Source organism: Arthrobacter sp. NQ4 (assembly GCF_029077345.1).
GTDB lineage: Bacteria > Actinomycetota > Actinomycetes > Actinomycetales > Micrococcaceae > Arthrobacter.
The window spans coordinates 1-46,375 of record NZ_JARETC010000017.1; the positions used below are offsets into that span (position 1 = coordinate 1).

Annotated in this window: 46 protein-coding genes; 20 read left to right on the forward strand and 26 right to left on the reverse strand. The window is 66.5% G+C overall.

Annotated elements, in window-relative coordinates; translation table 11 throughout:
• Window positions 1-537 precede the first annotated feature (537 nt).
• Window positions 538-1,278 carry a PASTA domain-containing protein gene (locus PUN51_RS19385; protein WP_275182201.1) on the reverse strand — a complete coding sequence of 247 codons (741 nt, stop codon included), beginning with the start codon at window positions 1,276-1,278 and terminating at the stop codon, window positions 538-540.
• A gap of 22 nt (window positions 1,279-1,300) precedes the next feature.
• On the reverse strand, window positions 1,301-2,677 hold the full coding sequence (locus PUN51_RS19390; RefSeq protein WP_441296774.1) for a GmrSD restriction endonuclease domain-containing protein: 1,377 nt from the start codon (window positions 2,675-2,677) through the stop codon (window positions 1,301-1,303).
• A gap of 280 nt (window positions 2,678-2,957) precedes the next feature.
• Between PUN51_RS19390 and PUN51_RS19395 the strand changes: the two genes are divergently transcribed.
• Entirely contained in the window at window positions 2,958-3,350 is a 393-nt protein-coding gene (locus tag PUN51_RS19395) for a VOC family protein (RefSeq protein WP_275182203.1), read from the forward strand.
• 61 nt (window positions 3,351-3,411) lie between these two features.
• On the opposite strand, the gene PUN51_RS19400 is transcribed toward PUN51_RS19395, so the two are convergent.
• Window positions 3,412-4,011, reverse strand: a complete 600-nt coding sequence (locus PUN51_RS19400; protein WP_275182204.1) for an SOUL family heme-binding protein — start codon at window positions 4,009-4,011, stop codon at window positions 3,412-3,414.
• A gap of 74 nt (window positions 4,012-4,085) precedes the next feature.
• Complete coding sequence (locus PUN51_RS19405) at window positions 4,086-4,592, reverse strand: DUF3592 domain-containing protein (RefSeq protein ID WP_275182205.1); 507 nt, start codon at window positions 4,590-4,592, stop codon at window positions 4,086-4,088.
• Window positions 4,593-4,724: 132 nt separating this feature from the next.
• Between PUN51_RS19405 and PUN51_RS19410 the strand changes: the two genes are divergently transcribed.
• A complete protein-coding gene (locus PUN51_RS19410; RefSeq protein ID WP_159632756.1) occupies window positions 4,725-5,186 on the forward strand; it encodes a MarR family winged helix-turn-helix transcriptional regulator in 462 nt (153 codons plus the stop codon).
• Window positions 5,183-6,439, forward strand: a complete 1,257-nt coding sequence (locus PUN51_RS19415) for an MFS transporter (protein WP_224025229.1) — start codon at window positions 5,183-5,185, stop codon at window positions 6,437-6,439. The genes PUN51_RS19410 and PUN51_RS19415 overlap by 4 nt, the downstream gene beginning before the upstream one ends.
• A 24-nt stretch (window positions 6,440-6,463) precedes the next feature.
• Here PUN51_RS19415 and PUN51_RS19420 read toward each other — a convergent pair whose 3' ends face one another.
• The 6 genes from PUN51_RS19420 to PUN51_RS19445 form a co-directional block, all read right to left on the reverse strand.
• Complete coding sequence (locus PUN51_RS19420) at window positions 6,464-6,820, reverse strand: cupin domain-containing protein (protein WP_224025228.1); 357 nt, start codon at window positions 6,818-6,820, stop codon at window positions 6,464-6,466.
• Between the two features lie 132 nt (window positions 6,821-6,952).
• Window positions 6,953-7,339 (reverse strand): VOC family protein, encoded by a 387-nt coding sequence (locus tag PUN51_RS19425; protein ID WP_159632758.1) that lies wholly within the window; start codon window positions 7,337-7,339, stop codon window positions 6,953-6,955.
• 237 nt (window positions 7,340-7,576) lie between these two features.
• On the reverse strand, window positions 7,577-7,900 hold the full coding sequence (locus PUN51_RS19430) for a hypothetical protein (protein ID WP_159632759.1): 324 nt from the start codon (window positions 7,898-7,900) through the stop codon (window positions 7,577-7,579).
• 115 nt (window positions 7,901-8,015) lie between these two features.
• Window positions 8,016-8,360, reverse strand: coding sequence for an iron chaperone (locus tag PUN51_RS19435; RefSeq protein ID WP_159632760.1), 345 nt, complete (start codon window positions 8,358-8,360; stop codon window positions 8,016-8,018).
• Between the two features lie 8 nt (window positions 8,361-8,368).
• Window positions 8,369-8,836 (reverse strand): SRPBCC family protein, encoded by a 468-nt coding sequence (locus tag PUN51_RS19440; RefSeq protein ID WP_275182206.1) that lies wholly within the window; start codon window positions 8,834-8,836, stop codon window positions 8,369-8,371.
• Between the two features lie 31 nt (window positions 8,837-8,867).
• On the reverse strand, window positions 8,868-9,785 hold the full coding sequence (locus PUN51_RS19445; protein ID WP_275182207.1) for a 2-hydroxyacid dehydrogenase: 918 nt from the start codon (window positions 9,783-9,785) through the stop codon (window positions 8,868-8,870).
• A gap of 271 nt (window positions 9,786-10,056) precedes the next feature.
• On the opposite strand from PUN51_RS19445, the gene PUN51_RS19450 reads away from it, so the two are divergent.
• The gene (locus tag PUN51_RS19450) at window positions 10,057-11,298 is read left to right on the forward strand and encodes an MFS transporter (RefSeq protein ID WP_275182208.1); all 1,242 of its coding nucleotides are present in this window, start codon (window positions 10,057-10,059) and stop codon (window positions 11,296-11,298) included.
• A 197-nt stretch (window positions 11,299-11,495) separates the two neighbouring features.
• A complete protein-coding gene (locus PUN51_RS19455) occupies window positions 11,496-12,572 on the forward strand; it encodes a glycerophosphodiester phosphodiesterase family protein (RefSeq protein ID WP_275182209.1) in 1,077 nt (358 codons plus the stop codon).
• A 99-nt stretch (window positions 12,573-12,671) separates the two neighbouring features.
• Here PUN51_RS19455 and PUN51_RS19460 read toward each other — a convergent pair whose 3' ends face one another.
• Window positions 12,672-13,007, reverse strand: a complete 336-nt coding sequence (locus PUN51_RS19460) for a cupin domain-containing protein (RefSeq protein WP_275182210.1) — start codon at window positions 13,005-13,007, stop codon at window positions 12,672-12,674.
• 118 nt (window positions 13,008-13,125) lie between these two features.
• Here PUN51_RS19460 and PUN51_RS19465 point away from each other — a divergent pair, with 118 nt between their 5' ends.
• The 5 genes from PUN51_RS19465 to PUN51_RS19485 all read left to right on the forward strand — a co-directional run bounded on the left by PUN51_RS19465 (window position 13,126) and on the right by PUN51_RS19485 (window position 17,379).
• On the forward strand, window positions 13,126-13,533 hold the full coding sequence (locus PUN51_RS19465; RefSeq protein WP_275182211.1) for a DUF1304 family protein: 408 nt from the start codon (window positions 13,126-13,128) through the stop codon (window positions 13,531-13,533).
• Window positions 13,534-13,636: 103 nt separating this feature from the next.
• Entirely contained in the window at window positions 13,637-14,872 is a 1,236-nt protein-coding gene (locus tag PUN51_RS19470; RefSeq protein WP_275182212.1) for a mechanosensitive ion channel family protein, read from the forward strand.
• Window positions 14,873-14,914: 42 nt separating this feature from the next.
• Entirely contained in the window at window positions 14,915-15,667 is a 753-nt protein-coding gene (locus PUN51_RS19475; RefSeq protein WP_275182213.1) for an ArsR/SmtB family transcription factor, read from the forward strand.
• Window positions 15,668-15,707: 40 nt separating this feature from the next.
• Window positions 15,708-17,003, forward strand: coding sequence for a hemolysin family protein (locus PUN51_RS19480; RefSeq protein ID WP_275182214.1), 1,296 nt, complete (start codon window positions 15,708-15,710; stop codon window positions 17,001-17,003).
• 37 nt (window positions 17,004-17,040) lie between these two features.
• On the forward strand, window positions 17,041-17,379 hold the full coding sequence (locus PUN51_RS19485) for a hypothetical protein (RefSeq protein ID WP_275182215.1): 339 nt from the start codon (window positions 17,041-17,043) through the stop codon (window positions 17,377-17,379).
• Window positions 17,380-17,394: 15 nt separating this feature from the next.
• Here the strand turns inward: PUN51_RS19485 and PUN51_RS19490 are convergent, their stop codons facing one another.
• The 5 genes from PUN51_RS19490 to fdhA form a co-directional block, all read right to left on the reverse strand.
• Window positions 17,395-18,144, reverse strand: a complete 750-nt coding sequence (locus PUN51_RS19490; RefSeq protein WP_275182216.1) for a dienelactone hydrolase family protein — start codon at window positions 18,142-18,144, stop codon at window positions 17,395-17,397.
• A 44-nt stretch (window positions 18,145-18,188) separates the two neighbouring features.
• Complete coding sequence (locus PUN51_RS19495; protein ID WP_275182217.1) at window positions 18,189-19,550, reverse strand: MFS transporter; 1,362 nt, start codon at window positions 19,548-19,550, stop codon at window positions 18,189-18,191.
• Between the two features lie 68 nt (window positions 19,551-19,618).
• Window positions 19,619-20,554, reverse strand: coding sequence for a serine hydrolase (locus PUN51_RS19500; RefSeq protein ID WP_275182218.1), 936 nt, complete (start codon window positions 20,552-20,554; stop codon window positions 19,619-19,621).
• 276 nt (window positions 20,555-20,830) lie between these two features.
• Window positions 20,831-21,184, reverse strand: a complete 354-nt coding sequence (locus tag PUN51_RS19505) for a GNAT family N-acetyltransferase (protein WP_224025170.1) — start codon at window positions 21,182-21,184, stop codon at window positions 20,831-20,833.
• A gap of 111 nt (window positions 21,185-21,295) precedes the next feature.
• The gene (gene fdhA / locus PUN51_RS19510) at window positions 21,296-22,507 is read right to left on the reverse strand and encodes a formaldehyde dehydrogenase, glutathione-independent (RefSeq protein WP_159632774.1); all 1,212 of its coding nucleotides are present in this window, start codon (window positions 22,505-22,507) and stop codon (window positions 21,296-21,298) included.
• A gap of 305 nt (window positions 22,508-22,812) precedes the next feature.
• On the opposite strand from fdhA, the gene PUN51_RS19515 reads away from it, so the two are divergent.
• The 3 genes from PUN51_RS19515 to PUN51_RS19525 all read left to right on the forward strand — a co-directional run bounded on the left by PUN51_RS19515 (window position 22,813) and on the right by PUN51_RS19525 (window position 26,885).
• Window positions 22,813-23,787, forward strand: a complete 975-nt coding sequence (locus PUN51_RS19515) for an aldo/keto reductase (protein WP_275182219.1) — start codon at window positions 22,813-22,815, stop codon at window positions 23,785-23,787.
• 190 nt (window positions 23,788-23,977) lie between these two features.
• Window positions 23,978-25,645, forward strand: a complete 1,668-nt coding sequence (locus PUN51_RS19520) for a RecQ family ATP-dependent DNA helicase (protein WP_275182220.1) — start codon at window positions 23,978-23,980, stop codon at window positions 25,643-25,645.
• A gap of 37 nt (window positions 25,646-25,682) precedes the next feature.
• Window positions 25,683-26,885, forward strand: coding sequence for a TerC family protein (locus tag PUN51_RS19525; RefSeq protein WP_275182221.1), 1,203 nt, complete (start codon window positions 25,683-25,685; stop codon window positions 26,883-26,885).
• Between the two features lie 2 nt (window positions 26,886-26,887).
• On the opposite strand, the gene eda is transcribed toward PUN51_RS19525, so the two are convergent.
• From eda to PUN51_RS19555, 6 genes are read right to left on the reverse strand one after another with little or no spacing between them, the layout of a single operon-like run.
• Complete coding sequence (gene eda, locus PUN51_RS19530; protein WP_275182222.1) at window positions 26,888-27,514, reverse strand: bifunctional 4-hydroxy-2-oxoglutarate aldolase/2-dehydro-3-deoxy-phosphogluconate aldolase; 627 nt, start codon at window positions 27,512-27,514, stop codon at window positions 26,888-26,890.
• Window positions 27,507-28,970 (reverse strand): mannitol dehydrogenase family protein, encoded by a 1,464-nt coding sequence (locus PUN51_RS19535; RefSeq protein WP_275182229.1) that lies wholly within the window; start codon window positions 28,968-28,970, stop codon window positions 27,507-27,509. Before PUN51_RS19535 ends, eda begins: the two co-directional genes overlap by 8 nt.
• On the reverse strand, window positions 28,958-29,887 hold the full coding sequence (locus PUN51_RS19540; protein ID WP_275182230.1) for a PfkB family carbohydrate kinase: 930 nt from the start codon (window positions 29,885-29,887) through the stop codon (window positions 28,958-28,960). The genes PUN51_RS19535 and PUN51_RS19540 overlap by 13 nt, the downstream gene beginning before the upstream one ends.
• 32 nt (window positions 29,888-29,919) lie before the next feature.
• Window positions 29,920-31,131 carry a D-mannonate dehydratase ManD gene (gene manD, locus PUN51_RS19545; RefSeq protein ID WP_224025161.1) on the reverse strand — a complete coding sequence of 404 codons (1,212 nt, stop codon included), beginning with the start codon at window positions 31,129-31,131 and terminating at the stop codon, window positions 29,920-29,922.
• Window positions 31,132-31,180: 49 nt separating this feature from the next.
• Window positions 31,181-32,209: an L-idonate 5-dehydrogenase gene (locus PUN51_RS19550; RefSeq protein ID WP_275182223.1), complete on the reverse strand. Its 1,029-nt coding sequence runs from the start codon at window positions 32,207-32,209 to the stop codon at window positions 31,181-31,183.
• Entirely contained in the window at window positions 32,206-33,600 is a 1,395-nt protein-coding gene (locus PUN51_RS19555; RefSeq protein WP_224025158.1) for an MFS transporter, read from the reverse strand. Before PUN51_RS19555 ends, PUN51_RS19550 begins: the two co-directional genes overlap by 4 nt.
• A gap of 158 nt (window positions 33,601-33,758) precedes the next feature.
• On the opposite strand from PUN51_RS19555, the gene PUN51_RS19560 reads away from it, so the two are divergent.
• Window positions 33,759-34,484, forward strand: coding sequence for a GntR family transcriptional regulator (locus tag PUN51_RS19560; protein WP_224025157.1), 726 nt, complete (start codon window positions 33,759-33,761; stop codon window positions 34,482-34,484).
• Between the two features lie 142 nt (window positions 34,485-34,626).
• Entirely contained in the window at window positions 34,627-38,304 is a 3,678-nt protein-coding gene (locus PUN51_RS19565) for a TM0106 family RecB-like putative nuclease (protein WP_275182224.1), read from the forward strand.
• 19 nt (window positions 38,305-38,323) lie between these two features.
• On the opposite strand, the gene PUN51_RS19570 is transcribed toward PUN51_RS19565, so the two are convergent.
• The 3 genes from PUN51_RS19570 to PUN51_RS19580 form a co-directional block, all read right to left on the reverse strand.
• The gene (locus PUN51_RS19570) at window positions 38,324-38,650 is read right to left on the reverse strand and encodes an acylphosphatase (RefSeq protein ID WP_275182225.1); all 327 of its coding nucleotides are present in this window, start codon (window positions 38,648-38,650) and stop codon (window positions 38,324-38,326) included.
• 101 nt (window positions 38,651-38,751) lie between these two features.
• Entirely contained in the window at window positions 38,752-39,687 is a 936-nt protein-coding gene (locus tag PUN51_RS19575) for a pullulanase X25 domain-containing protein (RefSeq protein ID WP_159632780.1), read from the reverse strand.
• 262 nt (window positions 39,688-39,949) lie between these two features.
• On the reverse strand, window positions 39,950-41,011 hold the full coding sequence (locus PUN51_RS19580; protein WP_374114989.1) for an adenosine deaminase: 1,062 nt from the start codon (window positions 41,009-41,011) through the stop codon (window positions 39,950-39,952).
• Between the two features lie 311 nt (window positions 41,012-41,322).
• On the opposite strand from PUN51_RS19580, the gene PUN51_RS19585 reads away from it, so the two are divergent.
• Complete coding sequence (locus tag PUN51_RS19585) at window positions 41,323-41,964, forward strand: transglycosylase family protein (RefSeq protein ID WP_275182226.1); 642 nt, start codon at window positions 41,323-41,325, stop codon at window positions 41,962-41,964.
• 182 nt (window positions 41,965-42,146) lie between these two features.
• On the opposite strand, the gene PUN51_RS19590 is transcribed toward PUN51_RS19585, so the two are convergent.
• Entirely contained in the window at window positions 42,147-42,734 is a 588-nt protein-coding gene (locus PUN51_RS19590) for a hypothetical protein (protein ID WP_159632782.1), read from the reverse strand.
• 156 nt (window positions 42,735-42,890) lie between these two features.
• Here PUN51_RS19590 and PUN51_RS19595 point away from each other — a divergent pair, with 156 nt between their 5' ends.
• The 4 genes from PUN51_RS19595 (at window position 42,891) to PUN51_RS19610 (ending at window position 46,266) form a co-directional block, all read left to right on the forward strand.
• Window positions 42,891-43,808, forward strand: a complete 918-nt coding sequence (locus PUN51_RS19595; protein WP_224025151.1) for an MSMEG_6728 family protein — start codon at window positions 42,891-42,893, stop codon at window positions 43,806-43,808.
• A 3-nt stretch (window positions 43,809-43,811) separates the two neighbouring features.
• Window positions 43,812-44,672 carry an SDR family oxidoreductase gene (locus tag PUN51_RS19600; RefSeq protein ID WP_224025150.1) on the forward strand — a complete coding sequence of 287 codons (861 nt, stop codon included), beginning with the start codon at window positions 43,812-43,814 and terminating at the stop codon, window positions 44,670-44,672.
• A gap of 88 nt (window positions 44,673-44,760) precedes the next feature.
• Entirely contained in the window at window positions 44,761-45,156 is a 396-nt protein-coding gene (locus PUN51_RS19605; protein WP_275182227.1) for a DUF1622 domain-containing protein, read from the forward strand.
• A gap of 75 nt (window positions 45,157-45,231) precedes the next feature.
• On the forward strand, window positions 45,232-46,266 hold the full coding sequence (locus PUN51_RS19610) for a hypothetical protein (protein ID WP_275182228.1): 1,035 nt from the start codon (window positions 45,232-45,234) through the stop codon (window positions 46,264-46,266).
• The last annotated feature ends 109 nt before the right edge of the window (window positions 46,267-46,375 follow it).

A 46,375-nucleotide genomic window follows, 5' to 3' on the forward strand; every position in this document is an offset into this window, starting at 1 on the left:
CAACCAATTACATACATAATCGGTATCAACAAACTTGGCACACTATTGAGTTCTCAAACAACAGACACACCCGGCACCACCCAAACCAACGTTCAGGATCGCTCCGGAGCAACTTTTCAAACTTACCCGATCCCCGCCTCCGAAGCAAATCCATCTTTCAGGATTCCCATCGAATTGAAGACCGCCCCATACCGATTTCCAGCGCCCTAAAGAGCAACCAGATTCTGGCTTTGATTTGGGGGTTTTGGCCACCCGGTGAACAGTTCTTCACTGTCTCCCCCGCGGCGACTCAGAAAACAATACACGCACACAACCCCCACCGCAAATCGGGCGGAAGGAGGTGGTGAATCCGCGGAATTCCGGGGCAGGACGGCCGTTCCGGGCACCCAAGCAGCCTGCCGGCGCCGTAATTGCGCTGTGTGTGCTGCCGCACACTGCGCCGCCGCGGCCATGACTGTCGCCGAACCCACTAACCGAACGAGCTGTGGACGCCTCCCCAAACGGGAAGCGTCCACAGCTCTACCTGGTGACTACCTGCTACTTGGCAATACCGCCGTGTTTGCTGCAGGCGCCCTGCCTCGTCGTGGACGGCCACACGTAGCCGTCACTGCAGATGATCGCACCCCCGACATTGGGCACAGTGACTGCCGGAGCCTTTGCCGCTTGCTGCGCTGCCTGGTCGGCTGCTGCCTTGGCAGCTGCGTCCCGGGCCGCCTGATCGGCTGCAGCTTTTGCAGCGGCAGCCTGGTCGGCGGCGGCTTTGTCAGCTGCCGCCTTTTCAGCAGACGCCTTCGCGGCTGCAGCCTGTTCGGCTGCAACCTTCGCAGCTGCTGCCTTTTCAGCGGCGGCCTTCTCCGCCGCCACGTCGTCGAGGTTCTTGACGCCGAGGTGCACTGTGGAGCCCTTGGCAGCCTGCGCCCCGTTGGCAGGATCCTGGGAGATCACCTGCCAGTTGCTCTTGAGAATGATCGATTTGCCCTTGGCACTATCCACAGCCTCAACAGTGAAGCCCAGCTTTTCCAACTGCTCTTTCGCCTTGTCCAACGTCAGATTCACCACGGCCGGCACGACGACGGTCTCGGTTGTCTGCGAGACAGCCGTAGCGGTGGGCGTCCCGGTCGGCTGCGTCGCCGCCTGCTTGCCGCCGCACCCTGTCAGCATGAGGCCGGTCAGCAGAACCAAAGCCAGTGAAGCCTTCATCCTGCCCATCGCTGGAACGGTGTTTTCTTTCATGTTTCCCCCTGGGAATGCTTGTGATGGTGGTAAAAATCGGGGCACGGAATGACCGGACGTGACAGGCCTACTCGCAGGCGACGCCGTCGGAGTCGCGGTCCAATGCAGGGCGGTAGCCGGCCTGCCCTGCGTATAGCGGCGCGACGCCTGCAGCCCTCGCCGCCGCGCAGTTGGCGTAGTAGGCAGCAGCGGGTGCCGGCGCTGCAGGAACCGGGGCCACGGGCGCTGGTGCAACAGGGGCAGGCGCCACTGCAGCAGGTGCGGGTGCCGGAGCGGGCGCGGGTGCCGGCGCAGGTGCGGGCGCAACCGCAGCAGGTGCCGGGGCAGGCGCAACAGGAGCCGGCGCCTGCTGGTTGGTCGGTGCCAGCTGCCCGGCGCAGTCGCCCAGGATCCGGGCAATTGCATCGTGCTCCGCCTGGGTGACCCACAGCCCGTAGGTCGCCTTCACGGAAACCTGCCGGGCAACGTACTCACAGCGGAGGCCCTTGTTCGGCGGCAACCAGGTGGCCGCATCGCCGTCGCCCTTTTGCTGGTTGGTGGGCCCGTCCGTGGCCTGCAGGTTCAGCGGATCGTTGGCAAAAGCCGTCCGCTGCTCCGCGGTCAGCTGCTGCGCGCCCTTCTGCCAGGCGTCGCTCAAGGCCACCACGTGGTCGATCTGGACGGCGCTGCTGGTCGCGGAACCCCGCACAAAGCTGATGGTCTTACCCGTGTAAGGATCGGCCAGCGTTCCCGACTGCACCTTGCACGGCACACTGTTCGTGTACGAAATGCCGGTGAGGTCGCGTTTGAGGATGTCATTTCGGGTGTCGCAGCCATTCCGGTCCACATCCGCCCACGCCTGGCCGAACTGCGCCCGGTCGTATCCGGTCTTCGGCGCGCGCCCCTTGATGGGGAGGTCAGCCAGCAGATCCAGCGCCTTGGTGGCGTAGGCAGGCTGCGCGTTGGGCGCGGTTGCTGTGACGCCGGCGGCAAGAGCGTATGGGTTCTCCGGGTCCAGTGGTTCGCCCGTGGCGTCGGCAGTGGGACTTGGCGTGGACGACGGCGACGCCTTGGCTGTCGCCGTCGGGCTCGCTGTCGCTTGGGTGGCCTTGGCGGTGCTCTCCGATGAGGCGGCCTGCAGGTCAGCGCCGGCAACCCGTGGCATTGCGACGGCACCGCCGACGAAGAGCGCCAAAGACGCTGCCATCGCGACGGCCCCGGCTTTCCGTTGTGCGGGCAGCCATGCCCAGGAGCGGCGTCCCGTGATGAGGACGTAGAGGCCGGTGAGGGCCAGCGAGATGGCCAGGACAACCAGGGCCCCCGCAAACCCGCTGCCCACTGCTGCCAAAAGCATGAACAGCGCGGTAATCGCCCCAACAATATACGTTGAATAGCGTGGTTTCCGCGGCGGCTTCGGTGCCGGAGCGGACGGAACAAACCCCATAAGGGTTTCGTAGTCGGACATTCTTTCCCCATTTACAGGAGGCCCGGAAAACGGCGCCCCCGCATTTGCCGGGCCTGCTGCTTAGCCCGGGAAACTTATCGTCGATGAGCCTATGCCGCATGGAGTAAGGCATAAGGGGCATTTCAGGATCCTCAGTGAACATTCAGGCAGTCTTGATGCGAACTTGAGGAAAGGCTGTCGCAATACGGCGTCGCTGCTTAATAATTTGCGGATGACAAGTCCGCCGGCGGCCTTTCAGCCGCCATTCCCTTGTAACAAACCCGAAGATAGAGTGGCCTGCATGCAGATGCGCCTTGAGGTTGTACAGGTCCCGGTTTCAGACGTCGACAAATCAAAAGCGTTCTACACGGAAAAACTGGGATTCATTCTGGACCACGATGTGGAGCACATCCCGGGCATGCGCGTGGTCCAACTGACTCCCCCGGGTTCTGCCACATCAGTGGTGATCGGCACTGGCATGACCACCATGACGCCGGGCAGCCTGGAGGGCCTCCAACTGGTCGTTCCCGATCTCACCGAAGTCCGCAGCGAGCTGGTCCGGCGCGGCGCGGATATCAGCGAGATCCAGGACCTTGGCGGCGTCCTGTTCGCCTACTTCAGCGATCCTGACGGCAACCGCTGGGTCATTCAGGGCCAGACGCAGGAGCACGTCCGGGACGCACACAGAGCGTAGTAAGAGCGGGCGCCACCCACAACACCACCAAAGCGGCGCGGGCGTCACCAGCGGCGCCCCGTTACGACGACGGCGCCGCTGCCTCCCGGGGCTCCTCTACGTCCTGGACCACCTCGTTGTGGCGCAGGAACCAGGGTTTGAACGGCGGGTCAAAGCGGGCGAACCTGGGCGCGCCCACCGGAGTCAGGCCGGCCAAGGTGAGGGCTGCCTGCAATCCGTTGTTGCGCCGCTCAAAGGCCGATGCCGAACCGCTGCCGGAGAAGCCCAGCACTGCGGCCAAAGAACCGCGCACCGCCCGCACCCTGACCTTGGGATCGTCGGGCACCGGAGCGGTGTCCGCGCTCACGCCGGCGGGCAGGACAAAGGCGACCGAAAATTCGGCGGCCTGCCCGGCGCCGGGCAGCGGACCGCTTTGGAGTACGGGCGTCGTCATTGCGAGCTTCTGCGGTCCCGCTTCCTGGAGCACCGGGGCGGTCATGGCAAGTTTCTGCCGGGCAGTGTTGCTGCCGCTGATGTAGTTGAAGAGATACCGGAAGGCCGCGTTGCCGGCGCGGTCAAAATCCGCTTTCACGGTTACCTCGGCCACTACGTAGTCCGGATACCGGCGCAGCTCGAAGTGAGGATAGCGCCGGACCACATCATAGGGCTGCTGTTCAGTCATGGTGCGCACAGCCTACGCCGGTCCGGAAGCAGCGGACAGACCCGGGACAGGCACCGGACCGCCACAAGGCCCGGCTACACCACCTGCTGCGTCCGGCGCGCCCGGAATTTAGCCCGCAGGACAGCGCTGCCGACCAGGACGGCGAACAGGAGCCCAATGAGACCGAAGATGACCGTCAGGACCAGCCCGGCACCGCGCAGCCACACCCCGTCGCTCTCGTAACCGGGCACAATCGCCCGGCCAGGATCATTTTCGGCATAGGTGACGGTGACGCTGCTGCCCACCACGGGATGCTGGTCGTGGTCCACGGCCGCGAACGTCTTGCGGGGCACCCCATCCGCGGCCGTGTAGTCGACCCTGATCCTGCGCTCCGAAGCCTTGGTGACGTCGTCGAAGTGGACGATCGTTCCGGTGGCCTGCGCCCCGGTCCGTGCAAGCTCTTGATCAGAGTTGATCATGAAGCTGCCCACGCCGATCATCACCGGCCCCAAGCAAAGGACCAGGACGGTCACGGCCAGGTTCAGTTTCCCCTTCCACGACAGCCACGGCTTACGGTTTCCGTCAGTTCTGCGCCCAGTCACGGCTCCCATTGTGCCGGAGCTGTCACCAAGACCACATCCGCATCCATTGCCTCCGGCAACCAGCCGGAGCATAATAGTTAGCAGAACTAATTAGCATTGCTAATAAACACCGCAGGAGGCGCATCCACCTACATGTCCCCGACTCAGACGCAGAACCAGGCAACCGCAGACCCCACCGCCCCGGATACCCTCGCCATCGATCTCCGCACCGCCGTGATGCGCACCTCGCGCCGGCTCCGCGTTGAGGCAACAGGCGAAATCATCACCCCCGGCCAGTACACGGTACTGGCACTGCTCAACGGCAGCGGTCCCAGCACCCTGCGCGCGCTGGCCGAAAGTGAACACGTCCAGGCACCGTCCATGACCAGGATCGTCAATGCCCTCGCCGACCAGGGCTTCGTTACCCGGTCGGCCAATCCCGACGACGGCCGGCAGGTCCGCGTGGAGATCACCGGTGCCGGCAGGAAAGTCCTGGCAGAGGCCCGAAGCCAGCGCACCGCGTGGCTGGCCCAGCGCGTGGCCGGACTCAGCGAGGAAGACCGGCTCACCCTCAGCCGCGCGGCCCGCATCATGCAGGAAATGAGCGGCAAATGAGCGCGATGTTCCGGGCCCTGGAGAACCCCAACTACCGCATCTGGGCCAGCGGCGCGATCGTCTCCAACATCGGCACCTGGATGCAGCGCGTGGCCCAGGACTGGCTGGTCCTGACCGTCCTCACCGACCACTCAGGTGCCGCCGTCGGCCTCACCACGGGCCTGCAGTTCCTGCCTATGCTGCTGTTCGGGCCCTACGGCGGGGTACTGGCGGACCGCTACCGCAAGCGCATCATCCTCATGTGGACGCAGCTGGCCATGGGCTTCACGGCCCTCGCCATCGGCCTCCTGGTGGTCACCGGCACCGCCCAGCTGTGGCACGCCTACGTTGCCGCCTTCTGCCTGGGCGTGGCCAGCGCCGTGGATGCACCCGCACGCCAGGCCTTTGTTTCCGAACTGGTGGGCCAGGACAACATCTCCAACGCAGTGGCGCTTAACTCGGCGTCCTTCAACACCGCCCGGCTCACCGGTCCTGCGATCGCCGGCGTGCTCATCGCCTGGGTGGGTACCGGCCCGGTGTTCCTCCTGAACGCCGCGAGCTTCGCCGCCGTCCTGGTCTCGCTGTTCCGGATCCGCACCACGCAGCCTGCCCCCGTTGCCAAGGGAGACCGGAACAAACACCAGGTGGCCGAGGGCATCCGTTACGTGCGGCGCCGTCCGGACCTGATGCTGATCATGGTCCTGGTGGGCATCCTCGGCGCGTTCGGCATGAACTTCCCGGTGATCAACTCGCTGATGGCCACCACGGAATTCAGCATGGGCCCCAGCGAATTCGGGCTCCTCGGCTCCATCATGGCGGTGGGCACGCTGGCCGGCGCCCTCCTGGCGGCGCGCCGTTCCGGACCGCGGCTGCGGTTTCTGCTGGGCGGGGCACTGGGACTGGGGGTCTTCACCATACTGGGCAGCATCGCGCCGAACTTTTGGGTGTACGCGGCCATCCTGATTCCCGTGGGCCTGGCGTCCATCACTTTCCTTAACAGCTGCAACACCAGCATCCAGCTCTCCGTGGAGCCACAGTTCCGGGGCCGCGTACTGGCCCTCTACCTGGCCATCCTCCAGGGCGGCACCGCCATCGGTTCGCCGCTGGTGGGTTGGATCGGCAGCGAGTTCGGCGCCCGCTGGTCCGTCGCGGTAGGCGGCATCGTGGTGCTGCTCGCTGGCATCGCCGCCGTCATCGCGGTCACCAGGCGCAACCGGCTCACCCTTCGCGGCGCACTCCGGATGGCCCTCGGCAGGCGCGAGCCCGCAGTCTGAGCCCACTGCTGCGGTGGCGAGGCTTCACTGTTGCGGGGCGGCCACGATGTCCACCGAGATTTCGACGACCGGCACCGTTCCCTTGTTCTCGAGCCAATGGGTGGTGTGGCGGTCCTCCTGCCAGCCCACCCCCGGCCCGTACTCGGTGACCCGGCCGTCCCGGTGCTCCGTGATGGTCCCCTGCAGGACATAAACCGTCCCGGGCCGGCCCACGTGGTCATGGAGGGGCCCGAAGACTCCGCCAGGTTCGATGGTCACCATCCGCATGCGGAGTTGGCGCCCTTCCATGCCCTCGATCTCCCCGGCAAGATCCACCGTGGCCAGAAGCTCCATGGAGACGCCCTTCGTCTCCGGCACCGCCTCTTCCGCACCCAATGCCATCCCTTCCTTCCGTACCGCTGACGACGGCGGCGCCGGCCTGCCGCTGCCACGCGCCCGGGTGCGGGTGCTTTAGGCGGCAAGTGCCGGCGTCGACCGTTTTATTGCTGAACCTCCTGCTGCAAGCCTTGGCCGTCAGGACGGAATGGAGGAGATGTTCAGGATGTTGCCCTCGCTGTCCAGGAACCACGCTGCCTGGCCGTACCCCTCCATCGTTGCGATGCCGTTCTCGGTCTTCAGCCCTGGCATGTCGTAATCCTCGAAAACGACGCCGCGGGCCCGGAGTTCGTCCACGTCCCGCTGAACGTCGTCCGTGGCCCAGCCAATTTGCGTGTTCTTGGCCGAACCGGCGTTGTCCGTCTGGTAGATCAGGAACGAGGTTCCCTTTCCGCACCGGTAGACAAGGCCGCCGTCCGCCATTGTCCGCTCGGGCTCAAACCCCAGCTTGTCCCGATAAAAATCCCGCGCCCGGTCGATGTCCTTGGCCGGCAGCACAGCCATGACTTCCATATCTTTGAGCATGACGAATCTCCTTGTGCTCTGATGGCGTTGCTCTCCCCCTGAAATGGTCCGGCCGTCCCCCGCCGGGCGTCGTGGCCGTCCTTCCCGCCGATTGCCGGGGCGGCCGCCTGGAACCCCTGGGTCCGCCGCGGCGCAGAACAGCAGCGGGAGGTTCCCGAAGTCTACGAGGCCATTATGGGACCGAAAATCCCACGACGGAATAGGGGATTTAAACGGCTCGGAAACGGCCTCCCCCTGCTACTTACGTGCCACCCAGATTGCTTTACGCAGGGCAGCGCCGGCTACGGATACGAGGGGCACCAGGCATACCAGCGCGGCGATGGTGTTGGGGCGGAAGGCCGGACGCCCATTAACCGTCCGGTAAATTCCCAGGGGCACAACGAACCCGCCGCCGCCCCCGCCGGAGGCGCCATCCTCCGCTTCGGTGCCACCACCGAAACCGAAGGACACCAGCGCCACGGGCACGATCTCCTCCCCGCCCAGGTTGACGGGGGTGCCGTAGGCGCGCGTCACGCCCATGTTCTTGAAGGATTCCGCAAGGGACGCAAGAGTGTCAGCCATGGCCTCACGTTAGATGGCCAGGCGTGGCTGCAGGTAGGACCATAAGTCCTGAGGAGCGTCCTGATGCACCGGGAGGCAGGGGCCCCTGCCGTGCCGGCCGGCGTCGTCTGCTTCTTTACTTCCGGATCTCGGCCATCCGCAGCCGAACAATGTCTTCCAGCACGTCGTCGGGCACGGGATGGTCCGCGGTGAAGCGGATGGTCCCCTTGGACAGCGAGTACCCTTCCAGGCGTCCGGCCACCGCTTCCACCACCGCGCCGGAAAAGGGAAAGATCGAAAGGTGTCTTGCCGCCGCGACGGCTGCCAGCAGCGGTTTGCCGTCGAGTTTCAGGGCGGGCATGCCGTAGCTCATCCCTTCCGTGGCCTCGGGAGCCAGAGAGCGTACCGTCTCCACCACATGCTGCAGGCAACTCCGGTCGGGTTCATCCAGCGCAGCCAGCGCCTCGTCCACGGCGCCCAACGGGAACCTCAGCTCTTCCTGGCCGCAACCGTGGAGGCCAGTGCGGCGAGGCCTCGCTCGAAGTCGGCGCCCACCATCTTGTCCATGTCCATGAACAGTGCGAACACCCTGCCCAGGCCCTTGTTCTCGCCCGTCATCCGCCAGGTCACCTCGGTACCGGTGTCCACCGGGGTGAAGCTGAACGTGGTGGGGTTCAGTGCCTTGAACGGCCTGGTGAACTGCAGCCGGATCCGGATCAGGCTGGCGGGTATGGATTCTGTGATTTCCATGGTGCCGCTGCCGGCCTTGCGGTTGCCGCTCCACTCGTACCCCGCGCCGGCGCAGGCCTCGTTGCCGAAGTAACGGCGGCTCATGCCCGGGTCAATCGTTTCCCAGGGGGACCAGGCGGTCCACTCATGGAAGTTGTTCACCAGCGGGAAGATCTCTTCTGCGGAAGCGGGGATGACAGCGCTGCGGCGGACTTCAAAAGTGGACATGGGCCCAGCATAGGGGCCGGAGCCGCTGGCGTTAAGGGAGGACCACGTTCACGGGGTCCTTGCCCTCGAGCAGGAGGCCGATCTGCTTCCTGAGCAGCCGGACCATCCGGGGGAACATGGCCGAGCTGGCGCCGCCGACGTGCGGGGTGATGAGCACGCCCGGTGTGGTCCACAGCGGGTGGTCCGCCGGCAGCGGTTCCGGGTCGGTCACGTCCAGGGCGGCCCGGAGCCGGCCGCTCGACGTCTCGGCGAGGAGGGCGTCGGTGTCCGCCACAGGGCCGCGGGCCACATTGACCAAGAGGGCTCCGTCCGGCATGGCCGCGAGGAACTTGGCGTCCACCAGCTGCTGGGTCTGCTCACCGAGCGGAACACTGACCACCACGATCTCGTGCAGCGGCAGCTGCTCGTAGAGCGAATCGATTCCGTGGATGGTCCCGCGCTCGTCCTCACGGGCGCGGCTGGCCATCCGGGTGACGTCGGTTTCGAACGGCAGGAGCCGGGCCTCGATGGCCTTGCCCACTCCCCCGTATCCCACCAGCAGCACCCGCCGGTCGGCCAGGCTGGGCCGCTGGCTGTTGTCCCACGCTCCGGTTTCCTGGTTCCGGACAAAGTCCGGAATGCCCCGCTGGGAGGCCACCATCATGCCCACGGCGAGCTCCGCCGTCGACGTCTCATGGACGCCGGCCGCGTTCGCGAAGGTGATTCCGGCGGGCAGAACTGCCGCGACGCCGTCGTACCCGATGGACTGGCTCTGCACCATGCCCACGTCTACGCCCTCCAAAGCGGCGAGCGCCGACGGTTTGCCCATGTAGCCGGGCACCAACAGGTCCAGCCGGCCCTCCGGCGCGGGTCCGTCCAGGTCCCACAGGACAAACTCGACGCCGTCAATGGGGGTGAGCGCGTCCAGCAGGTTCTGGGCGGGCAGGCAGACGCGCAGCGGGGCCGTCACGCGGCGACCATCAGAATGTGCCATTGGGCAGGGCAGCAAGTACTCATGGGGGTCTCCAGGGTTCCAGGCCCGGCGCAGCTGCAGCGGGCGTTAAAGTTCCTCAACCAACCTACCCCCGGCACCGCCCACGCCGATTTTTTTCGCTACGCAACACGCCTCCGCCGGACCCTGTCACGTCCATGACAGGCCCTTCAATCCTGTAAATTTAAGGGAGGAATTGTCCGGCCAGCGAGCCGCTTTCCAACCCCACCCTTTGAATGGACGCTCCCCCATGTCTTCCGCGATTTCCGCGCCGTCCCCTGCCCGTTTTCCCTACGCCGCAATGGTGGTCCTGGCCACCATTGCGTTCACGGCCATCACCACCGAACTCCTCCCCTCCGGGCTGCTGCCGCAGATCAGCACCGGCCTTAGCGTCTCCGAGCCGGTGGCCGGTTATCTTGCCGCTGCCTACGCCGCCGTCATTGTTGTCACGGTGGTTCCGGCGGCACGGCTGCTGGGGAAGATCCCGCGGCATGCCCTGCTGGTGGGGCTGGTCCTGACCTTCGCGCTCAGCAACGCACTGGTGGGACTGGCACCGGACTTCACGTCGGCGATGATCGCGCGGCTGGTGGGCGGGCTGGCGCACGGGTTGCTCTGGACCACCATGGCGCCGTTCGTTTCCCGCGTGGTTCCGGCTGACAAAGTGGGCAAGGCGCTGGCGATCGTGTTCAGCGGCAACAGCCTGGGCTTGGCCATCGGCGCGCCGGTGGGCACCGCCCTGGGCGGATTCCTGGGCTGGCGTGCCGCGTTCCTGGTCCTCGCCGGGTTCGGCGTGGTGCTGACGGTCCTCGCGTTTTGGCTGCTTCCGCGCGTCCAGCGCATTTCCGACGCCGCCCGTCCGTCCCTGCGCAAGGCGATCGGCCAGCCAGGCGTGAAGTCGGTGGCGGTCGCCTGGCCGCTGCTGGTCCTGGCGCACTTCGCCCTGTTCACATACATTGCACCCTTCATCCGCGAGGCGAACCTCCCGGACTATGCCACGAGCCTCTCCCTCACGGTGCTGGGCGGGTCCGGCCTGCTGGGCATTTGGATTGCGGGGCTCACCGTGGATTCGCGGCCCCGCCGTTCGCTGCTAATCACGACGGCGGCCATCGCCGCATCGATGTTCCTCCTGCCGCTCGCCGTGGGTAACCTGCCCGTGGCCCTGGTGCTGATGACCATCTGGGGGGCGGGCCTGGGCGCCATCGGCATCTACAACCAGTCCGCGATCCTCCGGGCCGGCGGGGAGTACAGCGAAGCCGCCAACGGGCTCACGGTCCTGACCATCCAACTGGGCATCACCATCGGCGCGCTCTACGGCTCGGCGGCCCTGGTGGTCGGCGGCCCGCTGCTGGTTCCGGCCGCGGCGGCAATCCCGGTGGTCGCCGCATTCGTGATCACCCTCGCCGGCAAGCGGTACGCTTACCCGCCGGGCCCGCGCGAGCGCATCTGGTTGGAACCCCGGCCGGTCACCGACAAGGTCAAGGACCCCGCCTGATCCCTGCATCGATTGCTCCGTAAACGTCGTTTTGAGCCGCCAAAACGGCGTTTACGGAGCAATCGATGCGGGGGCAGGGCAGAACCTGGCGTTAATCTCCCCTCCAACTGGGTGCATCCCTGGCGCAACCTGGCCGCCCTAACGTTGGCGGGTCACCCGGCACCGCCGGAACCCGTCACCCAGGAGGAACCATCCCCATGCGCACAGTCCTGACCGCTGCGGCAACCGCCGCCCTGCTCGCCGCCGCCATCGCCTCCCCCGGCGCCGCCTTTGCCGCCGAAACCGCTGACGCCGGCACGCCGTCGTCGAACGCTGCCGGCACCGCCAGCTCAGCCATCAAGACGAACGAGCGCAACGGCTCCTTCGACCTCCAGGCGCACCGGGGCGGGCGCGGCGAGTGGACCGAGGAGTCGCTGGCGGCGTTCGGCAACTCCCTGAAGCTCGGCGTCAGCACCCTGGAACTGGACACCCACCTCACGGAGGACGGGAAGATCATCGTCTGGCATGACGACACCATCCAGGCCAACAAGTGCATCGACACCGCCCCGGCCACCGCCGGCGACCCGGAGTTCCCGTACGTCGGCCGCAGGGTGGCGGAGTTGTCCCTGGCCCAGGTCAAGACCCTCAACTGCGGCTTCACCCAGCTGCCTGGCTTCCCGGAGCAGGACGTGATCGAAGGGAACCGCATCGCCGAGCTCAAGGACGTCTACCAGCTGGCGGAGCAGTACAACGCCAAAAAGGTCCGCTTCAACGTGGAGACCAAGGTGGAGGACGGCAAGGCCGGCGGCGACGGCATGGTGGCGCTGACCAAGGCCGTGGTGGCAGAAGTGCAGGCGTCCGGCGCTGCGGACCGCACCACCATCCAGTCCTTCGACTGGTCCTCGCTGAACCTCACCAAAAAACTGGCACCGGAACTGACGCTCGTTGCGCTTTCGAGCGGGGATAAGTGGATGCAGGTGGGCCAGCCCGGTGCCGCGCCCGAGCTGGGCGGCATCGACATCGACACCTACGGGGGCTCCCTTGCCAAGGCCGCAGCCGCCCAGGGGTACAACGTCATCTCCCCCACGTTCAGCTCCGTCACCCCGCAGATGATCGCCGACGCGCACCAGCTGGGCCTCGCCGTCATCCCCTGGACGGTCAACAAGCCCGCGGACATGGAGCGGCTGATGGACCAAGGCGTGGACGGCATCATCACCGACTACCCCACCCGCCTGCGCACCCTCATGGATGAGCGCGGCCTGAAGCTGCCCAAGGCCTACGCCCCGCAGGCATAGTTCCGAGGATCAGGGCCATCCATCAAAGCACGACGGCGGCTGCCGGACTTCCGCTGGGGGAAGCCCGGCAGCCGCCGTCGTCCGCCCAGGCCACAGGGCTCAATCCCGGTTTTTGGCCACGGTAAACAGGAACGTTGAGTCCTCCTCGGCATGCAGGCTGTGCAGGCCCGGCGGGACGATCAGCAGGTCGCCGGCCTTGCCCTGCCATGACTCGCCGCCGGCCTTGAGGCTAACGCAGCCCTGGATCACGAAGACCGTGGCGTCGCCGGGGTTCTGGTGTTCACTCAACTGGGTTCCGGCCTTCATGGCCATGACCGTCTGCCGGAGGATCTTTTCGTGGCCGCCGTACACCGTGTCCGCAGCGCGCCCATTGCTGGACGTAACCGCCGCCTCGAGCTGCTGCCGGGCCAGCGCGTCGATCGATATCTTCTGCATGCGCCCAAGGCTACCCGCGTTCACGGCCCCTGGGGGCCGGTTTCTTCCAGTCGGCGCAGGCTGGAAATCCCCTTTGCAGGGGATGGAGCGCCGGTGGGGCCGGGCCTACCCTTCGAGCATGAACACCGTGTCGCAGATCTTCGCGGTGATGGCCGCGGCCATCTATATCTTCGTCTTTCCGGTGGAGAGCTTCCTCCTCCGCCGCAACAGGTGGGCGCAGAAATTCCTGAGCACGCCGCCGGAGAACGTCTCCGCCGTGATGATGTGGGCCATCCCCACCGGGTACCGGAACCTGCTGGTTGCGCTGGGGGTGATCGCGGGCGTGGTCGCCGCCAACTCCGGCCACCTGGTGGTGGGCTACACACTGGTGGTCTACTGCTGCGCCAACATGGTCCTCACTGCTCCAACCATGCTGCTGGCAGACCTCCAGGGGCACTATCCCCGGAAGTGGGACAGCGTGCCGGGGACCCTCGCAGCAACGGTCCCTGCCCTGGTGGCCTTGCTCCTGCTGCCCTTCGGTCCGTAGCTTCTGCGGGGCACGGTCCACAGCCGCCGCTGCAGCCTTACAGCGGCACGCCCCGGGGGTACCCGATTTCGGAGCCCGGCAAAGGCTTGATAGACGTTAAAGGATGCCTGACTTCCTGAATCCCGCCCTGCCCTTCATCGCCATGGCCCTGGCGGTGGTGGCCGGACTCACCCTGTCCTGGCTGCTCCGCAAGATCGTCCTGAAGCTCAACCGCAAGCGGCCCGAGCTGCAGGCCACCTCCAGGGTGGCCCGCCAGCCGCTGCGGCTGGCACTGTGCCTGGTAGGCGTCCGCGCCGCGCTGGGGCTGACGGCTGCAGGCGAAAGCTGGCATGCCGGCGTCGACCATCTCCTGCTGATCGCCATGATCGGCGCGTTCGCGTGGCTTGCCATCGCGGTCCTGCTGATCGTGGAAGCTGTGGTGCTGAACCGGCACAGCGTGGACGTGGCGGACAACCGGCGCGCCCGGCGGCTGCGGACCCAGATGATCCTGGCCCGGCGGATCGCCGTGGCACTGGTGGTGGTGCTCGCCGCCGGCACTGCCATGCTGACGTTCCCCGCGATCCAGGCGCTCGGGGCCGGGCTGCTGGCGTCCGCGGGCGTGATCTCGATCGTGGCAGGCCTCGCCGCGCAGACATCCCTGGTGAATGTCTTCGCCGGCATGCAGCTGGCGTTCACCGACGCCATCCGCGTTGACGACGTGGTGGTGGTCCAGAAGGAGTGGGGCCGGATCGAGGAGATCACCCTCACGTATGTGGTGGTCCATCTCTGGGACGACCGCCGGCTGATCCTGCCCTCCACCTACTTCACCACCACCCCGTTCGAGAACTGGACCCGCCGCCAGTCCGAGGTCATGGGCACCGTGGAGTTCGACCTCGACTGGCGCGCCCCCGTGGAGGACATGCGGACCGAACTGCGCCGGGTCCTGGCCGGCACCGAACTGTGGGATGAGCGCGTGGGCGTCCTGCAGATCACCGATGCCACCGGAGGCTTTGTCCGCGTCCGCATCCTGGTCAGCGCCGCGGACAGTGCCGCGCTGTTCGACCTGCGCTGCCTGGTCCGCGAAACCATGGTCACGTTCCTCCAGCAGAACCACCCGCAGGCGCTGCCGCACCAGCGATGGGAGCAGGCAGCGGACGACGGCGGCACGGCCGCCCGGCGCAAGGCGCCCCTGCGCGGGCTGGGTGCGTCGGGGGCGGCGGGTGCGCATGCCCCGGCGGACCCGCACGAATCGCAGCTGTTCACCGGTTCCATCGAGGCCGTGGAACGGTCGCGGGCCTTCACCGGTCCCGGCGACGAGGTGTTCGAAGAGCGCGACCGGAACCTGACCTCCCACAACTAAAACCCTTGATAGGTGACCATATGGTCACCTATCATTGAGGGCATGGACGACGTGTTCAAAGCACTCTCCGACCCCACCCGCCGGGACCTGCTCGACGAGCTGTTCCGCGAGGACGGCCAGACCCTGAGTGCGCTTGAGGCACGGTTCAGCATGAGCCGGTTCGGGATCGCCAAGCACCTCCGCATCCTGGAGGACGCAGGCCTGGTGGTGGCGCGCCGTCGCGGGCGGGAAAAGCTGCACTTCCTGAACCCGGTCCCCATCCGCCTGGTCCACGACCGCTGGGTCAGCAAATACGCAGAACCATGGGCCGCTGCCCTCAGCGACCTCAAATCCAGATTGGAAAGTCCCATGGAAAAAATCTTTGAGATCTATATCAAGACCACGCCGGAGAAGCTCTGGGAAGCCATCACGGACAGCGACATCCGCAGTAAGTACCAGTTCGGCAATACGCTGCAGGCTGACTGGACGCCGGGCGGCCGCTTCGAAATGGGCAATCCCAAGGCAGGCCAGATCCTCGGCGAGGGTGAGAACCTGGAGGTTGATCCGCCGCGCCGCCTGGTCCAGACCATGCGCGCGCTGTGGGGCGAGGACGTCAAGGCCGAGGGCACGTCCAAGGTCACCTGGGAGATCGAACCGGTAGGCGATTCCTGCCACCTCACGGTCACCCACAGCGACCTCCGCGAGGGCGCCAACGAACAGCTCTACGGCGGCTGGCCGATGATCCTCTCGGGCCTGAAGACGTGGCTGGAAACCGGTGAAAAGCTCACCACGCCCGGGTCCCTGATGTACACGTAGGGGCCGCGCCAACCGGTCCGCGGATCGGTAAGGTCATGTCATGGACAGCGGCGCCCTGGTCAATATTGGGTTGGTTCTCGGTTTCGTACTGCTGGGCGGGGTGTTCGCGGCGGCGGAGATGGCCCTGGTGTCCCTGCGCGAGAGCCAGGTGCGCGGGATCGAGAAGTCAGGTGACACCGGCGCCCGAACCGCCGCCCTGGCACGCAACCCCAACCGGTTCCTCTCCACCGTCCAGATCGGCGTGACCCTGTCCGGGTTCTTCTCGGCGGCCTATGGCGCCTCCGCGATCGCCCCCGCCGTCGTCCCTCTCCTCGAAGCGCTGGGGCTGGGCGCGGCGGCCGGGCCGGTGTCCTTCATCGGCATGACCCTGCTGGTGGCCTACCTGTCCCTGGTCCTGGGTGAGCTCGCCCCCAAGCGGCTGGCACTGCAGCGTCCCGTCGCGTTCACCAAAGTACTCGCCCCGCCGCTGGTCGGACTCGCCCGGGTCATGCGTCCCGTCATCTGGCTCCTGTCCGTGTCCACCGACACCGTGGTCAGGCTCCTTGGCGGCGACCCCCGGGCCAAGCGGGAGGGCATCAGTTCCGAGGAGCTCTGGGACATGGTGGCGGACAGCGAACTGCTCGAAGAGAGCAGCCGGAATATCGTGGCCGACGTGTTCGGCGCCGGGGACCGGACACTGCAGGAGGTGATGCGCCCCCGTACGGAGGTGACCTTCATCGACGGCGCCATGAGCGTTGCCGACGCCCGCAGGATGGTCAGGGACGGCCCGTATTCGCGGTTCCCGGTGATCGGGAGGAGCCCGGACGATGTCCTGGGCTTCGTGCACATCCGGGACCTGATGCCCCGCGACGAAGTCCAGGAGCAGTCCCCGGTGCGGACTCTTGCCCGGGAGATCCTTCCGCTGCCCGGGACCAACCGGGTACTGCCGTCGCTGTCCAGGATGCGTAAGACCAACCAGCACATCGCCCTGGTGGTGGACGAGTACGGCGGCACTGACGGGGTGGTGACGCTCGAAGACCTGGTGGAGGAACTGGTGGGCGAGATCTATGACGAGTACGACACCGGCGCCGAGCATGAGGACCGGGTCAACGTGGCCAACGGCTTCATCGACGTGGACGGCGGCCTGATCGTGCAGGAGTTCAAGGCAGCCACCGGGATCGCCCTCCCGGAAGGCCACTACGAGACCGTGGCCGGGTTCATGATGGACCGGCTGGGGCGCCTGCCCCGCGCAGGCGACCGGGTGCAGATCCCGGGATACGTGCTGGCGGTCCTCAGCATGGACAGGCTCCGGATCGCCCGCATCCGGGTCACACCTGTGACAGGCCCGGCCGGCTGACAAAGCTGGAACGCACGACGGCGGCAGGCGCCTTGCCGTGGACCAAAGGCCCTACGGCGAGGTCCAGACCTGCCGCACGGGCATCGTGGTCAGAAACCACGTCTCAACGCCCAGCGGGATCGAGTCTTCCGCGTCCTCGAGCAACTACACGGACGCCCTGAGCTCCAATGATGGAAGCACGTCCACGACCATCAGTACCCAGCCGCACTCCCATTTCCTGATACGCGACGGGCAGGTCTTCGAGATGGGCCAGCACTACCGTGAGCAAACCACGCTGACAGGCCCGGACGGCACCCGGCAGTGCTGGGAAAGGGAGGATTCCCACCAGGTGGGGAACTCCGTCCAGTACGACCGCGAGGCGCACTACTGCCCTTAAGTCAGCGGCAGCAGGTCACGCCGGGGCGCCGAGTCTCTGCTCCAAAAAAGTGAGCGTCCGCGCCCAGGCGTCGGCGGCCGCAGGGGCGTTATAGGTGTACCTGTTGGTGTCGTTGAAGAAGGCGTGGCCGGTGTCCGGGTAGACAACGGCTTGGAAGTCCACGCCGGCCGAGCGCATCCGTGACTTCAGGCCGGGAAGCTCCTCCATGAGGGCCTCGTCCTGCTCGCCGTAAAAAGCCAGGACGGGGCAGTTGATGGCGCGCAGCTCTGCGTCCTTGAACTCGGCGTGCCCATAGAACGGCACGGCGGCGCGCAGCCGCGGCTCGGCAACGGCGAGGGAGAAGGTGTAGGTCCCGCCCAGGCAGAAGCCCGTCGCGGCCACCCGCCCTGCCAGCCCAGGGACGCCTTCCAGGTGGTCAAAGCACACGCGGAGGGCGGCGACTGCGTGTTTGGCATATTCCGGGGAGCGCATCGGCGCCATGTGCTTGCGCAACCGCGGCTGGGCGTTGCTGCGCTGTTCCGGATCGAATGCCGCCTCCTGCAGCTCCCCTGTCAGGTCGGCCGTTCCCCCGGCTCCGGACAGCAGGTCAGGGGCCACTGCGAGGTAGCCTTCCGCCGCGAAGCGGTCAGCCACATCCTTGGTATGGCCTACCAGCCCCCAGACTTCGTGGACCACCACCAGGCCGCCTTTGGGAATCCCGGCCGGTTCACTGATGTACGCCTGGACGGCGGTTTGGGCGTTGCCCAGAGTCATCATGTTTCCCATGGGGCCAGCATGGCACGCTCCCCCGGGCCCTTCCAGAGGTGGGGCTACGCCTTTTGCTGCCGCCAGAATACGGAGATCCCCAATGTCACCGCACAGAGAACCAGCATGGCCAGGACCATCCGCATCCAGCTGTCCTGGTGCACGCCGCCGGACGCAAAAACCCCGATCATCACGGTGGCGGTGATCGCCCCTACGTAGCGGCAGGTTTGGTAGATCCCGGCGGCGACGCCCCGGTCCTGCGGCCGGGTGGACACAAACATGCCCTGGTTGGAGGCGATGCTCACGGTCCCGTACGGGATGCCCATGAGGGCCGTGAGGACCACCACGACGGGGATGGCCAGCGTACCGGTCAGCAGCCACATGAGGGCCGCCACCACCGTCAAAAGGACGACGCCGGCAAGCAGCACCCGCCGGACCCCGAACCTTCCCATTGCAGAGACTGCCCACGGGGTGGCTACCACGGACATGCCGGCCAGCGGCAGCATCAGCAGGCCTACCACGCCGGGATCGTAGCCGCCGGCTTCCTGCAGGAGTTGTGGGAGGCCGAAGAAGACGAAGTAATAGACGCTGCTGAAAACGGCGAAGGCCAGGTACACCAGCATCAGCGGCCTGTTCCGGCCCAGCAGCCGCAGGTCCAGGAACGGCTTGGCGCAGCGCAGCTCACGCCAGGCGAACAGCGCTGCGGTGACGGTTCCACCGGCAAGCATCAGCCAGCGATAGTCCGGTGCCACGTTCAGCGCGGCCATCATGACCAGCAGCAGCGCGCCGATGAATCCGGCGATGCCCGGCAGATCCGAGTCCCGCACCAGCTCCGCCACGCTGCCCCGCTCCCGGGCCTTGTCCGGCGGGGCGGCCTTCCGCACGATCAGCAGCGCCGCCAGGGCCAGCGGGACATTGACCAGGAACAGGGACTCCCAGCCCACGAAGCCCACCAACAGCCCGCCCACCACGGGACCCACCGCGGCGGCGGACGTGTTGGCCATTTGCAGCCGGCCCAGTGGACGTGCCGTATCCACCTTTGCCTGGTGCGCGAGCGCCCCCACCATCACCACCGCGCTGGGATACGCGGTAGCCGTGCCGAGGGCCATGACCGCCCGAGCGACGCAGAGCAGGGCGAAGTTGGGGGCCAGCGGAGCCAGGGCGCAGGTGATGGCCACCAGCCCCATGCCCAGCAGGAACATCCGCCGCGGGCCGAACCGGTCGGCCAGCCGGCCCATGACGGGCTGGCCGGCGGCAGAGGCCAGGTAGAACGACGTGACCACCCAGGTGACGGCAGCGACGTCGAGCCCGAAGTCAGCGCGCAGCACCACCAGGGCCACGGCGATCATGGAGGAGTTCAGCGGGTTCAGTGCCGTGCCCAGGCTGAGGCCGGCGACGGCCAGGGCAGTCCGGGGGTTGTTGCTCACGGTAACAGTCTGGCCCACAGCGGACGCAGGGGACGACTTGGCCGGATCCCGGCGTGGTGTGGCGTTGGCTACTTGCCCGTCAGTCCCACCGGGAACAGCGCGTCCTCGACTGCCCGGGTCAGGTCCCGGATCACCTCTGCCTGCCCGTCATCCGGAACGCCCTCCGGGTTTTCCGTATAGATCACCAGCGCGAACGTCGACCCGCGGTAGCTCAAGAGCGCAGCGTCGTGCAGTTCCCCGGACACTTCCCCGTACTTGTGGTGCACGTCCACGCCGGACCGTGACCCGGCGGGAATGAGGTCTTCGTTGTTGGTGTCCTGCATGTAGCTCAGCAGCTGCTCCGTGTTGTCCTTGTCCAGGAGCTCGCCCGCGTAAAGCTTCTTCAGGATCAGGGCCATGTCCGCGGCGGTCAGCAGGTTCTGTTCGGGGTCGTACGCGACGCCGATGGAGGCCGCGTAGGCGGTCAGCTGTGGGTGGCCCACCGCGTCCATGAGCAGCAGCCAGGAATCGTTGTTGCTGTCGTTGACCATGGCTTCGAGCTGGAACGCGGCGTCGTAGTCGCCCATGGGTTCGTCGAGGCTTGCCTGCCCGTTCTCCACCAGGTGGTAGTAGGCGGCGGCGGTCAGGATCTTCGCCGTGCTGGCCGCGGTAAAGGTGTTTTCATCGCCGAACGTCCGCTCGGCGCCCCCGGACACGTCGGCGAGCGCCAGCCCAATCCGGTATTCGTCGGCTTCGCTGAGGATGCTGTCCACGCTGTCCTGCAACGACGGCGGGGCTGCCGCCACCGGTGCCGCGGGAACCGCCGGCTCGGTGGGAACCACTGCCCCCGTCGGCGGCTCGGACCGGACCACGGCCAGGGTGATGGTGCCGACGATGACCAGCACCACGGCAAGGGCCAGGATCAGCAGCCTTCTGTTGCCCCGTGCCTTGCCGGACGACGGCTTGCCCGGTGCCGGCGGCGGAGCGTCCCGGCCTGGTTTGGGCACCACGGGGTGCATGGACATACAAGGGCTCCTGTCCCGCCTAGGCAATCACAAAACAACGTCAGCGCGGCGTTGAGCCGCGCTGACAAATGCTGATTAAATCACCGGAGTTTGGGAGCTTCCTGAAGGCTTGCCGGGTGTTCCTCCGGGCGGTCCTGCCGACGCGGAAATCCGCTGTCGACGCACAAATTTCCTCGCGCGTTCCGAACGCCGTCCGCGCCAGGGAGCCGGCGCCTCGGGAACCACTTTGCGCGTCGGAACCGGGGTTCAAAAGGGCAAGCCTTTGCGCGTCGAAACCTAGCCGCGGGTGCGGGCGGCGATCGCGGTCTCCAGGAATTCCAGGTGCGCGGGGGCAACCGCAACTACGCTGCCCAGGTATTCGGGGTGCTTGGCCAGGAACTTCTTGATGAACGGGCACACCGGGACGATGCCGATGCCGTCCTCAACCGTGCTATCCAGGGCGGCCGTGGCCAGGCGGCCGGCCAGGCCCTGACCGCCGTATTCCTCATTGATGACCGTGTGGTAGAAAATCCGCTGCGGCGACTCCCCGCCGTCGTACTCCTTGTACGCCGCCTTGCCGATGACATTGCCGGCATCAAGAATCTCGAAGCGTTCGCGCCCAGGGGTGTGGCGGACGGTGATGTCGCTCAAGGGAACTCCTTCAGTTGCGGGTGTGCTGACCGTGCAAAGCCTAACCCGGCCCGGTCCGCTCTTATTTCCGCAAGTGAAGGTTCCTTGGCGACATCCCCGCCCGCCGTCGCGTCAGCTGAGGTAGCCGTTCGGGTTAAGGACGTACTTGGTGGCTGCGCCGGCGTCGAACTCCGCGTAGCCCTTCGGTGCGTCCTCCAGCGGAATTGCCTTTGCGTTGACGTTCTTGGCGATGTGCACCCGGTCATTCAAGATGGCCATCATCAGCTGCCGGTTGTACTTCATCACCGGGCACTGGCCCGTGGTGAAGCTCAGCGACTTGGCCCAGCCGGTGCCAAGGCTCAGCGACAGCGCACCCTTCTTGGCGGCCTCGTCGATGCCGCCCGGATCGCCCGTGACATACAGGCCCGGGATGCCCAGGGCACCGCCGGCCGTCGTGAGCTCCATGAGGGAATTCAGGACCGTCGCGGGCGCCTCCTTGGCGTCGTGCCCATGGCCCTTCGCCTCGAACCCTACGGCGTCGACGCCGCAGTCCACCTCGGGGACGCCGAGGATTTGCTCGATCTGATCCTTCGGATCGCCCTTGGACAAGTCCACGGTCTCACAGCCAAAGCTGCGTGCCTGCGCCAACCGGCCCTCGTTCATGTCGCCCACAATGACGACGGCGGCACCCAGCAGGTGCGCACTGGTCGCCGCTGCGAGGCCAACAGGACCGGCCCCTGCCACGTAAACGGTTGAGCCGACACCCACACCGGCTGTGACCGCACCGTGGAACCCGGTGGGGAAGATATCCGAGAGCATGGCCAGGTCCAGGATCTTCTCCATGGCCTTGTCCTTGTCCGGGAACTTCAGCAGGTTCCAGTCCGCATATGGCACCAGGACATAATTGGCCTGGCCGCCCACCCAGCCGCCCATGTCCACGTAGCCGTAGGCGCTGCCGGGGCGATCCGGGTTCACATTCAGGCAGATGCCGGTCTTGCGCTCCTTGCAGTTCCGGCAGCGGCCGCAGGCGATGTTGAACGGCACCGAGCAGAGATCGCCCACCTTGATGAATTCGACGTCACGGCCCACTTCCACCACTTCACCGGTGATTTCATGGCCCAGCACCAGGTTGGGTGGAGCCGTGGTGCGGCCGCGGACCATGTGCTGGTCCGACCCGCAAATGTTGGTGGCCACGGTTTTGAGGATGACCCCGTGGTTGACCGGGCGTCCCACGTTGGCGGGGTTGACCCCGGGGCCGTCCTTGAGCTCGAACGTTGGATAGTCAATGTCAATTACTTCGACCTTGCCGGCTTCTTTGTAGGCAACGGCTTTGTTCCCTGTCATCTATCGCTCCTGTAGTCAGGCGTCCGGTGGGACGGCCGTGATCTGGGTAGGTGAGACATCCCGCGGAGGGGAACAGTCCTGGCCGGTTGGTGCATCCTGATGTTTGGCATGGTCAGGTACCGGTTCCCGGGGTGGGGATCCGCCCAGTCTAGGCACGGCCCACAGAGCGGTCTAGGGGTAGGAGCCCCTTGTTTACCGGAGGCTTCAGGTGGGGAAGTGTTATCCGCGGCGTACGCTGTACCAACCGGCTCCAGGAACGCAGGCTGGCCGGCCCCCAGGCAAGTTCTACCGTTGAGGAGAACGGCATGAAAACGCGCACTATTGGACAACTGACAGTTTCCGCCCTTGGCCTTGGCTGCATGGGCATGAGCGAGTTCTACGGCGGCGGCGACGAGCAGGAGTCGGTTGCCACCATCCACGAATTCCTGGACGCCGGCGGATCGCTGCTGGACACGGCAGACATGTACGGGCCCTTCACAAACGAAAAACTTGTGGGCCGGGCCATTTCCGGCCGCCGCGGGGACGTTGTGCTCGCCACCAAGTTCGGCAACGAACGCCGGGAGGACGGTTCCTGGGTGGGCATCAACGGCCGGCCCGAATACGTCCGGTCCGCATGCGACGCCAGCCTCCAGCGGCTGGGAGTGGACCACATCGACCTCTACTACCAGCACCGGGTGGATAAAACCGTGCCCATCGAGGACACCGTGGGGGCCATGGCGGAACTGGTCCATGCCGGGAAGGTCCGGCACCTGGGCCTCTCCGAAGCATCCGCGGAGACCATCCGGCGGGCGCACGCGGTCCACCCCATCACTGCGCTGCAGACCGAGTACTCGCTGTGGGAGCGGGAGCCCGAGACCAAGGTGTTTCCCGTGCTGGCGGAGCTGGGCATTGGTTTTGTGCCGTACAGCCCGTTGGGCCGTGGCTTCCTGACCGGCCAGATCCGCAGCGCGGACGACTTCGCGGAGGACGATTTCCGCAGGCACTCCCCCCGGTTCCAGGGCGAGAACTTCACACGGAACCTGGAACTGGTGGACCGGGTCAAGGAGCTGGCGGACCGGAAACAGTGCACTCCCGGCCAGCTGGCCCTGGCCTGGCTGCTGGCGCAGGGTGAGCATATTGTTCCGATCCCGGGGACCAAGAAGCGTGAACGGCTGAGGGAGAACCTGGGCGCCGTGGACGTGGAGCTGACCCAGGACGAGCTTCAGCTGCTGGACCAGCTGGCACCGGCTGGGTCCACTGCGGGCGCGCGCTACCCCAACATGTCCACCATCGACACGTAGCCTTCGGGAACCACGCACGGACGGCCCGTCCCCGCATAAGCGTTGCCAGCCAGCACCGCTTATGCGGGCCCGGGCCGTCCACGCCCCGGCCAGGGGCAATGGTTTACGACGGCGGGGCGGGGCTGGCGTAGGGTGGTCCTACGGCTGAAGCAAGCGGCTGCTGTTTTCTTCTGTGCGGAGCTCCGTTTCCATGTCCGACGAATCTGCCCTTCGGGCCCTTGCTGCTTCATCCTTCAACCTGCCGGGCCTCCGGGACGGGCAACTGGCCGGCATGGCCGCCCTCGCGGACGGCCGCGACGTCCTGGCCGTCATGCCCACTGGCTACGGCAAATCCGCCATCTACCAGGTCGCAGCCCTGCACCTGCACAAGGCAACAGGACGTCCCGCCGTCGTGGTTTCTCCGCTGATTGCCCTGCAGGAGGACCAGCTGGATGGCCTGTCCCAGGTCCTCGGACCGGACGCCGCGGTGGCCATCAACTCCTCCCACAGCGACGCCGAAGTGGAAGCCTCTTGGCGGGCCGCCGAGGAAGGTACGGCGGTGTTCCTGTTCCTCGCCCCGGAACAGCTGGCCAAGCAGTCAACCGTGGACCGGATCAAAGCCCTGGACATCACGCTGTTCGTGGTGGACGAGGCACACTGCGTCTCCTCATGGGGGCATGACTTCCGGCCGGACTATCTCGCGCTGGGAAATGTCCGCGCGCAATTGGGCAACCCGCCCGTGGCTGCCCTGACAGCCACGGCCTCCCCGCCGGTCCGGGACGAAATCGTGGAGCGGCTCGGGATGAGGAAGCCGCTGGTGCTGGTGCACGGTTTCGACCGGCCCAACATCACCCTTGACGTGGTCCGGCACCACGAAGACAAGGGCAAGCGCCAGGCCGTGCTTGAGCAGGTGGCAGCGCTGGCCAGGAACGGGCATGGCCTCCTGTACGCCGCCACGCGGAAGGACACGGAAAAGTACGCCGCCAGGCTGGCCAAGGAGGGCCTGCGCGCCGAGGCGTACCACGCTGGCCGTTCCGCCAGGGACCGCGAACATATCCACGAGCTGTTCCTGAACGACAAGCTGGACGTGGTGGTGGCCACCACCGCGTTCGGCATGGGCATCGACAAGCCCAACGTCCGTTTCGTGGTCCACGCCGACATTCCCGAGTCGCTGGACTCCTACTACCAGGAGATCGGACGGGCAGGCAGGGACGGCGAACCGGCGTCCGCCGTGCTGCACTACAGGTCCGAGGACCTTGGCCTGCGGAAGTTCTTCGGCACCCACTCCCCCGATCCCGACTCTCTCCTTGCGATCCTGAAGGTCCTCAAGGCGGCCCATGCCCCCACCCCAAGGTCATCCCTCGCTGAGTTGACGGGTTTCAAGGCCCGGCGCATTACCGGGCTGGTGAACCAGCTGGAGGAGACGGGCGCCGTCAGTGCCGGCAAACGGGGGGTCCGGCTGACATCCAAGGCAAAGCTTCCCACTCTGGTGGCCGACGCCGTCGAACTGGCCGAAGCCCGCCAGCGCGTGGACCAGTCCCGGCTGACCATGATGCGCGCCTACGCGGAAACCGACGGCTGCCGCCGGCAGTTCCTGCTGGGCTACTTTGGCGAGGACCTTCCGGAGCCCTGCGGAAACTGCGACGGGTGCGCCGAAGCCGCCAACCAGGCGGAGGTGAGAAAGTCCGACGGCGGGGTCCCGGCTTCCGCAGCCGACGAACCATTCCCGTTGCAGTCCACGGTGGTCCACAAGGAGTGGGGCCCCGGCCTGGTGATGCGGCATGAGGACGATGTCATCACGGTGCTCTTTGAGCAGGAGGGGTACAAGACGCTTTCGCGGGCGGCCGTCGTGGAGCATCAACTCCTGAAGCCCGCTTAGGTAGGCTGGGAGGACCCTCCGACGAAAGGCCCCGCGCGTGGAAGTACCTGCGTATGTCTGGACCCTGACCATTGCGGGAATCATCGGGCTGCTGGCCTTCGATTTCTTCTTCCACGTCCGCAAGGCCCACACCCCTTCCCTCAAGGAATCGGCCACGTGGTCCGCCATCTATGTGACGATCGCCGTGGTGTTCGGCCTGGTTGTGCTGCTGTTCGGGGGCGCCGACATGGGCACCGAATACTTTGCCGGCTACGTCACGGAGAAGGCATTGTCAGTAGACAACCTTTTCGTCTTCCTGATCATCATGGCCAGCTTCAAGGTGCCCCGCGCGGACCAGCAGAAGGTGCTGCTGTTCGGCATCGTGTTCTCCCTGATCGCGCGCACGGCGTTCATCTTCCTGGGCGCGGCACTGATCAACAGTTTTGCCTGGGTGTTCTACATCTTCGGGCTCATCCTGCTCCTCACGGCCGGAAACCTGCTCAAGCCGGACGACCACGATGACGACTCCGACGGCCTGGTGGTCCGGCTTGCCAAGAAACTGCTGCCCGCCTCCGACCATTACGACGGCGACAAACTCTTCACAGTGGAGAACGGCAAGCGGGTCCTGACCCCGATGCTGCTGGTCATGGTGGCCATTGGCGGCACGGACATCCTGTTCGCCCTGGACTCGATCCCGGCCATCTTCGGCCTGACCCAGAACGTCTTCGTCGTTTTCACCGCCACCGCGTTCTCGCTGATGGGCCTGCGGCAGCTGTTCTTCCTGATCGACGGCCTGCTGGACCGGCTGATCTTCCTCTCCTACGGCCTGGCGGTCATCCTTGGCTTCATCGGAGTGAAGCTCATCCTGCATGCCCTGCACGAGAACACCCTGCCGTTCATCAACGACGGCGAGCACGTCAACGTGGTGGAGGTCAGCACCGGCCTGTCACTCAGCGTGATCCTCGGGGTGCTGGTGGTGACCATCCTGGCGTCTGTCTTCAGCCCCAAGGGCAAGGCCAAGAACGCGGTCTCGGGGGCCAGGCGGCATGCCACCGAGTACGTGGACCTCAACTACGAGACGGACATGGCGGAGCGGGACAAGATCTTTGCGAGGATGGTCCGTGAGGAGGAGCAGATCCGCAAGCTCCCCGAGAAGTACAAGCGGCTGATCCGCAATGAAACCGAGTTCCTGGACCTGATCCGGAAAGCCCATGACGAGCACGACAAGGCCCAGGTGCGGGCTGCCGCCAACGGGGGCTAAGGCTACCGGGTCACGGCCGCTGCGCCGCTGGCCAGGGTGGTGATACGTGCCCAGTCCTTAGCGGCGACGGCGTCTGCCGGGGTGAGCCAGCTGCCGCCCACGCAGGCCACGTTGGTCAGTTTCAGGTAGTCCGGCGCTGTGGCCAGGCTGATGCCGCCCGTGGGACAGAACCGCACGTGCGGAATCGGCGCTCCGATGGCGGCCAGGTATTTCGGGCCGCCGGCGGGGCCCGCCGGGAAGAACTTCATGGCGTCCAACCCTTGTTCCAGAACAACGAGCACCTCCCCCACGGTAGCGACGCCGGGCAGCACCGGAACGTCGAGGGACAGCATGGCGGTGAGCAGGGCCGGGGTGACCCCTGGGCTGACCAGGAATTTGGCTCCGGCTGCCACGGCAGCGTGGGCCTGCGCAGGGGTGAGGATGGTGCCGGCGCCCACAAGGATCTCCGGCACTTCCTCCGCGATGAGCTTGAGCGAGGTCAGCGCGGAGTCGGTCCGGAGCGTGAGCTCGATGATCTCCACGCCGCCGGCCACCAGGGCACGGGCAAGGGGCACCGCATCCTGGGGGTCGTCGATGGTGACCACCGGGATGACCGGTGAAACGCTAAGGACGCCGGATGCGTCAGCCATGGTTGATCTCATTTCCCAGGCTCAAGGGCCCGTTGTCGATGCTGCGGTACCAGTGCAGGAGCAGGTTCCGGAATTCTTCGTGCCCGGCCAGGTAGGGGTCGACGACGGGCCGGAACCCGAGGAGGGCAGGCACCACGGTGTCCGCGGTGCGGCGTTCGGGCAGGACGGCCTCGAGTTCTTTCGTCAGGGGATCGTTCAGATCCGTTTCCGGTGTGGTGGCCACGTGGCGCATCCACGCCGCGACGGCGAGCGCGGCCCACTTGGGTTCGCGGCCGGCGTCGAACGTTCCCCGGACGGTGGCAAGCAGGCGGAGTCCGATTTTCTGCGACCCGTCGCTGCCCACTTTCGCCGTGGTGTGGCCCAGTGCGGGGTTGGCGAACCGGCGGAGCACCTCTCCGCAGTACCGTTCGCCGTCCAGTTCCACCGGCAGGGTGATGCTGGGCAGGGCTTCTTCGAGCATCATGCGGTGGCAGGCGGTGCGGAATGCGTCCACGCCCACGGCATCGGCGATGGTCGCCTTGCCGGCGGCGAGGCCGAGGTAGGCCAGCATTGAGTGGCTGGCGTTGAGCAGCCGCAGCTTCGCCGATTCCCAGGCGGCAACGTCGGTGCTGAACAGCGCACCGGCGTCTTCCCAGCGCGGCCTCGCGGCAGCGAAGTTGTCCTCGATGACCCATTGCTTGAACGGCTCGGCGACCACGGCGGCCTCGTCGCGGAGGCCGAGTTCACGTTCGACGGCGGCCAGGTCGGCGTCGGTGGTGGCCGGCACCATGCGGTCCACCATGGTGGACGGGAACGTGGCGTTGCGGTCGATCCATGCCAGGAGTTCGTCGCTTTCCCCGGTTGGGAGGGCTACGGCGAAGTTGCGGACCAGGGTGCCGGTCAGTTCACCGTTTCCGGGCAGGTTGTCGCAGGACACCACCGTGATGGGTCCGGCGCCGGTGCGGGCGCGGCGCTGGAGGCCGCGCGCAATCTGGCCGACGGCGGTGCGCGGCGGCCTGCCGCCGAGGTCTTCGCTGGTCTCGGTGTCGTCCAGGTCGAGGGTGCGGGTTTGCGGGTTGAACCGGTAGCCCTTCTCGGTAATCGTGAGGGTGACGATCTTCGTTGCCGCGGCGCCGATTCGTTCCACCACTAACTCCGGTTTATCCCGTCCTGAAATTGCCTCAACGATGCTGGAGACGACGCGTGCCGGCGCGGCGCCCTCGCCCCGTTCGGCCACAGCGAAGAGTCCATCCTGCGGGGCCAGCTGCCGGGCCACGGCATCCGAACGCTGGGTGACGCCGACGATGCCCCATTGCGGATCGCCTGCCGCAAGCATGGCGTCCTCCGTGAAGACGGCCGTGTGGGCACGGGCGAACGCGCCCAGTCCAAGGTGGACGATCCCGGGCTGCAGGCCGTCCCGCTGCAGCGCAGCCTTATGGCCGGTGGCCGCCAGGGTGGAGTTACTCAGGCGTTCGATGGCACTGTTCCCTTCACCGTTTCTCCGGCGGCATGTGCACTGGTCTGCCCGAACGTGGGGATGAAGCCGGTGCCGCCCTTGCCGCCCACCACGAGGGAGGATGCGGCAGCACCGTAGCGGGCCGCCGTTGGGAAGTCATCGCCCAGCACGAGGCGGGCGGTGAGGGTACCCACGAACGCGTCGCCGGCGCCGGTCTGGTCCACCACGGCGGGCGCCGGGATGGCGGGAAGCCAGGCCGAGACCGCGCCGGCCTCGAGCTGGACGCCTCTTGCACCGCAGGTGACGGCCACATTCTCCGTGCCCAGCGCGCGGAGCTTGGCGGCCGCTTCCTCAGCGGTGGCGGCGCCCAGCAGCGTCCTCGTCTCACCGGGGTAGGACGGCGTGACCAGGAACGCGTGCGGCGCCAGTTCGGTGAGGGCCGCCGTCGCATCCTCCACCGAGGTGAGGCGCGGGCGGAAGTTGGGGTCGTACACGAAGCGTTTGGCCACCGAGGCGGCCTTCGCGACGGCGGCGTGGGACGTCGTCGAAATGGCGCAGGCGATGCCGCCCGCCACCACTGCGCCGGCCGCGGCGAAAACTGCCGGGTCGACGTCGTCCGGGCCAAGTGTGGACCCGACGCTGCCGCTGCGGGCGTAGGAGAACTCGCGTTCGCCGTCGGGATCGCTGTGGACGAGGTAGACGCCCTGCTGTCCCTTGCGGAACGTCAGGAGGGCGGTGGAAATGCCAAGCTCGGCGATCCGGGCGGCGATGGCCTGGCCCAGGTCGTCGTCGGTCAGGACGGACAGCAGGCCCACCGCGGCGCCGGCGGCGGCGGCCGCGGCGGCCACGTTGAGCGCGTCGCCGGAAATGCCAAGCTGCGCCGGAACGCCGTGGCCGAAGGGCAGGTCCGTGGCCACTTCGACGAGGATCTCCCCCATCACCACCACGTCGAAGGGATTGTGGATGTCATTCACCAGTCGTGCACCGATCCGTCGAGGCGCCGGTTCACCGGCAGGTATTTGGGGTCGAAGGGGAAGCGCGCGGCGGCCTCCTCGTCGAACTCTACGCCCAGGCCGGGTGCGTCCCCGGGGTGCATGTAGCCGTCTGCAAAGCTGTAGGAGGTCTTGAAGACCTCGCCGGCCGGGTCGCGGTGGCCCATGTATTCCTGGACCCCGAAGTTGGGGATGCTCATGTCCACATGCAGCGCGGCGGCGAAGGAGACCGGGGAGAGGTCCCCGGCGCCGTGCGAGCCGGAGCGGACGCCATAGAGGTCTGCGAGGGAGAAGATCCGGCGCAGGTGCGTGATGCCGCCGGCGTGCGAAACGGACGTGCGGATGTAGTCGATCAGGCGTTCGGTGATGAGCTGCTGGCAGTCCCAGATCGAGTTGAAAACCTCGCCGACGGCGATAGGTGTGGTGGTGTGCTGGCGGATCAGACGGAACGCGGACTGGTCTTCCGCCGGCGTGGGGTCCTCGATCCAGAACGGCCGGTACTGCTCCAGCGAGGCCCCGAGCCGTCCTGCCTCGATGGGGGTCAGGCGGTGGTGCACGTCGTGCAGGACGTGCACGCCATAACCGAACTCTTGGCGAACGTGGGCCAGCATCTTTGGCGCGAAGTCCAGGTACGCGGAGGTTTCCCAGGTGTCCTCCTGCGGCACGTTGCTGCTGGCAGGCTCGTACAGCTTCCCGTCCACGGGCGCGATGCCGTAGGTCTTGTCCAGTCCAGGGACGGCGGCCTGGGCCCGGATGGCCTTGTAGCCCAAATCCAGGTGATGCTGGAAATCGGCGCTGAGGTCTTCCAGCGTGGTGCCGCTGGCGTGGCCGTAGACCATGACTCCTTCGCGCGCCGCACCGCCCAGGAGTTCGTAGACGGGCATGCCGGCTGCCTTGCCCTTGATGTCCCAGAGCGCGACGTCGATCGCCGCGATCGCTGTCATGGTCACCGGGCCGCGTCGCCAGTAGGCGCCCTTGTAAAAGTACTGCCAGGCGTCCTCGATGCGGCGGGCGTCACGGCCGATCAGCAGCGGGCAGAGGTGCTCGGAGAGGTACGACGCCACGGCCAGCTCGCGGCCGTTCAGGGTGGCGTCGCCGATTCCGGTGATGCCGTCCTCGGTTTCAATAACGAGCGTCACGTAGTTCCGTCCGGGCGACGAAACCACAACCCGTGCGTCGGTGATCTTCACTGGGAGTCCTTCAGATGGTGGATGTGCAATGTATTTCTGGGATGAGCTGTCAGTTTCCGCTGAGGCGGAGCATGACCTTGCTGCTGTTGGAGGCGGGATCCACGGCGGTCCGCATCGCTTCCTCGGCGTCATCAATGCCGAATTTGTGGGTGATGACAGGTGAGACGTCCAGGCCGTTGGCCATTGCGCGGAGCGCGTCCGTGATCTCATCGACGAACCGGTAGGACCCGATCCAGGTGATTTCCCGGGTAACGAGGTCCCCCAGCGCCGAAGCCGCGGGCGCTCCGGGCAGGTTGCCCACCTGGACGATGGTCCCGCCGCGGGCCGTGGCCCGCAGGACGCCTCCGAGCACCGCAGGGATGCCGGTGGCCTCGAACACCAGCTCCACGTCTGCCGGAAGCGGACTGTTGGAAACGTTGAGCACCTCATCGGCACCCATCGCACGGGCGATCCGCAGGGACGCATCGCTGATGTCGGTGGCGGTCACCGTTCGGGCACCTGCATATTTGGCGGCCGCGGCGACCAGCGACCCGATAGGTCCGGCACCGTTGACCAGCACGTCCCGGCCTTCAAGGTCTCCAGCGCGGGCCACCGCGTGCATGGCCACGGCGAGTGGTTCGGCGAGCGCCCCGCGCAGGGTGTCCACGCCGTCGGGAAGGGGACGGACTTGGAATGCCTTGGCAAGCTTCCGTTCGCTGAAGCCACCGTCCGTGTGCGGATCGAACGCCGCAGAGCCGAAGTACCGGATCTGCGGGTAGAGATTGGTCCGGCCCTGCAGGCGTTCCGGCATGGTGCCGTCGCCCACAAGTTCGGCCGGGTGAACGGTCACGGGCTGGCCCACCTCGAGGTGTTCGACGCCGGCACCCAGTTTGGCGATCCGGCCAGCCACTTCATGGCCCAGGACGAGCGGCGACTTCAGCGCCGCCGTTCCCGACGCTCCGTGGCGCCAGTACGAAAGGTCACTTCCGCAGATGCCGCCCCATTCGACGTCGAGCACTACTTCGCCCGGCCCCGCAACTGGCTCAGGCCTGTCATCAATGCGGAGATCATTGGCGCCGTGGACTACAACGGCTTTCATACGGCGTCCTCGAGCCGGACCAGGTCGCGGCCGCGGACCTCGGGGCCGACGGCGGCTGAGACCAGGGTGATCAGCGAGTAGCCAATCAGCATTGCGGCGAGCGGCCACCAGTGCCCGGTGACGGCGGTGAGGGTGGCTGCCAGCAGTGGGCCGATCGCGGTGGCCAGGATCCCGCCGATTTCCTTGGCGAGGGCGAGCTGGGTGAAGCGGGTGCGGGCTCCGAAGAACTCGGCCATGGTGACACTTTCCATGGCGAACAGGCTCAGGACACCGAGGTTTAGGCCGATGACCATGGCGATGGTGATGATGGCGGAGTTGCCACTGGTGATCATCAGCATCATCGGTACGGCGAAGACGGCAGTCAGGGCGCTGAGGGCCAGGTACATCGGGCGGCGGCCGAAGCGGTCACCGAGGAGGCCGATCACCGGGATGGTGACGAAGCCCAGCAGTGAGCCGTACATGATGGCGTTGGTGCCTACCGTCTTGTCTGCGAGCAGGACCGTGGCAAGGTAGCCCACCAGGAAGGTCTGGACGAGCCCTGAGTTGCCGGCCTGCCCAAAACGAAGGCCAAGGGCAATGAGGAATGACTTGCCCTTTTTCTGATGCAGTGCGGCTTCGATGGTGCTGGTTCCGGCGGGCTCGGGGGCATGGTCGGCGGTCTTAATCTTTGCCTTGGTCAGGGCGACTCCGTCCACAACATCCGCGCGCTGTTCGAAGACGGGGCTTTCCTTGATGGAGCGCCGGATCCAGATGGCGAACAGCATGATCACGAAGCTGGCCAGGAAGGGGATCCGCCAGCCCCAGCTCAGGAGCTGGTCCTGGGAGAGCGAAGCCACCAGGATGGCCCACAGTGCGGAGGCACCCAGGGTTCCGGAGTTGGTGCCCAGGCAGACCAGGGACGAGATGATGCCGCGGCGGCGGGCCGATGCAAATTCCGCCAGCATCACGGTGGCGCCGGCGATTTCCGCACCGGCCCCGAACCCCTGGATGAGGCGCAGGGCCACCAGCAGGATGGGCGCCCAGATCCCCACCATGGCGTAGGTGGGGAGGACACCGATCAGGGTAGTGGAGGCCCCCATCAAGGCGATGGTGATGTAGAGGACCTTCTTGCGACCGATCCGGTCACCCATGCGGCCGAAGTAGACGGCACCGAACAGGCGGGCAACGTAACCCACGCCGTAGGTGGCCATCGCAGCGATCAGGCCGATAACGGGGCTGACGTCCGGAAAGAAGATTTTGTTGAAGACGATGGCCGCAGCCAGAGAATACAGCTGGAAGTCCATAAATTCCATGGCGGTGCCGAGCCAGCCGGAGATGGCAACCTTGGCGAGGTCGCGGGTGCTTCGGGCCTCGGCCTGCCCGGTGGTGGGCGGCGCAATGCTTTCGGTCATCAGTTGCTCCTTTGCAGGCGATGCGTTTCGAAGGGGATGGGTTACAGCTGGTGGCTGTCCGGGGGCGCCATTGGGGGCAACAGTGACGGGCAGCACGTCGATTTCTACTACCATACAAGCACTACCATTCTAGTGTGTCAACAGGTTAGAATGAGGCCATGCCAACGGACAAAAGAGAGACTGCCCCCCGGCTCTCGGTGCGGGACCAAACCCTGGAAACGCTTCGCCGCCGGATCATCTCCCTGCAACTGCCCCCGGGTGAACCGCTGTCCGAGAATGAACTGGCCCAGGAGTTGGGCGTCAGCCGGACGCCGGTGCGCGAGAGCCTGATACTGCTCCGCGAGGAGGGCCTGGTGCAGGTCTTCCCGCAGATCGGCTCGTTCGTGTCGCTGGTGGACCTGGGGCGGGTTTCCGAAGCCCAGTTTGTCCGCGAGGCTATCGAATGTGCCTCCCTGCGGGATCTGGCGGTGGACGGCTCGGGCATCGCCGGACTGCGGGAAATCCTCAAGGCGCAGTCCGATGCGGACGCCCACGGCGACGTGGAGGAATTTTTCCGACTGGACGAGGATTTCCACCGGGAGCTGCTGCGGCTGGCAGGCCACGAGTCCGCGTGGACCGCCGTCAACTCAGCGAAGGCACACCTGGACCGGGCCCGCCGAATGAGTCTTTTGGATACCCGGCCGGTGTCCACCCTGATCGAGCAGCACACTGCCGTGGTGGACGCGCTTGAAGCCAACAACCTCTCCGGCGCAGACAGCAGCCTGCGCCTGCACTTGCGCGCCGTCTTCGAGGATGTCCAGCGAATCCAGGAGGCAACGCCGGAACTGTTCTCCGACGGCACTGCCCGGCGTCCGTCCCGGCGGAGCGTGGCGCGCCTCGTGTAGCAAAGCCCCCCGGCCTGACCCAGTATCCCGCCCCGCGGTAGAGGAGCGCGCCTGGGTAACTCCTATTGTCAGCCCCTCTTGCTACGTTTGATCCCAGGCCAGGGGAACCGTCCTCCGGCCCGCGAACAGTTGGGGAGGCCCCGTGTTTCTGCTCGACGCTGCCGGCAAGGATGCCGGACCCGGCACACCGCCGGACCTGGTCTTTTCGGCCAGCGACCTGGTGGCAGCCAGCGAGTGTGAATACCGCACGCTCCGCATCCTGGACGAAAAGCTGGGCCGCACCGCCAAGGCGGAGTTTCCCGCTGACGAGATGCAGAAACGCGCCGGCGAGTTGGGCGACCAGCATGAGCGGACCGTGCTTGCCAGCCTGGTGGCCAAGTACGGCGAATGGGACGCCAGCCGCGGCGCAGGGGTCTATTCCCTTGACCGCGGCCAGAACCTGCGCGGCGAACTGCAGGCCAAGCACGCCGAAACCGAACTCGCCCTCCGTTCCGGGGCAGACGTGGTTTTCCAGGCCACCTTTTTCGACGGCGAGTTCCTGGGCTACGCCGACTTCCTGGTCAACGAGGCCGCCGGGACCGGCAACCCCGGCCGCTACGAGGTGTGGGACACCAAACTTGCCCGGCATGCAAAAGTGGGGGCGCTGCTGCAGCTTGCCGCCTACGGCGACCAACTCCTGGGGATGGGCCTGGAGCCCTCACCGGTTGTCACGCTGGTACTCGGAACGCGGGTGGGCGATGACTGGCTCAGGAGCAGCCATTCCCTGCCGGATCTCCTGCCCGTCTTCCGGGAACGACGCCGGCGCTTCCGCCACCTCACAGCCAGCCACCGAGCCGGTGACGGCGCAGTGGAGTGGCAACAGCCCGGCGTCGTCCACTGCGGGCGCTGCGACTACTGCGCGGAGCAGGTGCAGCTTCACCGGGATCTCCTGATGGTGGCTGGCATGTCCGTGGTCCAGCGGCGGAAGCTGCACGGGGCCGGCATCACCACCATCGACGAGTTGGCAGCCATGCCTGCCGGCGAGGCCAGGAACTCGGTGGCCAGGCTCCGCGCCCAGGCGCGGATGCAGCTTGGCCTGGACCCGACTGCAGGTTCCCGGACGTTCACCAAGGATGGACAGCCGCATACAGTGTCGTTCAGCGTCCTTCCCGACCATACGATCGGCTCGCTTCCTGCCCCCAGTGCCGGCGACATCTTCTTTGACTTCGAGGGCGATCCGCTCTGGCAGGATCCCGCCACCGGCGCCTGGGGCATCGAATACCTGTTTGGTGTCATAGAGGCCCCGGTGGCGGGCGCCCCCGGGGATCCGGTGTTCCGGCCGTTCTGGGCCCATTCCCGCTCCGGCGAGCGCCGCGCCTTCCTCGACTTCCTGGATTACGTCGAGGAACGCCGCGCCATGTACCCGGACATGCACGTCTACCATTACGCCGCCTACGAAAAAACGGCGCTGCGGAACCTGTCCCTGGCGCACCAGGCCGGTGAGGACACAGTAGACGACTGGCTTCGGCAGGGGCTGCTGGTGGACCTGTACGCCACGGTCCGGCACTCCATCCGGGTCTCGGAAGCGTCCTATTCCATCAAGAAGCTGGAACCGCTTTACATGGGGGACAACCTCCGGTCCGGGGAAGTCAAGGACGCCGGGGCCTCTGTGGTTGCCTACGCCGCCTACTGCGCCGCCCGTGATGACGGGCGGCAGGACGATGCCGACGCCATCCTGGCCTCGATCTCGGACTACAACCAGTACGACTGCCTCTCCACCCTCCGGCTCCGGGACTGGTTGCTTCAGCTGGGCCAACAAGCCGGTGTCCCCGGAGAGCCAAGCCAGGAGGCCCTGGGAGCGGTGGATGCTGCGGGCGGACAGGCCACTCTGCCCGGGCAGGTGCTGTCATCGGCCGGCGAGGGCACTGCCGGTGACGGTTCAGCCCACGCCGGTGAGTCCCCTGAGGAAACCAGGCTGCGGGAGTACCTTGCAGGCTTGCCGGACAACCGTCCGTGGACCGACGACGAGCGCGCCATCGCCATGGTTGCCGCCGCCACCGGATACCACCGCCGCGAGCGCAAGCAGTTCTGGTGGCAGCATTTCGACCGGGTCGAGGCACCGCTGGACAACTGGTCCGACCAACGGAATGTCTTCGTTGTGTCCTCGGCGGAAGTTGTGTCGGACTGGGCCCTGGCAAAGCCCCGGGAACGGATGCGCACGCGGATACTCAAGCTCCGGGGAACCATGACCGAGGGCTCAGATTTCCGCCCCGACTCCAGCTGGTGCCGCCTGTATGACGCGCCTGGACCCGATGGCATGACCGATCCGCCGGCCGCGTCCGGTGCGCGGGCATTCACGTTCGGGACCAGGATCAGTGAGCTGGAAGCGGCGCCGGACAGCCCGGAACAGCTGATCACCATTGCGGAGCGGGAGACCGGAAAGGTCCGCGCCTACCCGCACCTGCCGGTGGCCCTCACCGAGGACCAGCCCCTCGCGACCGCCAGTATTGAAGGCGCCATCGCGGCGATAGCCCAGGCTGTTGGCTCCTCCGTGCCGTCCCTCCCCGCGCAGCCGGGCCTGGACATCCTGCGGAAGCTGCCGCCGCGGTTCCGCTCCCGGCAAGGACCAGCCGACGTGCTGCCTGGTGAGGACGGCACCGCTGACTATGCACGGGCGATCACCGAGTCGCTGCAGGACCTGGACCATTCCTATCTGGCCGTCCAGGGGCCGCCGGGGACAGGCAAGACGTTCGTGGGTGCCCATGTGATCGGCAGGCTGGTGGCCCAGGGATGGAAAATCGGTGTGGTGGCCCAGTCGCACAACGTGGTGGAAAACCTGCTGTGCCGGGCCATTGAAACCGGTGGAGTGGATCCGCAGGTGGTGGGCAAGAAACTGGCTGCTCCACACCAGGTTCCCTGGAACCATACGGCGGAAGGCGATGTGGCCCGGCTACTGGCGTCGCCGGGCGGATGCCTGGTCGGGGGCACGGCATGGACCGTGACCGGCAAGGAAGTCCCGGCAGGGTCACTGGATCTTCTGGTCATTGACGAGGCAGGCCAGTTCTCGCTGGCCAACACCCTGGCGGTCTCTGTGGCAGCCACGCGGCTGCTCCTGCTGGGCGACCCGCAGCAGCTCCCGCAGGTTACACAGGGCAAGCACCCCGAACCCGTGGATGAATCCGCTCTCGGCTGGCTTGCCGCCGGCCACGCTACCCTGCCCGCCAACCTTGGGTACTTCCTGGCAGATACATGGCGCATGCATCCGGAGCTGTGCCGGGCGGTGTCCAATCTCAGCTATGAAGGAAAGCTGCGTTCCGCTCCTGCCGCGTCCCTCCGCGAACTGAAGCAGCTGGCCCCGGGCGTGGAGACCGTCCTGGTCAACCACGCGGGCAACACCACAGCGTCACGGGAGGAGGCGGCGGAAGTTGTGCGCCAGGCCCGCCGCCATCTTGGCCTGAAGTGGACCTGCGGCCCGGAGAGCGAGGCCCGTCCCCTCGAGCAGCAGGACCTGCTGGTGGTTGCTGCCTATAACGCCCAGGTCCATCTGATCCGTAAGCATTTGGCAGAGGCCGGCCTGCCGGAGGTGCGGGTGGGAACTGTGGACAAATTCCAGGGCCAGGAAGCTCCGGTGGTGCTGGTCTCCATGGCGTGCTCCGCGGTGGCCGAGGCCCCCCGCGGTGCGGAATTCCTGCTCAACCGGAACCGTATCAACGTGGCCGTATCCCGCGGACAATGGCGTGCCGTGATCATCCGCTCCCCGGAGCTCACCAGCTACATGCCGCACAAGCCCGCGGCGCTGGAAGAACTTGGCGCCTTCATCGGCCTAAGCCCCCGGGATTAGCCGCACAGAAACGGTGCCGTCAGTGCGCCCGGAATCCGCCAAAGGTCCCCTGGGCAGCTGAAATGCCGGACTCAACCCGCTCCACCCGCCCAGGGGTCCGGTCCGACTTGAGCCAGTCCAGCAGTTTCCGGACCTGCGGTTCGGCGCCTTCGGCAATTACCGACACCGACCCGTCGTCGAGGTTGCTCACCTCGCCGGACAATCCAAGTTCCTCCGCGGTGCCCATGGTCCAGTAGCGGAAGCCCACACCCTGGACCATCCCAAACACCCGGGCGTCCAGGCGGACAGCGTCCTGGGCCGAACCGCCCCGCGCCGAATCGTGCGCTGAGTCTGCGTGCCTGCCCATGGTGCTCCTTCTCCAAACCTTGCTGCCCCCATCGGGTCGCAGTAACCGCGTCTCCCAACCCGGGAGACGGTTACTTACGACCCGACGGGGCTGCGTAAGGGCTAGTTGATGGTGATGTCGCGGGTGGCGTGGTTGTAACGGATGGTCACGGTGCCGCCGGCGTGGTGCAGCTCGTGGTTGGGGCCATCGAAGGTGCCGAACGCGCCGTAGTTCTCAGTCCACGAGCGGTTGAGGGCGATCTTGAACGTGTAGAAGCCGGCGGGAAGCTCGGCGCTCTTCTTCCACAGCTGGTCCAGGAAGTCGAACTCCATCTGTGCCTCGTCATACTGCGGCGCCCAGTTCTCGGGTGCACCCAGGATGGTGTTGAAGTCGCCGGCCAGGGCCACGGCTTCGGGCTGCGGCAGGGTTTCCACGTCCGGACCCTCCAGCGGTTCGGCAGCAACATCGGCAGCAGGTGCAGCAGCGGCCTTGTCCTTGGCGGGCGTCTTGCCCTTGCGGACGGCTGCCACCACGGGCTCGACGGCGTCTTCGATCGCCTTGGCTGCCTTGCCCACAACGGAGGCTGCCTTCTTGGCCGGGGCCTTCTTGGCGGTTTTCTTCGGAGCTTCCGTCTTGGCCGGAACCTCAAGTGTGGCCGCGGCGGCAGAGACGGGGCGGACAAAGCCTGCGGGAGCGCTGGGGACCGGGGTGTCGGCAGGGACGGGAGTACCGGCGTCGAGCGCAGCCGCGAAGGAGTCAGCGTCCGGGAAGGCGACCGTGGCGCGCATGCCGTCCTCGGTGATGGTCCAGCCGGTGCGGCCCTTGATCAGCCAGCCGGCCTTCACGAGCTTGGCGGTGGCCGAGGTGAGGGTCTTGTGGCCGCGCGGGATGCCGCCGCTGAGGAGTTCGGCCTCATGGTCGTTGAAGGGCACGCGGGCGGTTGCCTCCGCCAGGACCTGGCCCGCATTCAGTGCATCGCCGGACCACACGCCTTCGGTCAGGACATCCAGGACGGTCTTGAGTCGAAGGTAGGTGTTTTCTGCGGTGGACTTGGCCATGATTCCCCTTATATAAAAGCGATCGGTCTTAGGCATCTTGCCAACTGCCCATTAAATCGCGCGACTTTAATTGGTTAACTCTGCGTGTCGTGACCGACTGTGAAGCGGATGGTGCCGCAAGTGAGGCGGAGGTCTCGGGTAAGGGCTGTCTGCATAACCCTGGAAGCGCTGGCATGGGTGCCGCCCTGCACTCCCCGGACACGCCTGCGGCACCTAGTTTACCGGGCGAAAAGCACCGCTGTTGCGCCCGACACAGCGGGGGTCAGTCGGACACTTCCCTGCCGTTCAATTCCGCCAGCAGTTCCGTCTTCCGCTCCTCCGACGCGAAGGACGAGTGGATGGAGTTCGCGGCCAGGCGTGCCTTGTCGAAATCGGAGAGGTCGAACACCGCGGTGAGCTGCGCAAAGTTGTCATCCACGTACCCGCCGAAGTACGCAGGGTCGTCGGAATTGACCGAGACATTCAGGCCGGCTGCCAGCATGGCGGGCAAGGGATGATCGGCGAGGGTGTCCACGGCGCGGAGCCGGACGTTGGACAGGGGGCAGACCGTCAGGGGAATGCGTGCGTCCACGAGGCGCTCCACCAGGTCGGGATCGTCCATGCAGCGGATGCCGTGGTCAATCCGTTCCACGCCCAGGACGTCCAGGGCTTCGATAATGTACGACGCCGGGCCCTCCTCCCCTGCGTGGGCCGTCAACCGCAACCCAGCTTCACGGGCCTTGCCGTACAGCCGCTCGAACTTGGAAGGCGGGTTGCCCACTTCGGCCGAGTCCAGGCCGATCGCACCGATCGGAGCATTCATGGCCAGCAGTTGATCCAGGACTTCGAGGGCGGAGTCCTCCGGGAGGTCACGCAGGAATGCAGCGATCAGCATGGTGGAGATGCCGTAGTCCTCCTCCGACGTGGCAAGGACAGAAGCCACACCTTGGACGCAGGCCTCCAGGGGAATCCCGCGGGATACGTGCGCCTGCGGGTCCATCATGATTTCCGCGTGCCGGACGCCGGCGGCAGCAGCCCGCTCCAGGTATGCCCGCGTCATGTCCGCGAAGTCCTGCTCGGTCCGCAGCACGGCCATGTTGGCGTAGTAGAGGTCCAGGAAGGACTGCAGGTCTGTGAACTCGTACTTTTCGCGCAGTTCGTCCAGGCCGGAGTACGGCAGCGCAATGCCGTTGCGTTCGGCCAGGGCGAAGATGAGCTCGGGCTGCAGCGTGCCCTCAATGTGCAGGTGAAGTTCGGCCACCGGGAGGGGCTTGGCAGGGACCGCAGGTTCCGCGAAGTCCGTTTCGGTTTCGGGCATGGTGCTGCCGCCGGGAAAGTTGTCCATCCGGTCAGGATAGTGCCCCGCCCAGTTTCGCGCCTGCCCGGGCCTCTGGAAGCGGAATGGTCCAACCCGTGGAGCGTGCCATGGCCCACACTCAACACGCCTGCCGGAATCTCGATTTGATAACGCCCAAACGATGTCCTAGCGTGAAATGCATGCCCGTTCGACGGGCTTCTTGATTGCCCGGTGCTGCCTTCACCAGAACTGCCCAGCGGCAGCCACCGATAGTGACCTCTATTCGTCAGGGGCGGGCAGTGGCGCGACGATCTCCGGGGACGGAACCAGCGCTGGTGGCCTTCAGGAGCATCACCATCATGAAAAACACCAAATTCCGTACTGCCGCACGCCGCGGAGTCACCCTGGCCGCCGTCTCCGCGGCAGGTTTGGCCCTCTCAGCCACGGCGGCCAACGCAGCGACCCCCACGTCCACTTGGGATGCACTCGCGCAGTGCGAGAGCGGCGGGAACTGGTCCACCAACACGGGCAACGGCTTCTCCGGCGGCCTGCAGTTCACCTCCAGCACCTGGTCAGCCTATGGCGGAACCGGTTCCCCGGAGAACGCCAGCCGTGAACAGCAGATCGCTGTCGCCGAGCGGGTCCAGGCATCCCAAGGCTGGGGCGCCTGGCCGTCCTGCTCGTCGCAGCTCGGACTGAGCGGCGGCGGCGGAGCACCGGTCCAGAGTGCCCCCGTTCAGAGCGCCCCCGTGCAGAGCACCCAGGTTCAGAGCGCGCCGGTCCAAAGCGCTCCGGTCAAGCAGGCACCTGCGCCGCGGCATGCCACTTCGGTTCCCCTCAGCGGCGAGACCTACACCCTGCAGGCCGGGGACACCTTGAGCATCGTGGCCCAGAAGCTCGGCATCCAGGGCGGCTGGCAGCACCTTGCCGACGCAAACCTGGACACCATTTCGGATCCGAACCTCGTGTTCGAGGGACAGGTCATCCAGCTCCCCGCCTAATACCTGGGGACGTTCCACCAGCGGCTGCGGCCGCCGCGCCTTTCACAGGCGCCACAGGCAGGTCGGCGATAGACAAATTCCGTTGACCAAAGTACGACGCCGGCACACCCCCATAAGGGATGTGCCGGCGTCGTACTTTAATCAGTCAGCCCCTGCCGCCTTGGGCGGCAGGGGCCGGACGGTCAGCTGGCGGGGAGCTCGCGGACGATCCGCACCTTCCAGGCGGACTCGTCGCTGGTGTCCAGCAGGGCGACGGTGCCATGTGCCAGATTCAGGGCAACCCGCTTGACGGCCAGCAGCTCCAGGTAGAGGTGCTCGTTCATCCGGCTGGGGGTGTCGATCATGTACTTCACCGCGTCGCGCAACTGCCGGTAGTTGGCGCTGCGTTCCCGGTGCATGTGCAGTTCCAGCGCGGAGCGTTGCTTGAGCCGCGGCTCGTGCCGGTTGAGCAGTGTCACGGCGGTGTGCACTGCAACCACGAGGGTCAGCGAGACGCCGTAGATCCACCAGCCGCTGGAGAGCAGGAACAGGGGCAGGTTTCCGATGGCCACGAGCGCGATGACCACCCGGAGGGCGGCGATGCGGCGGACCGTCCTGGCGACGGCAGCCATGCCGTCGCGGAAACGGTGCTGATCCTTGCGCGCGGCGGCGGGATCGATAATGAACTCGTCCAGAACCAGGATTCCCTGGGCTTCCGGGCCCAGCATCTGCCCGTAGCGGGGCAGCGCGGTGCGGGCGTGGTCGACGGCTTTGTCAGGTGTAGATGTCATGAGAGAGCTTCCAAAACGCGGGGGTGGTTGCGGTGATCTTAGTGGTTTAACCTGAAAGCCGTATGCATGCGTCCATTATTTGGACAGGTCGCGCTGCCTCAAGTGGTCCTGCGCACTGTAATTGGAACATCCGGCGCATGCCGTCAGACTGAATAGATGCAAACCTTCCTCCCGTACCCTGACTTCCGCGAAAGCGCCAAAGCCCTGGACACCGCACGGCTGGGCAAGCAGCGGGTTGAAGCGCTGCAAACCCTTCGTGCCCTGGTGATTCCGGAGTACGGCTGGCAGACCCATCCAGCTATCCGGATGTGGATGGGCCACGTTCCCGCCCTCACCATGTATGGCCTGGCCATGGCGGACGAATGGATCGAGCGCGGCCACCCGGACAACACCCGCGCGAACATCGCGGAGTTCGCGCCGCAGGCAGCCCACCCTGACTACGCCGCCAAAATCGTGATGCCGCCGTGGCTCGGGGACCCCGACTTCCACTTGAGCCACCGTTCCAAGCTGGTGCACAAGGAGCCCAAGTTCTATACCCGCGTTTTCCCGGACGCGGTCCCGGATATGGACTACGTCTGGCCGGAGCCGCGGCACGAGTTCCTGCCGCAAGAGCCGGAAGGGGACATTCTGTGGATCCTGCGGGAGCCGCACGACGACGTCGACCCCCAGTCCCTTACCACCGTGGCGCTTCCGCCCGTGAACCGGAATGCTGCTGCCGCTGCGGCGGCGACCGGGGACGACGGCTACTCTCCCGTCTACGTGGAGGATGGCTCCCGCCGGCCTTCCCGGGCCCCCAAGAAGGCGGCGCCCAGGCCGCAGATGAAGAAGCCCACCCGTAAGCGCCTGGCGCAGGAGGAGGCCTTCCGGACCCTTCCGGGAAAAACGCCGGTTGCTGTTCCGTTCGAGAACGGGGCCAGGTTCGCCGTCGGACAGGTGGTTGGGCGCCCCCTTACGCTCGATGACGGCCGTTTCGGCAGGAATTTCGAAGTCACGGAGATCATTGACCGCTCGGCATTCGCGTACCCCGCCCTGCTGCAGGATCCCCGCGTGTTCTTCCCGGTAGAGGCACCGTAGGCCATGACGGTTCTGTTGGCGGGGTGTGGGGACCTGGGCACCGAGGCGGGCCTGCGGTTTGCTGCCCTGGGCCACCGGGTTGTGGGCTGGCGCCGCTCCCCCGCCAAGCTGCCGGCGGCCATCGAAGGTGCCGCGGCTGACTTGGGATCAAAAGACCTGCCGCCCGTCCCCGCGGACACCACCGCCGTCGTCATCGCTGTTGCTGCTGACTCTCCTACCGAGGAGGCATACCGCGCTGCGTATGTACGCGGGGTGGAAAATGTCCTTGATGCCCTGGAGCGTGACCAGGTGTCGCCGGAGCGGATCATCTTTGTGTCCTCCACTGCCGTATACGGGGACGCGGGTGGGGGCTGGGTGGATGAGTCCACCACCGCGGAGCCGGGCGGGTTTTCCGGCCGGGTGTTGTTGGAAGCCGAGGGGCTTCTGCAAGCCAGGCTCTCGGGGACCCGCACGGCCGGCGTCTCACTCAGGCTGGGAGGCATCTACGGGCCGGGCCGGACGCGCCTGATTGACCAGGTGAAGACGGGCTCTGCCGTGATCCCTGAAGACGTGCGCTACACCAACCGGATCCATCGCGACGACGCCGCGGCTGCCATCGTGCACCTTGCCGGGATGGCAGCTGTACCGGGCCCCGTATACATCGGCGTGGACAATGAGCCGGCCGACCTCGGCTCGGTGTTGCGATTCCTGGCAGCTGAACTTGGTTTGCCTGAGCCCAAGGTGGGTGACGCAGGACCTGCCCGCGGGGGCAACAAGCGCTGCCGTAACGGTCTCCTCCGCAGCGCGGGATTTTCCTTCTCGTTTCCGACATTCCGGGAAGGGTACAAGGACGTTATAGCGGGGAACGGCGTCCGCCATCCGTGAGTGCGTCCGCCATCCGTGAGTGCGTCCGCCGTCCCCTGACCACTGCCACGGCCCGCCCAGCGGGCCTTGGCCTGAGTTGAGGCAGGGCATGGAATTCCGGCAGATTATTGAGACGGTTGGGCAGCTGGTCGACTTCGCCGGAGTTGCTGTGATGGTGATCGGCGCGGTGGTCTCCCTCCCGCTGGCGATCCGTGGCCATCAGCCCCGGCTTCTTCCGCCAGGTGCTGAAAAGCTGAGTTTCTACCGCTCCTACCGGCAGTTGCTGGGCAGATCCATTCTGCTGGGGCTGGAACTGCTCGTCGCTGCCGACATCATCCGCACCGTTGCCGTCACGCCTACGTTCGCCAGCGTCGGGGTGCTGGCCATCATCGTGCTGATCAGGACGTTCCTCAGCTTTTCCCTGGAGCTGGAAATCACCGGGCGCTGGCCGTGGCAGAAGGAACCCTCAGCGGCCCGTGCCGGGTCAACCGCCGCCGCGGGCTGAGGTCCGCCGCCCACGTTTTCCACGTAGGGGTCTTTGGGTCTCTTCATTGTCAGTGGTGGCTGGCAGAGTGTGGTTATGGAGGCCATTGGGGAGCATCTAGGTGAGGCGTACGGCCGGAAAGCGTACGACGCCGGCAGCTGGCTGCCGCACCCGGCCCACCTTCACGCGGTCCCCGCGGAGGCTTCACAGCACCGCGCCACAGGTCCTGGCCACCAGGACCTCCTGGCTGGGTTGGCGGCCCGGCTCGCGGCCGTTGCCGTGGCCGCCCCGGATGTGCTGGCGTCTGCCTCTTATCTCGAGGCCGCCGAGTTCGCCGCCCGCGCCGAGGACCTCGCCCGGACCGTGGAGTACCTGCAACTCCTGGGCGCCGGGGCGGTGGACCGCACCCGCGCCCAGGCCATCACCGACGCCGCAGCCACGACCCGTGCCGCCCGGTCCGCCGCCGTGGTTGAGACCGACGCCAACTGGCCCAATCCGCCCGCCGGTCCCGGCCACCCGGTGGTGTCACCGGCCGACGACGGGTGCCGGAACACCGCAGAGTTCCTCCGCCTGCGCCTGCACATCCCCATCCGCGAAGCCCGCCGCCGCCTCACCCTCGCCCACCAGGTCCTCCCAGCCACCAGCCTCACCGGCGAACCACTCCCACCAGCCCGGCCCCATCTCGCTGCCGCCCTCGCCCCCACCCGCACCACCGACACCGACTCCGACTCCGGGATCACGTCCCCGGCCGGGTACGGACCTGCCGTGTCCTCGCATGCTGCGGCCCTCATCACGGCAACCCTCGCCCGGCTCCAGCACCACACCACCGCCGAGACCCTGGAAACGATCGAACACCACCTCACCACAGCCGCCACCACCACCGACCCTGACTTCCTGACCCGCCTCGCCTCGCTGGACCGACACCATCGACGCCGACGGCACCGAACCCACCGAAGAAGCCCTCCGCCACACCCAAGGCGCCTTCATCCGCAAACCCCGCCACGGCCTCCACCACCTCGAAATCTTCGCCACCACCGACCAATACGAACACCTCCTCACCGTCATGAACACCGCCACCAACCCCCGCACCGCCGGGGACAAGGCAGCAGCACGCCAACCCGGCGGGATTGACCTGGACCGGCGCACCCGCGCCCAAAAACAACTCGACGGCCTCATCACCGCCGCAAAAACAGCCCTCGCCACCAACACCCTGCCCACAACCGGCGGCAACCGACCCCAC

Excerpts from the sequence above, each read along its gene's own strand:
- PUN51_RS19390 (WP_441296774.1), bottom strand. The coding sequence starts at position 2,677 with ATGTCCGACTACGAAACCCTTATGGGGTTTGTTCCGTCCGCTCCGGCA.
- PUN51_RS19395 (WP_275182203.1), top strand. The coding sequence starts at position 2,958 with ATGCAGATGCGCCTTGAGGTTGTACAGGTCCCGGTTTCAGACGTCGAC.
- PUN51_RS19400 (WP_275182204.1), bottom strand. The coding sequence starts at position 4,011 with ATGACTGAACAGCAGCCCTATGATGTGGTCCGGCGCTATCCTCACTTC.
- PUN51_RS19410 (WP_159632756.1), top strand. The coding sequence starts at position 4,725 with ATGTCCCCGACTCAGACGCAGAACCAGGCAACCGCAGACCCCACCGCC.
- PUN51_RS19415 (WP_224025229.1), top strand. The coding sequence starts at position 5,183 with ATGAGCGCGATGTTCCGGGCCCTGGAGAACCCCAACTACCGCATCTGG.
- PUN51_RS19420 (WP_224025228.1), bottom strand. The coding sequence starts at position 6,820 with ATGGCATTGGGTGCGGAAGAGGCGGTGCCGGAGACGAAGGGCGTCTCC.
- PUN51_RS19425 (WP_159632758.1), bottom strand. The coding sequence starts at position 7,339 with ATGCTCAAAGATATGGAAGTCATGGCTGTGCTGCCGGCCAAGGACATC.
- PUN51_RS19430 (WP_159632759.1), bottom strand. The coding sequence starts at position 7,900 with ATGGCTGACACTCTTGCGTCCCTTGCGGAATCCTTCAAGAACATGGGC.
- PUN51_RS19440 (WP_275182206.1), bottom strand. The coding sequence starts at position 8,836 with ATGTCCACTTTTGAAGTCCGCCGCAGCGCTGTCATCCCCGCTTCCGCA.
- PUN51_RS19450 (WP_275182208.1), top strand. The coding sequence starts at position 10,057 with ATGTCTTCCGCGATTTCCGCGCCGTCCCCTGCCCGTTTTCCCTACGCC.
- PUN51_RS19455 (WP_275182209.1), top strand. The coding sequence starts at position 11,496 with ATGCGCACAGTCCTGACCGCTGCGGCAACCGCCGCCCTGCTCGCCGCC.
- PUN51_RS19460 (WP_275182210.1), bottom strand. The coding sequence starts at position 13,007 with ATGCAGAAGATATCGATCGACGCGCTGGCCCGGCAGCAGCTCGAGGCG.
- PUN51_RS19465 (WP_275182211.1), top strand. The coding sequence starts at position 13,126 with ATGAACACCGTGTCGCAGATCTTCGCGGTGATGGCCGCGGCCATCTAT.
- PUN51_RS19470 (WP_275182212.1), top strand. The coding sequence starts at position 13,637 with ATGCCTGACTTCCTGAATCCCGCCCTGCCCTTCATCGCCATGGCCCTG.
- PUN51_RS19475 (WP_275182213.1), top strand. The coding sequence starts at position 14,915 with ATGGACGACGTGTTCAAAGCACTCTCCGACCCCACCCGCCGGGACCTG.
- PUN51_RS19480 (WP_275182214.1), top strand. The coding sequence starts at position 15,708 with ATGGACAGCGGCGCCCTGGTCAATATTGGGTTGGTTCTCGGTTTCGTA.
- PUN51_RS19490 (WP_275182216.1), bottom strand. The coding sequence starts at position 18,144 with ATGGGAAACATGATGACTCTGGGCAACGCCCAAACCGCCGTCCAGGCG.
- PUN51_RS19500 (WP_275182218.1), bottom strand. The coding sequence starts at position 20,554 with ATGTCCATGCACCCCGTGGTGCCCAAACCAGGCCGGGACGCTCCGCCG.
- fdhA (WP_159632774.1), bottom strand. The coding sequence starts at position 22,507 with ATGACAGGGAACAAAGCCGTTGCCTACAAAGAAGCCGGCAAGGTCGAA.
- PUN51_RS19515 (WP_275182219.1), top strand. The coding sequence starts at position 22,813 with ATGAAAACGCGCACTATTGGACAACTGACAGTTTCCGCCCTTGGCCTT.
- PUN51_RS19520 (WP_275182220.1), top strand. The coding sequence starts at position 23,978 with ATGTCCGACGAATCTGCCCTTCGGGCCCTTGCTGCTTCATCCTTCAAC.
- eda (WP_275182222.1), bottom strand. The coding sequence starts at position 27,514 with ATGGCTGACGCATCCGGCGTCCTTAGCGTTTCACCGGTCATCCCGGTG.
- PUN51_RS19540 (WP_275182230.1), bottom strand. The coding sequence starts at position 29,887 with ATGGGGGAGATCCTCGTCGAAGTGGCCACGGACCTGCCCTTCGGCCAC.
- PUN51_RS19550 (WP_275182223.1), bottom strand. The coding sequence starts at position 32,209 with ATGAAAGCCGTTGTAGTCCACGGCGCCAATGATCTCCGCATTGATGAC.
- PUN51_RS19555 (WP_224025158.1), bottom strand. The coding sequence starts at position 33,600 with ATGACCGAAAGCATTGCGCCGCCCACCACCGGGCAGGCCGAGGCCCGA.
- PUN51_RS19560 (WP_224025157.1), top strand. The coding sequence starts at position 33,759 with ATGCCAACGGACAAAAGAGAGACTGCCCCCCGGCTCTCGGTGCGGGAC.
- PUN51_RS19570 (WP_275182225.1), bottom strand. The coding sequence starts at position 38,650 with ATGGGCAGGCACGCAGACTCAGCGCACGATTCGGCGCGGGGCGGTTCG.
- PUN51_RS19575 (WP_159632780.1), bottom strand. The coding sequence starts at position 39,687 with ATGGCCAAGTCCACCGCAGAAAACACCTACCTTCGACTCAAGACCGTC.
- PUN51_RS19580 (WP_374114989.1), bottom strand. The coding sequence starts at position 41,011 with ATGGACAACTTTCCCGGCGGCAGCACCATGCCCGAAACCGAAACGGAC.
- PUN51_RS19585 (WP_275182226.1), top strand. The coding sequence starts at position 41,323 with ATGAAAAACACCAAATTCCGTACTGCCGCACGCCGCGGAGTCACCCTG.
- PUN51_RS19590 (WP_159632782.1), bottom strand. The coding sequence starts at position 42,734 with ATGACATCTACACCTGACAAAGCCGTCGACCACGCCCGCACCGCGCTG.
- PUN51_RS19595 (WP_224025151.1), top strand. The coding sequence starts at position 42,891 with ATGCAAACCTTCCTCCCGTACCCTGACTTCCGCGAAAGCGCCAAAGCC.
- PUN51_RS19600 (WP_224025150.1), top strand. The coding sequence starts at position 43,812 with ATGACGGTTCTGTTGGCGGGGTGTGGGGACCTGGGCACCGAGGCGGGC.
- PUN51_RS19605 (WP_275182227.1), top strand. The coding sequence starts at position 44,761 with ATGGAATTCCGGCAGATTATTGAGACGGTTGGGCAGCTGGTCGACTTC.
- PUN51_RS19610 (WP_275182228.1), top strand. The coding sequence starts at position 45,232 with ATGGAGGCCATTGGGGAGCATCTAGGTGAGGCGTACGGCCGGAAAGCG.